Source organism: Corallococcus sp. Z5C101001, from assembly GCF_007352635.1.
GTDB lineage: Bacteria > Myxococcota > Myxococcia > Myxococcales > Myxococcaceae > Corallococcus > Corallococcus silvisoli.
In genome coordinates this window covers 399,799-456,764 of record NZ_VKLU01000004.1, presented here as the reverse complement: position 1 = coordinate 456,764, position 56,966 = coordinate 399,799, and the positions used below count along the sequence as shown (strand labels likewise).

Annotated in this window: 45 protein-coding genes (2 of these 45 only partly in view); 26 read left to right on the top strand and 19 right to left on the bottom strand. The window is 70.8% G+C overall.

What is annotated here, in order from left to right; all coding sequences use genetic code 11:
* The 3 genes in view from FOF48_RS10380 to FOF48_RS10370 are tightly spaced (each overlapping or abutting the next) and all read left to right on the top strand, a layout consistent with a single transcriptional unit that may run on beyond the window.
* Positions 1-115, top strand: the 3' end of a protein-coding gene (locus tag FOF48_RS10380) for a fumarylacetoacetate hydrolase family protein (RefSeq protein WP_143900448.1). It extends 653 nt beyond the left edge of the window; only the last 115 of its 768 coding nucleotides appear in the window; the start codon falls outside the window, past its left edge; it ends in the stop codon at positions 113-115.
* Positions 112-651: a 2-amino-4-hydroxy-6-hydroxymethyldihydropteridine diphosphokinase gene (folK, locus tag FOF48_RS10375; RefSeq protein ID WP_143900446.1), complete on the top strand. Its 540-nt coding sequence runs from the start codon at positions 112-114 to the stop codon at positions 649-651. Before FOF48_RS10380 ends, folK begins: the two co-directional genes overlap by 4 nt.
* Complete coding sequence (locus FOF48_RS10370) at positions 648-2,027, top strand: lipopolysaccharide assembly protein LapB (protein ID WP_143900444.1); 1,380 nt, start codon at positions 648-650, stop codon at positions 2,025-2,027. Before folK ends, FOF48_RS10370 begins: the two co-directional genes overlap by 4 nt.
* A 7-nt stretch (positions 2,028-2,034) precedes the next feature.
* Here the strand turns inward: FOF48_RS10370 and FOF48_RS10365 are convergent, their stop codons facing one another.
* A complete protein-coding gene (locus FOF48_RS10365; protein ID WP_143900442.1) occupies positions 2,035-3,105 on the bottom strand; it encodes an SIS domain-containing protein in 1,071 nt (356 codons plus the stop codon).
* A gap of 136 nt (positions 3,106-3,241) precedes the next feature.
* Between FOF48_RS10365 and fsa the strand changes: the two genes are divergently transcribed.
* The 4 genes from fsa (at position 3,242) to FOF48_RS10345 (ending at position 7,152) form a co-directional block, all read left to right on the top strand.
* The gene (fsa, locus tag FOF48_RS10360) at positions 3,242-3,898 is read left to right on the top strand and encodes a fructose-6-phosphate aldolase (protein WP_143900440.1); all 657 of its coding nucleotides are present in this window, start codon (positions 3,242-3,244) and stop codon (positions 3,896-3,898) included.
* A gap of 148 nt (positions 3,899-4,046) precedes the next feature.
* Positions 4,047-5,183: an acyl-CoA dehydrogenase family protein gene (locus FOF48_RS10355; protein WP_143900438.1), complete on the top strand. Its 1,137-nt coding sequence runs from the start codon at positions 4,047-4,049 to the stop codon at positions 5,181-5,183.
* Positions 5,184-5,344: 161 nt separating this feature from the next.
* On the top strand, positions 5,345-6,142 hold the full coding sequence (locus FOF48_RS10350) for an electron transfer flavoprotein subunit beta/FixA family protein (protein WP_143900436.1): 798 nt from the start codon (positions 5,345-5,347) through the stop codon (positions 6,140-6,142).
* Between the two features lie 44 nt (positions 6,143-6,186).
* Positions 6,187-7,152: an electron transfer flavoprotein subunit alpha/FixB family protein gene (locus FOF48_RS10345; protein ID WP_143900434.1), complete on the top strand. Its 966-nt coding sequence runs from the start codon at positions 6,187-6,189 to the stop codon at positions 7,150-7,152.
* A gap of 88 nt (positions 7,153-7,240) precedes the next feature.
* Here FOF48_RS10345 and FOF48_RS10340 read toward each other — a convergent pair whose 3' ends face one another.
* On the bottom strand, positions 7,241-7,822 hold the full coding sequence (locus FOF48_RS10340; protein ID WP_143900432.1) for a cytochrome c oxidase assembly factor Coa1 family protein: 582 nt from the start codon (positions 7,820-7,822) through the stop codon (positions 7,241-7,243).
* A 112-nt stretch (positions 7,823-7,934) separates the two neighbouring features.
* Here FOF48_RS10340 and FOF48_RS10335 point away from each other — a divergent pair, with 112 nt between their 5' ends.
* From FOF48_RS10335 to FOF48_RS10320, 4 genes are all read left to right on the top strand, one after another.
* A complete protein-coding gene (locus tag FOF48_RS10335) occupies positions 7,935-8,912 on the top strand; it encodes a GNAT family N-acetyltransferase (RefSeq protein WP_186001852.1) in 978 nt (325 codons plus the stop codon).
* Between the two features lie 223 nt (positions 8,913-9,135).
* Complete coding sequence (locus FOF48_RS10330) at positions 9,136-10,059, top strand: DMT family transporter (RefSeq protein ID WP_370456560.1); 924 nt, start codon at positions 9,136-9,138, stop codon at positions 10,057-10,059.
* Between the two features lie 76 nt (positions 10,060-10,135).
* Complete coding sequence (locus FOF48_RS10325; protein WP_143900428.1) at positions 10,136-11,110, top strand: MBL fold metallo-hydrolase; 975 nt, start codon at positions 10,136-10,138, stop codon at positions 11,108-11,110.
* Between the two features lie 36 nt (positions 11,111-11,146).
* The gene (locus FOF48_RS10320) at positions 11,147-11,758 is read left to right on the top strand and encodes an MOSC domain-containing protein (RefSeq protein WP_143900426.1); all 612 of its coding nucleotides are present in this window, start codon (positions 11,147-11,149) and stop codon (positions 11,756-11,758) included.
* A gap of 15 nt (positions 11,759-11,773) precedes the next feature.
* On the opposite strand, the gene FOF48_RS10315 is transcribed toward FOF48_RS10320, so the two are convergent.
* Together FOF48_RS10315 and FOF48_RS10310 are read right to left on the bottom strand one after the other, a co-directional pair.
* Positions 11,774-13,264 (bottom strand): DUF3943 domain-containing protein, encoded by a 1,491-nt coding sequence (locus FOF48_RS10315; RefSeq protein ID WP_255442035.1) that lies wholly within the window; start codon positions 13,262-13,264, stop codon positions 11,774-11,776.
* Positions 13,265-13,496: 232 nt separating this feature from the next.
* Positions 13,497-14,978, bottom strand: a complete 1,482-nt coding sequence (locus FOF48_RS10310; protein ID WP_186001851.1) for a pentapeptide repeat-containing protein — start codon at positions 14,976-14,978, stop codon at positions 13,497-13,499.
* Between the two features lie 44 nt (positions 14,979-15,022).
* Here FOF48_RS10310 and FOF48_RS10305 point away from each other — a divergent pair, with 44 nt between their 5' ends.
* Both FOF48_RS10305 and FOF48_RS10300 read left to right on the top strand, forming a co-directional pair.
* Positions 15,023-15,985 (top strand): RluA family pseudouridine synthase, encoded by a 963-nt coding sequence (locus FOF48_RS10305; RefSeq protein WP_143900420.1) that lies wholly within the window; start codon positions 15,023-15,025, stop codon positions 15,983-15,985.
* Positions 15,986-16,015: 30 nt separating this feature from the next.
* On the top strand, positions 16,016-18,589 hold the full coding sequence (locus FOF48_RS10300) for a penicillin-binding protein 1A (RefSeq protein ID WP_143900418.1): 2,574 nt from the start codon (positions 16,016-16,018) through the stop codon (positions 18,587-18,589).
* Between the two features lie 30 nt (positions 18,590-18,619).
* Here FOF48_RS10300 and pyrF read toward each other — a convergent pair whose 3' ends face one another.
* Together pyrF and FOF48_RS10290 are read right to left on the bottom strand one after the other, a co-directional pair.
* Positions 18,620-19,477: an orotidine-5'-phosphate decarboxylase gene (pyrF, locus tag FOF48_RS10295; RefSeq protein WP_143900417.1), complete on the bottom strand. Its 858-nt coding sequence runs from the start codon at positions 19,475-19,477 to the stop codon at positions 18,620-18,622.
* Positions 19,478-19,490: 13 nt separating this feature from the next.
* On the bottom strand, positions 19,491-20,252 hold the full coding sequence (locus FOF48_RS10290; RefSeq protein ID WP_143900415.1) for an SDR family NAD(P)-dependent oxidoreductase: 762 nt from the start codon (positions 20,250-20,252) through the stop codon (positions 19,491-19,493).
* A 193-nt stretch (positions 20,253-20,445) separates the two neighbouring features.
* Here FOF48_RS10290 and FOF48_RS10285 point away from each other — a divergent pair, with 193 nt between their 5' ends.
* A complete protein-coding gene (locus tag FOF48_RS10285) occupies positions 20,446-20,802 on the top strand; it encodes a GatB/YqeY domain-containing protein (protein ID WP_143900413.1) in 357 nt (118 codons plus the stop codon).
* A gap of 1 nt (position 20,803) precedes the next feature.
* On the opposite strand, the gene FOF48_RS10280 is transcribed toward FOF48_RS10285, so the two are convergent.
* Both FOF48_RS10280 and FOF48_RS10275 read right to left on the bottom strand, forming a co-directional pair.
* On the bottom strand, positions 20,804-22,618 hold the full coding sequence (locus FOF48_RS10280; protein ID WP_143900411.1) for a hypothetical protein: 1,815 nt from the start codon (positions 22,616-22,618) through the stop codon (positions 20,804-20,806).
* 169 nt (positions 22,619-22,787) lie between these two features.
* Positions 22,788-24,284, bottom strand: a complete 1,497-nt coding sequence (locus tag FOF48_RS10275) for an arylsulfatase (protein WP_143900409.1) — start codon at positions 24,282-24,284, stop codon at positions 22,788-22,790.
* Positions 24,285-24,525: 241 nt separating this feature from the next.
* Here FOF48_RS10275 and FOF48_RS10270 point away from each other — a divergent pair, with 241 nt between their 5' ends.
* Positions 24,526-25,491 carry a hypothetical protein gene (locus FOF48_RS10270; RefSeq protein ID WP_143900407.1) on the top strand — a complete coding sequence of 322 codons (966 nt, stop codon included), beginning with the start codon at positions 24,526-24,528 and terminating at the stop codon, positions 25,489-25,491.
* A gap of 48 nt (positions 25,492-25,539) precedes the next feature.
* Here the strand turns inward: FOF48_RS10270 and FOF48_RS10265 are convergent, their stop codons facing one another.
* Positions 25,540-27,909 (bottom strand): arylsulfatase, encoded by a 2,370-nt coding sequence (locus FOF48_RS10265; protein WP_143900405.1) that lies wholly within the window; start codon positions 27,907-27,909, stop codon positions 25,540-25,542.
* A gap of 466 nt (positions 27,910-28,375) precedes the next feature.
* Between FOF48_RS10265 and FOF48_RS10260 the strand changes: the two genes are divergently transcribed.
* The 6 genes from FOF48_RS10260 to FOF48_RS10235 all read left to right on the top strand — a co-directional run bounded on the left by FOF48_RS10260 (position 28,376) and on the right by FOF48_RS10235 (position 36,201).
* Positions 28,376-29,341, top strand: coding sequence for a CorA family divalent cation transporter (locus FOF48_RS10260; RefSeq protein WP_186001850.1), 966 nt, complete (start codon positions 28,376-28,378; stop codon positions 29,339-29,341).
* Positions 29,342-29,670: 329 nt separating this feature from the next.
* Positions 29,671-30,672 (top strand): HAD family phosphatase, encoded by a 1,002-nt coding sequence (locus tag FOF48_RS10255; protein ID WP_255442033.1) that lies wholly within the window; start codon positions 29,671-29,673, stop codon positions 30,670-30,672.
* Entirely contained in the window at positions 30,672-31,574 is a 903-nt protein-coding gene (locus FOF48_RS10250; RefSeq protein ID WP_143900399.1) for a bile acid:sodium symporter, read from the top strand. The genes FOF48_RS10255 and FOF48_RS10250 overlap by 1 nt, the downstream gene beginning before the upstream one ends.
* Before the next feature lie 139 nt (positions 31,575-31,713).
* Positions 31,714-33,477 (top strand): SulP family inorganic anion transporter, encoded by a 1,764-nt coding sequence (locus FOF48_RS10245; RefSeq protein ID WP_143900398.1) that lies wholly within the window; start codon positions 31,714-31,716, stop codon positions 33,475-33,477.
* A gap of 4 nt (positions 33,478-33,481) precedes the next feature.
* Positions 33,482-34,921, top strand: coding sequence for a hypothetical protein (locus FOF48_RS36415; RefSeq protein ID WP_186001849.1), 1,440 nt, complete (start codon positions 33,482-33,484; stop codon positions 34,919-34,921).
* Positions 34,918-36,201: a threonine/serine exporter ThrE family protein gene (locus FOF48_RS10235; protein ID WP_143900396.1), complete on the top strand. Its 1,284-nt coding sequence runs from the start codon at positions 34,918-34,920 to the stop codon at positions 36,199-36,201. Before FOF48_RS36415 ends, FOF48_RS10235 begins: the two co-directional genes overlap by 4 nt.
* Here FOF48_RS10235 and FOF48_RS10230 read toward each other — a convergent pair.
* The 6 genes from FOF48_RS10230 to FOF48_RS10205 all read right to left on the bottom strand — a co-directional run bounded on the left by FOF48_RS10230 (position 36,198) and on the right by FOF48_RS10205 (position 45,434).
* A complete protein-coding gene (locus FOF48_RS10230; RefSeq protein WP_143900394.1) occupies positions 36,198-37,214 on the bottom strand; it encodes a formylglycine-generating enzyme family protein in 1,017 nt (338 codons plus the stop codon). The two genes, FOF48_RS10235 and FOF48_RS10230, sit on opposite strands and share 4 nt — an antisense overlap.
* 122 nt (positions 37,215-37,336) lie before the next feature.
* Positions 37,337-39,007 (bottom strand): arylsulfatase, encoded by a 1,671-nt coding sequence (locus FOF48_RS10225; RefSeq protein WP_143900392.1) that lies wholly within the window; start codon positions 39,005-39,007, stop codon positions 37,337-37,339.
* A 32-nt stretch (positions 39,008-39,039) separates the two neighbouring features.
* On the bottom strand, positions 39,040-40,980 hold the full coding sequence (locus FOF48_RS10220) for a SulP family inorganic anion transporter (RefSeq protein WP_143900390.1): 1,941 nt from the start codon (positions 40,978-40,980) through the stop codon (positions 39,040-39,042).
* Between the two features lie 75 nt (positions 40,981-41,055).
* Positions 41,056-42,099: a hypothetical protein gene (locus FOF48_RS10215; RefSeq protein ID WP_143900389.1), complete on the bottom strand. Its 1,044-nt coding sequence runs from the start codon at positions 42,097-42,099 to the stop codon at positions 41,056-41,058.
* Positions 42,100-42,183: 84 nt separating this feature from the next.
* Positions 42,184-44,019, bottom strand: a complete 1,836-nt coding sequence (locus tag FOF48_RS10210) for an aspartate:alanine exchanger family transporter (RefSeq protein WP_143900387.1) — start codon at positions 44,017-44,019, stop codon at positions 42,184-42,186.
* Between the two features lie 23 nt (positions 44,020-44,042).
* Positions 44,043-45,434 carry a glutamate decarboxylase gene (locus tag FOF48_RS10205; RefSeq protein ID WP_143900385.1) on the bottom strand — a complete coding sequence of 464 codons (1,392 nt, stop codon included), beginning with the start codon at positions 45,432-45,434 and terminating at the stop codon, positions 44,043-44,045.
* A gap of 186 nt (positions 45,435-45,620) precedes the next feature.
* On the opposite strand from FOF48_RS10205, the gene glsA reads away from it, so the two are divergent.
* Complete coding sequence (gene glsA, locus FOF48_RS10200) at positions 45,621-46,763, top strand: glutaminase A (RefSeq protein ID WP_143900384.1); 1,143 nt, start codon at positions 45,621-45,623, stop codon at positions 46,761-46,763.
* Between the two features lie 97 nt (positions 46,764-46,860).
* Entirely contained in the window at positions 46,861-48,057 is a 1,197-nt protein-coding gene (locus tag FOF48_RS10195) for a hypothetical protein (protein ID WP_143900382.1), read from the top strand.
* Positions 48,058-48,071: 14 nt separating this feature from the next.
* Here FOF48_RS10195 and FOF48_RS10190 read toward each other — a convergent pair whose 3' ends face one another.
* Positions 48,072-50,222, bottom strand: coding sequence for a hypothetical protein (locus FOF48_RS10190; protein WP_143900380.1), 2,151 nt, complete (start codon positions 50,220-50,222; stop codon positions 48,072-48,074).
* Between the two features lie 182 nt (positions 50,223-50,404).
* Between FOF48_RS10190 and FOF48_RS10185 the strand changes: the two genes are divergently transcribed.
* Positions 50,405-51,211: a hypothetical protein gene (locus tag FOF48_RS10185; RefSeq protein ID WP_143900378.1), complete on the top strand. Its 807-nt coding sequence runs from the start codon at positions 50,405-50,407 to the stop codon at positions 51,209-51,211.
* Positions 51,212-51,485: 274 nt separating this feature from the next.
* Here the strand turns inward: FOF48_RS10185 and FOF48_RS10175 are convergent, their stop codons facing one another.
* From FOF48_RS10175 to FOF48_RS10165, 3 genes are all read right to left on the bottom strand, one after another.
* Positions 51,486-52,247: a DUF5953 family protein gene (locus FOF48_RS10175; RefSeq protein WP_143900545.1), complete on the bottom strand. Its 762-nt coding sequence runs from the start codon at positions 52,245-52,247 to the stop codon at positions 51,486-51,488.
* On the bottom strand, positions 52,244-52,882 hold the full coding sequence (locus FOF48_RS10170) for a DUF6310 domain-containing protein (protein ID WP_328700959.1): 639 nt from the start codon (positions 52,880-52,882) through the stop codon (positions 52,244-52,246). Before FOF48_RS10170 ends, FOF48_RS10175 begins: the two co-directional genes overlap by 4 nt.
* 573 nt (positions 52,883-53,455) lie before the next feature.
* Entirely contained in the window at positions 53,456-54,484 is a 1,029-nt protein-coding gene (locus tag FOF48_RS10165) for a histone deacetylase (protein ID WP_186001848.1), read from the bottom strand.
* Between the two features lie 105 nt (positions 54,485-54,589).
* Between FOF48_RS10165 and FOF48_RS10160 the strand changes: the two genes are divergently transcribed.
* Positions 54,590-56,653 carry a methyl-accepting chemotaxis protein gene (locus tag FOF48_RS10160; protein ID WP_143900371.1) on the top strand — a complete coding sequence of 688 codons (2,064 nt, stop codon included), beginning with the start codon at positions 54,590-54,592 and terminating at the stop codon, positions 56,651-56,653.
* Positions 56,654-56,677: 24 nt separating this feature from the next.
* Positions 56,678-56,966 carry the start of an MFS transporter gene (locus FOF48_RS10155; RefSeq protein ID WP_143900369.1) on the top strand. It continues 1,007 nt past the right edge of the window, so 289 of the gene's 1,296 nt are visible here — the first part of the coding sequence; the start codon lies at positions 56,678-56,680; the stop codon falls past the right edge of the window.

Here is a 56,966-nt window from a genome sequence, read left to right as displayed (position 1 = left end):
CCTGGTGAGCACGGGCACGCCTTCGGGCGTGGGCGTGCTGGTGGCGGGGGACACGGTGGAGGTGGAGCTGGAGGGAATCGGAACCCTGGTGAATCCGGTTGAGATGGAGCCTTGAGCGCGACCGTCTATGTAGGTCTGGGTTCCAACGAGGGCGACCGAGAGTCCCACCTCGTGGCCGCCCTCTCCGCGATGTCCTGCATCGACGCGGTGTCGGTGAGTGGCTGCTCGTCCCTGTATGACACCGCCCCGGTGGGCCCCGCGCAGCCGCGCTTCCTCAACGCCGTGGTGGCGCTGGAGTGCGACCTGACGCCGCAGCGCCTGCTGTGCATCCTCCAGCGCATCGAACAGGACCTGGGCCGCCACCGGCTCCAGCGCTGGGGCCCGCGCACCATCGACCTGGACATCCTCCTGTGGGACGAGGAGGACCACTCCGTCGTCGCGGACGCGAACCTCCAGGTGCCCCACCTGGAACTGCACAAGCGCCGCTTCGCGCTGGAGCCCCTGTCGGAGCTGGCCCCCCAGGCCCGGCACCCGGTGCTGGGCGTGACGGTGCAGGAGTTGCTCGCGAAGCTCGCCCCCCAGGACGTCCGCAAGCGCGAGGCCCTGTACTGGCCCGACATGGGCGCCCGTTTCCCCGTCCACGAACTATGAGCCTGTCCCTCGTCCTGGCCACGGCCGCGCTGCTCGCGGCCGAGCCCACCCCCCTGCCTCCCGGCCACCCCACGATTCCGCCCGGCACCCAGGCGTCGCCCACGACGGGCGCGGCCGCGAACGGCGCGCTGCCGGCGGGCCACCCCACGATTCCCGCGGGCACCCAGGCGTCGCCCACGATGGGCGCGGGCGCGAACGGCGCGCTGCCCCAGGGCCACCCGGCGGTGGACGGCAACCGGCTGCCGCCGTCCGCCGAGGAGCTGATGATGCAGCTCGACTCGTCGGAGGGGCTGCGCGAGCGGGAGAAGACCTTCGAGATCGCCCTGTCGCTGGGCAAGCTCTACTACGCGAACGGCCGCAACGCGGAGGCGCTGGCGTACCTGGGCCAGGCGCAGGCCAAGTCGGACGGCGTGCGCGCGCTGTTCCTCGCTTCGAGGAAGAAGCTGGGCAAGACGCCCGTCGCCACCGCGGAGGCCGCGAACTGCGGCTTCACGCCGGGCCAGGCGCTGGACGCGATGGAGGCCGTGGCGCAGGCCCGCGCGAAGGCCGGCGACACCGCGGGCGCCGCCGCCTGCGCGCGCGCCGCCCTGGCCCCCGCGCTGGAGGTGGACGTGGTGCGCGGCAACGCGCTGTACCTCCAGGGCGACAGCGCCAACGCGCTCAAGGCGTACGCGCGCGCGCTGGAGGTGGACCCCCGCCAGGAGGAGGCCCTGTACGGGCACTCCTCGCTGCTCTTCGAGACGCAGGGGGAGAACCTCCAGGCCCTCAAGTCCGCGCGCGAGGGCTTCGACGCGCTGGTGACCGCGAACCCCGAATCCCAGCGCGCGCCCATGGCCCGCGAGCTGAGCCAGCGCATCGAGGAGACGCTGAAGGCGGGCGGCCGCAAGAAGTGGCTCGCGTCGCGCGCCGCGGATCGCCAGGTGCGCCTGTCCCAGTCCCCCGCGCAGGCCGCCGCGCTGCCGCCGGACGCGCCGCGCCCGCTGACGCCGGAGATGGTGGACGCGGTGAAGAACACGGAGCGCACGCCGGAGCTGGAGGCGGGGCTCGCGAAGCTGGTGGACGAGGGCGAGGAGCACCTGGCCCACGGCCGCTACCAGGAGGCCCTGGCCAACTACACCCGCGTGGTGCCCTTCCAGCCGGAGAACGGCCGCGCGAAGGCGGGCATGGCCTGGGCGCTGGTGGGCCTGGGCCGCCCCATGGGCGCGCGCGTGTGGAGCGTGGCGCTCCAGTCGGACGCGGGCGCGGTGGAGACGCTGGGCGACACGCTCCTCGCCAAGGGCGACGCGAAGGGCGCGAAGGCCCTCTGGGAGAAGATGACCCAGGACGCGCCGGACTACCCGAACAAGGCCTCGCTCCAGGCGAAGCTGTCGCGGTAGCGCGCCGCTAGAAGAACTTCGCGGCCAGCAGGTCCTGGACGTCGAGCAGGCCCACGGCTCGGCCCTCGACGTCCACCACGGGGAGCTGGTCCACCCGCAGCTCGCGCATCTGCGCGGCGGCGGTGAGCACCAGCGTCTCCGGGGTGATGCAGCGCGGGCGCTTGCCCATCACCTGCCGCACCGGCACCTCGAAGTCCGTGTGGCCCCGCTCCACCAGCCGGCGCAGGTCGCCGTCCGTGAAGATGCCCTCCAGCTTCCCGTCGCGGTCCACCACGCACGCGGCGCCCGGACGGCCCGGCGTGTTGGTCATCACCACCACCGCCTGGGACAGCCGCGCGGTGTCCAGCACCAGCGGGTTCGCGGGCCCCGTGCGCATCAGCTCGAAGACGCGCAGCACGGAGCGCCCCAGCTTCCCGCCCGGGTGCAGGAGCGCGTAGTCGTCCCGCCCGAAGGGCCGCGAGCGCAACAGCGTCATCGCCAGCGCGTCGCCCATCGCGTGCAGCGCGGCGGTGGACGCGGTGGGCACGAGCCCCATGGGGCACGCCTCCTCGATGCGGCCGATGTCCAGCACCACCTCCGCGCCCTTCGCGAGCGGGCTGTCCGCGTCCCCGGTGAGCGCCACCACCGGCGTGCCCATGCGCTTGAACAGGGGCAGCAGGCGCAGCAGCTCCTCCGTGCTCCCGCTGTTGGACAGCGCGAGGATGACGTCGCCCGGGGCCACGCGGCCCAGGTCCCCGTGCACCGCCTCCGCGGGGTGGAGGAACACGGAGCGCACCCCGGTGGACGCCAGCGTGGAGGACAGCTTCTGGCCGATGTGGCCCGCCTTCCCCATGCCCGTCACCACCACCTGCCCCGCGCACTCCCGCACCAGCCTCAGCGCGTGCAGGAAGGCGTCCCCCAGCCGCTCCGTGGTGCCCAGGATGGCGCGCGCCTCCGCCTCCAGCACGCCCCGCGCGTACGCGAGCGAGGCCTCCGCGTCGGCGTCCCGGGCCTGGGGCCGGGCGGAGGCGGGGGACGCGCGGCCGGGGAGGGCGCGCAGGCGGGGCTTCTTGGCGGTGGAGCGGGGGGCGCGGGCCATGGATGGGCGCTACCTCTACTCCAGCCTCCGCGTGGGCGGCCATCCTTGACGCATGGGGGGGCCTGGGCTACGGCCTGCCCGCCCGGCCGCCCGTGGCCGGGGAAACCTTTTTCACCACCCGAACCAAGGGGACGAGATGAAGTTCTTCATCGACAGCGCGGACGTCGAGGAAATCCGCAAGGCCCATGCGATGGGCTGCGTGGACGGCGTCACCACCAACCCGTCGCTGCTGGCCAAGGTCGGCCGCGGGCTGGAGGAGACCATCCGCGAGATCTGCTCCATCGTGGACGGCCCCATCAGCGCCGAGTGCGTCTCGCTGGACGCCCCGGACCTCATCAAGGAGGGCCAGGGCCTGGCGAAGATCCACGACAACGTCGTGGTCAAGATTCCCATGGGCGTGGAGGGCATGAAGGCCGTCAAGGCGCTCACCGCCGAGGGCATCCGCACCAACGTCACGCTCTGCTTCTCCGCCAACCAGGCCCTGCTGTGCGCCAAGGCCGGCGCCACGTACGTGTCGCCCTTCGTGGGCCGGCTGGATGACATCTCCCAGGACGGCATGGAGCTCATCGCCCACATCCTGGAGATCTACCAGAACTACGACTTCACCACGCAGGTGCTGGTGGCCAGCGTGCGCAACCCCGTGCACGTCCTCCAGTCCGCGCGCCTGGGCGCGGACGTGGCCACGCTGCCCTACAGCGTCATCACCCAGTTGGCCAACCACCCGCTCACCGACAGCGGCATCAAGAAGTTCCTCGCGGACTGGGAGAAGGTCCCCAAGCAGGCGAAGCCGTAGCCCCATGGGTCCGTGACCCCTCCCCCCGGGCCGTTCCGGTGTTCCTGGAACGACGGGGGGAGTCACACGGGGGCTGGCGGTCCGGCGGCGGGAGCGGTATGGCAGGGAAGCGGATTGATATTTGAATCAACCCTCCCGGAGCCGTTCCATGGATTTCCAGCTCAGCGAGTCCCAGCGCGCGTTGCAGGATGCCGCGCGCAAGTACGCCCGTGACGTGGTGCGCCCCAAGGCCCCCCACTACGACGAGACGTCGGAGTTCCCCCGAGACCTCATCTCCGCGGCGTTCGAGCTGGGCCTGCTCAACATGGCCATCCCGTCCGAGTACGGCGGCGTGGGCCTGTCGCACCTGGAGCAGGTCATCGTCTGCGAGGAGCTGGCGTGGGGCTGCGCGGGCGTGGCGACGTCCATCATCGCCAACGACCTGGCCAACCTGCCCATCATCCTGCACGGCACGGATGAGCAGAAGAAGCGCCTGCTCGCCCCCTTTGGTGAGAAGTTCAAGCTGAGCTGCTTCTGTCTGACGGAGCCCAGCGCGGGCTCCGACGTGGCGGCCATGAGCACCACCGCGCGCCGCGAGGGGGACGAGTACGTCCTCAACGGCAGCAAGTGCTTCATCACCAACGGCGGCTACGCGGATCAGTTCACCGTGTTCGCCACGCTGGACAAGGGCAAGAAGCACAAGGGCATCACGTGCTTCGTCGTGGAGGGGCGGCCCCAGGGGCTGACCACCGGCAAGCACGAGAACAAGATGGGCCAGCGCGCGAGCAACACCACCACCGTCACCTTCGACGAGGTGCGTGTCCCGGTGGCCAACCGCATCGGCGAGGAGGGCGAGGGCTTCAAGGTCGCCATGGCCACGCTGGACAACAGCCGCCCGCTCACCGCCAGCATCTCCGTGGGCATCGCCCGCGCGGCGCTGGAGCACTCGCTGGAGTACTCCAGCCAGCGCCACACCATGGGCAAGCCCATCCGCGAGCACCAGGGCATCCAGTTCATGCTGGCGGACATGGCCATGAACACCCACGCCGCGCGCCTGCTCACCTACGAGAGCGCGCACGTGCTGGATGAAGGACAGCGCAACACCCTCCAGTCCAGCTACGCGAAGTGCTTCGCCGCGGACATGGCCATGAAGGTCGCCACCGACGCGGTGCAGGTCTACGGCGGCTACGGGTACATGAAGGAATACCCGGTGGAGAAGCTGATGCGCGACGCCAAGCTCATCCAGGTCTACGAGGGCACGAGCCAGGTGCAGCGTCTGGTCATCGCGAAGGAACTGTTCAGGTAGAAAAGCAAAACTGTGCCCGGCGGGGCTTTCCCGTTGCCGCCGCCGTGCGCGGATGTCTATTACTCCGGCCCTGATGCGCGACGCGTCAAGCACGCGTCGCGCCCGGTGCCGCTCGAAGCCCATCCACTTTTCAAGCACTCCCCACAGAGGAGAAGCCCGCCGTGAAGATTCTCGTCACCGCCAAGCGCGTGGAAGATCCCGAGTCGAAGATCAAGGTGAAGCCGGACGGCTCGGACATCGTGAAGGAGGGGTTGAAGTACAAGATCAACCCCTTCGATGAAATCGGCGTGGAGGAAGGCCTGCGCCTCGCGGCGAAGCACACCGGCGAGGTGGTGGTGGTCTCCATCGGCGGCAAGGAGGTGCAGGAGCAGCTGCGCCACGCGCTGGCCATGGGCGCCAACCGCGCCATCTGGGTGAACCACACGGGCCCGTTGGATCAGCTGGGCATCGCGGGCCTGCTCCAGAAGGTCGCGGAGAAGGAGAAGCCGGACATCGTCCTCTTGGGCAAGCAGTCCATCGACGACGACCAGAACCAGGTGGGGCAGTACCTGGCGGAGTTCCTGGGCTGGGGCCAGGCCACGTTCGCCTCCAAGGTGGAGTCGCTGGAGAGCGAGCAGGAGAAGGGCAAGGTCCCGGCGGTGGTGCTGTCCGCGGACAAGAAGAGCGTGCAGGTGGTGCGTGAAGTGGACAACGGGCTCGCCACCCTGGAGGTCCAGCTGCCCGCGGTCGTCACCACGGACCTGCGCCTGAACCAGCCGCGCTACGCCAGCCTCCCGGGCATCATGAAGGCGAAGAGCAAGCCCATCGAGGAGCTGACCCCGGCGGGCCTGGGCGTGGACGTGGCCCCGAAGATCCAGGTGCTGAAGCTGGCGTCGCCTCCGGCGCGCAAGGCGGGCATCAAGGTCCCGGACGTGGCCACCCTGGTGGAGAAGCTGCACAACGAGGCGAAGGTCGTCTGACCGCGCTCCCAACCATCTCTCACAAAGATTCCGGAGACAGACCCATGTCCATCGTCCTCATCGTCGCCGAGCAGCAGCCGGACGGAAACCTGCGCAAGGCCTCCCTCAACGCCATCGCCGCGGGCAAGCAGCTGGCGGACAAGGCCGGCGCGGAGCTGCACCTCGTCCTCCTGTCCAAGGACCCGTCGAAGCTCGCCGGGGAGCTGGCGGGCACCGGCGCCAAGGTCATCCACACCGCCGCCGCGCCGGAGTTCGAGCACTACCTGGCGGAGGTCCAGGCCCCCGTCGTCGCGGGGCTCGCGCAGGAGCTGAACGCCTCCTTCGTGGGCGCGGCCTCCACGGCGCAGGGCAAGGACCTGCTGCCGCGCGTCGCCGCCCGGCTGAAGGCCGCCATGGCCACCGACATCACCGCCATCAACGGCGCTGGCGCGGACATCACCTTCACGCGCCCCATGTGGGCCGGCAACGTGTTCGCCGAGGTGAAGCTGACCACGCCGGTGCAGGTCGTCAGCATCCGCGCCACGGAGTTCACCCCGGCCGCCGCCGGTGGCGCCGCCGCGGAGGTGAAGTCCTTCCAGCCGAAGCTGGAGGCCTCCAAGACGAAGTTCGTCAGCTTCAACGAGGTGAAGAGCGCGCGTCCGGAGCTGACCGAGGCCCGCGTGGTGGTGTCCGGCGGTCGCGGCACCAAGGGTGACTTCAAGGAGGTCGAGGCGCTGGCGGACCTGCTGGGCGCCGCGGTGGGCGCGTCCCGCGCGGTGTGCGACGCGGGTTGGGTGCCCAACGACTACCAGGTCGGCCAGACGGGCAAGGTCGTCGCGCCGCAGCTGTACATCGCCGCGGGCATCAGCGGCGCCATCCAGCACCTGGCGGGCATGAAGTCCTCGAAGACCATCGTCGCCATCAACAAGGATCCGGAGGCGCCCATCTTCCAGGTGGCCGACTACGGCCTCGTGGACGACCTCTTCAAGGTCCTGCCCGCGCTGCGCGAGGGCATCCAGAAGCTGAAGTAGGCCGCTGCCTCCGGGCAGGGTCGTGACACACGCGGGGCGCGTCGCCGGGAGTCCATCCCCGGGGCGCGCCCTTCGTCATGTCCGGCGCCTACAGGTCGATGTCGTTGTCGTGCCCGGGCTTCTTGCGCGCGGGCGGCGGCGCGGCTTCGGGGGCCTGGGGCTCGCCCTCGTCCGGCGCCTGGTCGTCGGGCTCCAGCTCGTGGGGTGTCTCCGGCACGGCGGGCGGCGCCTCGCCCGTGTCGAGCAGGTCGATGCGGCTGCCATCCTGGAGCTGGACGTAGAGGGTGCGGAAGGTCCAGTCCCCGCCGTCCTTGTCGGCCACGGCGTGCAGGGTGCCGTCCGCCTTGGGGCCATCCAGGGGGACGGTGAACTCCGCGTGGGTGTGCCCGTTGGAGGTGCTCACCCGGGTGTCACTGGGGAAGCCCGACTTGAAGGTGCCGCCCAGCGCCTGCTGCACGTGCGGATCCTCCTGGGCCTGGGCGACGGCGTCCGTGTACGCGCCCATGTCCTTGAAGGACGTGTAGCCCCAGCCCACGGCGATGGCGGCGAAGCAGAAGCACGAGCCCAGGAGCGCGAGGCACCCCACGGGCACCGCCCACTTCCAGTTGCGGTTCCACCATCCCTGGCGGGGTGCGGGGGCGTACTCACCCTCGGGCATCGTCGGCGGCATGGGCCCTCCTGGCCTTGGCGTCGGGCCGTGTCATAGCCGGTTCCGGACGAAGCGGGAGCGGGGATGCACCGCGGGACTGTCGCGGGGGCGCCTTCATGACAGAGTGTCTGTCATGCCCTCTGGTGGCGTCTCGACGGCCGAGCTCGCGGACCTGCTTGCGGCGCTGCCCTTCGGCCACCGGCTGTGGGTGCGCGGCATGGGGCGGTGTCTCTATCCCCTCCTGCGCAGCGGGGACGCGGTGCGGCTGCTGCGCTGCGGGCCGGAGCGGCTGGCGCGCGGGGACGTGGCGTTGATGCGGCACGGGCCCCGGCTGGCCGCGCAGGTGGTGCTGTCCACGCACCCCTGGGTGACGGAGGCGCTCCTGGGGGGCAGCGACGTGGCGGGAGGAGAGCTGGTGGGGCGCATCATCGCGCTGAAGCGAGGGCGCTGGGTGGTGCGGCTGCCCCGGCCCACCCGGCCGGCCCTGTTCCTGACCCAGCGGGCCCTGTCCGGCGTGTGGACGAAGCCCGAGTCCCGCGCGGTGTTCCGCCACCTGCGAGACCTGTTCTCCGGCTGGACGAAGCCGCTGCGCCGCCACTTCGTGGGCCCCATGGAGATCCGCCTGGTGCGCCCGGATGACCTGGACGCGCTGCTCGCCTTCGCCACGGAGCGGCTGGTGGTGTCCGGCACCTTCCTGCGCCGCCAGCTGCGAGACCGGTGGGGCCTGCCCCCGGAGCGGCGGGTGGGGGCGGCGGCGGGGGCCTTCGACGCCCAGGGGCGCCTGTACGGCTTCGCCTGGGCGGACGACTACCACCAGGAGGGGCTGGTCCTGGACGGCTTCTGGGTGCGCTCGCTGGTGGTGGCCCCCCGGGTGCGCCGCATGGGGGTGGCCAGTGGGCTGGTGCGCTGCCTGGTGGACGAGATGAAGCGGCAGGGGGCGGACCGCCTCCACGCCGACATCGACGAGGACAACACGGCCTCCCTCCGGACCTTCTCGGGCCTCGACTTTCGTCCCGCGCCGGACACGCTCACCACCGCGACCAACCGGCAGTGGGACGCGGCGGGCGGGAGCAAGCGGCTGGTCGTGCTGGTGCGCGCGCTCCAGGGGTGAGGCCCCGCGGGGGTTGCGCTCCTCGGCCTGCTGAGCCAAAAGCCCCACGGCGCCGGACGCGGGTGTCCAGCCGTGGGCAGCGCCATCCGCGCGGGCCGCGCGACGCTCACCGCGCTGGACGGGCGGGTTCCACGGGCTGGAGGGCGTGATGCCGCCGGGCGTCCCCGCCCTCCCGGACGTGGCGGTGTTCTTCAGCCCTTGAAATGAAATGGGAGGTCCAGCGGTGAAGCAGGGAAGCGAGGGGGCGCGATGGCAGGCGGACGGGGCGTTGGTGCTCCTCTGCGTGTTCTGGGGCGCGACGTTCGTGGTGGTGAAGGACGCGCTCTCCTTCGCGGATCCCTTCACCTTCCTCACCCTGCGCTTCGCGGTGGGCACGGCGGTGCTGGCCCCGCTCGCCGGCCGGCGGATGTTCGAGCCCGGCACGCTGAAGAAGGGCCTGCTGCTGGCGGTGATGCTGTTCCTGTGTTTCGCGCTCCAGACGGTGGGGCTCACGGACACCACGCCGTCGCGCGCGGCGTTCCTCACCGGGCTCAACGTCCTCTTCGTCCCGCTGCTGTCGGTGGTGCTCCTGCGGCGCCTGCCGCGGTGGGGCACCACGGTGGGGGTGGTGCTGGCGGCGGTGGGCCTGTACGCGCTGACGCGGCCCACGGAGGCATTGGCGAGGCCCGGGGCCGTGGGCGGCCTGTCGCTGGGCGACTGGCTGTCCGTCGGGTGCGCGGTGACGTACGCGGGGCACATCCTGCTCACGGAGCGCTTCGCTTCGCGCGACGGCGTCCGGGGGCTGGTGGCGGTGCAGCTGGCCGGGGTGGCGCTGCTGTCCGCGCTGTGCCTGCCGTTCGTGGAGCGCAAGCTGGAGTGGACGCCGCCGCTCTGGGGCGCGGTGCTGGTGTGCGGCGTGTTCGCGAGCGCGCTCGCCATTGGCATCCAGACGTGGGGCCAGGCGCGCACCACGGCGGTGCGCGCGGCGCTCATCTTCGCGCTGGAGCCGGTGTTCGCCTCCGTCTACTCCGTGGCGGTGGGCCGCGAGGTGCTGGGCGCGCGCGAGTGGGGCGGGGGCGCGCTCATCCTCGTGGGCGTGCTGTTCTCCGAGCTGGGGCCCGTGGTGTGGGACGGGTGGCGGTCGCGGGTCCGCACGCCCGCCGCCTGAGCATCCGGCGCGGGGCCCCAGGCCCTCGCGGCCGGGGCGTGGAGGGCCGGGGCGCGCTATAGACAGCCCCCATCCCATGAGCGTGGAGCTGAGACGAAACGGGCTGCACCTGACGGGCACGCCCCTGGCGCTGGACGCGAAGCGCAAGTCGCCGCTGTCCTTCGTCAGCCATGGGCACTCGGACCACATCGCCCGGCACGAGAGCACCATCGCGACCGCGGCCACGCTGCGCTTCATGGCCCACCGGCTGGGGCCGGTGTCGGCGCCGCTGTCGGTGCCCTTCCTGCGGCCGTTCGAGCTGGGGCCGCTGCTGCTGGAGCTCCTGCCCGCGGGGCACATCCTGGGCAGCGCGCAGCTCCGCGTCACCCGCGCGGATGGCCGGCGCATCGTCTACACGGGGGACCTGAACACCGCCCCGTCGCTCACCGCGGAGGCCACGGAGGTCGCGACCTGCGACACGCTCGTCATCGAGTCCACCTTCGGTCATCCGCGCTACCGCTTCCCGCCGCGCCCGGAGGTGCTGGGGCAGGTGGAGACGTGGCTGCGCGCGCAGCTGAACCGGGGCGTGACGCCGGTACTCCTGGGCTATCCCCTGGGCAAGAGCCAGGAGGCCATGAAGCAGCTCGCGGGCCGGGGCTTCCAGCTGGTCGCGCACCCGTCCATCTTCGAGGTCGCGGAGCTGTACGCGCAGCTGGGCGTCCCCATCGAGAACCTGCGCCGCTATGACGGCCGCGTGGAGCCGGGCGAGGTCCTCTTCTTCCCGCCGCACCTGGCGCGCGGCGGGGCCCTGGCGCCGCACTGGCCCCGGGCGACGGCGGTGCTCACCGGCTGGGCCCTGGACCCGGGCGGCGCGCGGCGCTACGGCGCGGACGTGGCCTTCCCGCTGTCGGACCACGCGGACTTCCCGTCGCTCCTGCGCTACGTGAAGGACACCGGGGCCCGGGAGGTCATCACCTGCCACGGCTTCGCGGAGGAGCTGGCGCAGGCGCTGCGGGACGCGGGCACGGACGCTCGCCCCCTGGGCAAGCCGCAGCAGATGGCCCTGTTTTGATTTCGCCGCTGGGACGTGTTGGAAGGAGCGCCTGTCATGACCGCCCCCGCTCCCTCGCTCACCGGCCATCTCGCCAACGTGCTGCTCTGCACGGACGCTGAACCGAAGCGCTTCGTCACCCGGGAGGTCCCCGAGGTGAAGGTGTCCTTCGAGGGCATCGTCGGAGACCGGCACGCGGGCCTCACGCGGCTGGCGGACGTGCGCGTGCCGTGGTTCCCCAAGGGCACCGTCATCCGCAACACCCGGCAGCTGTCGGTCGTGTCGCGCGAGGAGCTGGCGGAGGTCGCGCTCGCGCTGGGCGTGCCGCACGTGCTGGCGTCGTGGCTGGGCGCGAACCTGGAGCTGGTCGGCGTGCCCCAGCTGACGCACCTGCCGCCCGGGACGCGGCTGTTCTTCCCGGAGGACGCGACGCTGGTGATGGAGGGGGAGAACCAGCCCTGCGTGCACCCGGGCCGCGTCATCGAGGCGCACCACCCGGACCTGAAGGGGCTGGCGAGCCGCTTCGTGAAGGCCGCGTGGCGGAGGCGCGGCCTGGTGGGCTGGGTGGAGCGGCCGGGCCTCATCCGCGCCGGCGACGCGGTGCGGGTGATGCTGCCGCCGCCGGTGACGTACTCGCTGCCCGCCGCGCCGCGCGAGCAGGTGGGCTGAGCCCCGCCGCTGCCCTCAGTGCACGGACATGAAGAAGCGCAGCTGGTACGTGTCCTTCGTCACATCCGGGAAGGCGCTGAAGCGGCTGTGGCGCTGGAAGTAGTTGGCCTCCACGCCCAGGCCCAGCCAGCGGTGGATGGGCAGGTCCAGCTGGAACTGCGCGGTGCGCACCTGGTGCGAACCGCTGGAGCCGTCCACCACGATGAGGTGTGACAGCCCCAGCTCCAGCGACACGATGTCCCACGCGCCGCGCGCGTAGGCGACCTGGAACTGGAAGCCGCCGCCGGAGCAGTAGTCGTAGTTGCGGCCCTCGGTGCCGCTGTGCTCGGAGGAGATGCCGATGAGGATGAGGCCGTCCAGCAGCAGCGCCGAGCGCAGCGTGGAGTCCCCGGGGAGCTGGTGCAGGTACAGCGGGCCCACGGCGACGGACTGGCCTCCCAGCTCATACGCGAAGGTGTCCACGTACGACAGCTGCTGGAACAGGCCCAGGCGCAGCCCGTCGCGCTCGCCCTGCGCCAGCGACGTCGCCGTGAGCAGGCCCTGCAGCCGCGCGTAGCTCACCAGGTTGTGCTCCTGGGTGGTGAACTGCGCGCGCGCCTCGAAGGCGTCGAACGGGCGGCGGTAGGCCCCCCGGAACGCGTCCCCGTAGCGCAGGGAGAACTCGGCGAAGTACTGGTTCTTGCCCCCGGCCAGGGACCCGCCGTCGTCCAGCCGGAGGTAGCCCAGCGTGCCCCAGCTCGCGAAGTACGTGGGGGTCCAGTCCCGGGGCGTGGGGTGGTGGCGGGACACGTCGCCGCGCAGCAGCCGGTTGACGCCGCGCACGGGGCTGAGGGCCCCCGCGCCCAGCTCGTGGAAGAAGCGCTTGCGCCCGGTGGCCTCGGTGTCGAGCACCATGGAGGACAGCCGGTAGAAGGCCTCGCCCATGGCCGAGCCGCCCAGGGTGGTGTTGATGAGGTCGTTGATGGACGGCGGGAACACCTCGCCAAACAGCTCCCACTGGAGGCTGCCCAGGAGCGTGAACGGCACGGAGGCGGCGTAGGAGAAGCCGTTGTCCCGGGCGGCCGCGTAGTAGAAGCTGCCGTTGTACGGGTGCGCGAACTGGTTCTCGGAGAACCCGTCCCCGTCCCAGACGAAGCCCGTGCGCAGGTTGTTCTTCCACGTGTGCAGGTCCACCCGCGCCCAGACCTTGCCGCCAATCGTCCGGTCATAGGTCCACAGCGCCAGGTTGACGGCGGTGACCTCCGCCAGCGCGCGCCAGGGGTGGTGCCGGGGGTGGGTGTCCTCGTCGAGCTCCTCCTCGGGCTCCTCCTCCCGCTGGGGCGCGTCCGCGGGCAGCGGGGCGTCCTGCGCGAGCGGCGCGAGGGCGGCGGGCAGGGACCACGCCGGGGCCTGCGCGAGCGCGGCGCCCCACGGCAGGGTGAGCAGCAGCAGGACGCAGGGCGCCCACGGACACCGGCCTCCGCCCTGCTGCGGCCTGTGCGCGCCACGCTCCATGACTTCGCCCACGTCTCCGCTGGAGCCGTCAGCTCCCGCGCGACGCCCGCCGTGCCCCAGGGCGCAGAGATAGGCAGCTTCCTTCTGGGAGGCGCCCCTCCCCATGGGGAGGGGAGATGACGGGATTCCGGTGTCCCGGGCACGGCGGGATGGAGCCCCAAGCAGAAGGCCCGGCGGGAGGCGCCTTCGCGCTCCGACCGGGCCTTCGTCATGCATCACCTTCCGCGGCGCGGAAGGGCCGGCGTCACGCGTCCGGCGACTGGACGATGAGCTTCTCCTTGCCGCACACGTCACACCGCACGTGCACGAACAGGTCGTCGTCGCTGTCCTCGGGCACCTCGCCCTCGGGCACGCCCAGCTCCGCCTTGGCCAGCGCCGCCACCTTGGACGGGATGTCCTGCGCCTTGAGCGACTGCACGTAGGTCATCTCGCGCTCGTGGCACTCGCGCACCTCCGGGCCCGCGAGCCACGGCGGCTCCATGCCCTCCGGCAGCCGGCTGAGCAGCTCCAGGTTGGACACCGACTCCGCCAGGTACGCCAGGCGACGCAGGCGCGCCTCCTCCGGCAGGGCCGCGAACACCTGGAAGCCCTCCAGCAGCGTCTGCCGGTCGTCGCCCGTGGCCGCCTGCGCCAGCTCCATGGACGCCTCGGCCGAGTCCAGCGCCTCTTCCCAGTTGTTCTCCGGGTTGAAGCCCGCCTCCAGCAGCGACGTGTACAGCTGCGCGGCGGCCAGCCGGCGGCGGACCTCGTGCAGGTGCTCCACCACCTCGTGCGTCAGGCGCAGCTCCAGCAGCGCCCCCGTGGTGCGCGGGTCGATGGAGCCCGTGAGGTCGTCCACCTCCACCTCGGCGCGCAGCTCGCCCTTGAGCTGCTTGGCCGCGGCGAAGCGGAACAGGGGCAGCACGCCCACCTCGCGCAGGTACACCGCCGCGACGTTGGCCTCCTTGCCGCCCATGCGCAGCGCCTTCTGCGCGCGCTCCACCGCGCCGGGGTCCGCCGCGGGCTTCTTGTTCTCCAGCCGCGTCTTCACCGCCTCGCGGTAGAGCGTCTCCAGCGAGCTGCCCGGCGGCAGCCGCTGCGGCAGGAGCGGGCGCAGGCCCGGCACGTCCAGCACCCAGAGCGGGGGAGCGCCCACGTGCTTGAGCGCCCGGAAGAAGAGCGAGCCCGGCGGATCCTGCGGCCGGAACGGGGGCAGGTCGTCCGGGTGCGCGGAGCCCGCGCCGTCCATCGCGCCGCCACCGCCGCCGTGCGACTGGCCGAGCATCTTCTCGCGCTGCTCGCGCGTGAAGGCCGTGATTCCCTGGACCGGCGGGGGCGGGGGCGGGGGGGCTTCCTCCCCATCCAGGCCCGTCACCCGGTCCATGTCCACGTCGTCCAGCTCCAGGTCCTCCAGACCCTTGGCGCCGGTGAAGTCACATCTCAGGAGCTTCAGCTTCTCGAAGGTACAGCCTTCCAGGTTGGCGCCGCGGAAGTCGCAGTCCTGCAGGCGGCCTCCGTGGAAATAGGCGTTGGAGAGGTCCGTGTCCCGGAAGTTCATCTTCGACAGGTCACAGCGCTCCCACTCGGAGCCCACCAGTCCGAGCCCGGACAGGTCGGCGTTGGCGGAGAACAGCTGCGTGAACGTGGCTCCCGTGTGGTCGTTGGCCACCTGTCCGGACTTGCGCAGGCGGTTCCACTCGGCGGAGCCGCTCTGGAGCAGCTTCTCGATAGTTGGGGCTTTCGGCATGGACCGCGAATTATTCGTGTGGTCTGGTCCAGGCGCCAGCACAAATGATCGAGTACCGAATCGAAGCCGACACCGTCGGGATGCGGCTGGACAAGCACCTGCGCAAGCGGATGCCCAACGTCCCCGTCAGCCACCTCTTCAAGATGATCCGCACCAAGAAGGTGCGGGTCAACGGCAAGCGCGCGCAGCCGGAGCAGTTGCTCGCCGAAGGAGACGTGCTCACCATCCGCGGCACCGAAGAGCAGCTCACCCTGGCGGAGCGTCCGAAATCGGACCGTCCGCCCCCCCCGCCGCCGCCCGTGGACCCCTCACGGCTGGTCATCCTCAAGGAAGACGACTGGCTCATGGCCGTGGACAAGCCCAGTGGCATGGCCGTCCATACCGGCAGCGGCATCACCGGGGGCACCCTGGTGGACTACGTGCGGGCCTACCTGGGCCCCAAGGCCACCCGGAACGACTTCACCGCCTCCCCGGCCCACCGCCTGGACCGGGAGACCTCCGGCGTCATCCTGGTGGCCAAGCGCCGCCCGGCGATGGTCCATTTCACGGAAATCTTCACGAATGGCCACCCGAAGAAGCGCTACCTGACCCTGGTGAAGGGGAAGATGCCCAAGGACTCAGGGGTCATCGACCTGCCGCTCGCCGAGCACCAGCAGACGGCCGAGTCCAAGGCCCGTCGGGGAGTGAACATGCAGGAGGCCGTCACCCGCTGGAAGGTCGTGCGCCAGTCGAGCGAGGCAGCCCTCCTCTCCTGCACCATCGAGACCGGGCGCACGCATCAGATAAGAAGGCACCTGGTCGCCGTGGGCCACCCGGTGGCGGGTGACAAGAAGTACGGAGACTTCGCCTTCAACCGCGACGTGCGGGCGCGCTGGGGGCTCAAACGTCTGTTCCTGCACGCCGAGCGCATCGAATTTCCGCACCCCGAAGATGGAAGGAAGGTCGTCGTGGAGACCCCGCTTCCTCCCGAACTCACGGACGTGCTGAAGCGGGCGGCGCTCCTCTAAGCCTTGAGCCCAGGACTCGACAGAACACGCATGTCCGACCCGAAGACTGACCGCAGCGGCAAGAAGCTGGTGCTCGACGGCGTTCCGCCCAAGCGCAACATCCTCGTGCGCTTGATGAAGCTCGTCGCCGTGCTGGGCCTGATGGGCGCCACCGCGGGGGCGCTCGCCATCGTGGCCGCCTACTACATCTTCTCCGCGGGGCTGCCCGCCATCCCGAAGGTGGACGAGTACTGGCCGCCCATCGTCACGGAGGTCTACACCGACGACGCCGTGCTCGCGGGCGAGTTCTACAACGAGCGGCGCAAGGTGGTGCCCTACGAGCGCATCCCCAAGCGGCTGGTGCAGGCGTTCATCGCCAGCGAGGACTCCAGCTTCTTCGACCACTTCGGCGTGGACGTGCTGGGCACCGCGCGCGCGGTGTCCAAGACGGTCCTGACCAAGCTGGGGCTCCGGGGCGGCGGCGTGCAGGGCGGCTCCACGCTCACGCAGCAGACCGCGAAGGCGGTCCTCATCTCCGCGGAGGGCTACAAGGAGGCCACCGCGAAGACGCCCAAGCGCAAGATTCGCGAGGCCATCCTCGCCTTCCGCCTGGAGCAGGCGCTGACCAAGGAGGAGATCCTCTACCTCTACTTGAACAACGTCTTCCTCGGGCACCACAGCTACGGCGTGCAGAGCGCGGCGGAGAACTACTACCGCAAGGACGTGCGCGACCTGACGCTGGGGGAGATGACGCTCATCGCGGGCCTGCCCCAGGCGCCCAGCCGCTACTCGCCCTTCCTGCGCCCGGAGGCCGCGAAGAAGCGCCGCTCCTACGTGCTGGGGCGCATGCTGATTGAAGGGATGATCTCCAAGGCGGAGCACGACCAGGCCGACGCGGAGCCGGTGAAGGTGTACCCCGTGGAGGACGTCTTCCACGAGTTCGCCCCGTACTTCGTGGAGCAGGTGCGCAAGGACGTGGTGGACCGCTACGGCAACCCCGTGCTGCTGAAGGAGGGCCTCAAGGTCTTCACCACCATGGACAGCGAGCGGCAGCGCGCGGCGCAGGACTCCGTGCTGAACGGCCTGATGTCCGTGGACAAGCGCCAGGGCTGGCGCGGCCCGGTGCTGCAGCTGGCCACCGACGGCGAGCGCAAGGCCTTCATCGACAAGGCGAAGAAGGCGATGGGCAAGGAGCAGCTCGTCGAGAACCGCCTCTACGTGGGCGTCGTCAGCCGCATCGACGACGACGGCAAGGGCGCGGACGTGCAGGTGGGGCCGCACCAGGGCCGGCTGCCGCTGCTGGGCATGCGCTGGGCGCGCAAGGTGAACCCGGAGGGCTACTACCCGGCGAGCATGATCACCTCCGTCAAGAAGGCCCTGGCGGTGGGCGACGTGGTGGTGCTCCGTCACGTCGCGAAGAAGGAGCTGACGGATGACAAGGAGCAGTGGGACCGGAAGCTGGCGGAGGAGATCCCCGACGAGGGCCTGAAGCTCTTCCGGCTGGAGCAGACCCCGGAGGCGCAGAGCGCGCTGGTCTCCATTGATCCGCACCGCCAGTACCTCACGGCGATGGTGGGCGGCTACGACTTCGACGACAACGAGTTCAACCGCGCCTTCCAGGCGTGCCGCCAGCCGGGCAGCTCCTTCAAGCCGTTCGTGTACTCGGCGGCGCTGGAGCAGCTGGACTGGACGGAGGCCACCGTCATCGTGGACTCGCCCATCGTGGAGCACGACCCGGACAACAAGGTGTCGTGGAAGCCGGCCAACTACAGCGAGGAGTTCGTGGGCGACGTGCTGCTGCGCACCGCGCTGGTGAACTCCATGAACATCCCCGCGGTGAAGACGTTCGGCGCGGTGGGCGTCCACAACATGGCGGACTGGGCGAAGAAGCTGGGCATGACGACGCCCATGAACATGGACTTCTCCGCGGCGCTGGGCTCGTCCTGCGTGTACCCGTTCGACCTGGCGAGCGTCTACGCGACCTTCAACCGCTACGGCCGCAAGAAGCCCACGTACTTCATCCGCAAGGTGGAGGACCGCTTCGGCCGCACGCTGGAGGACCACACCGCGTTCGACGACGCGTGGGCCCCGCTGCAGGACCGCGTGGCCGCGGGCTACGCGCGCCTCTTCGAGCCGGGCGAGCAGGTGATGAGCCCGGAGACGGGCTACATCCTCACGCACCTCTTGCGCGGCGTGGTGCTCCAGGGCACCGGTGGCCCGGCGCAGAAGCTGGGCAAGCCGGCGGCGGGCAAGACGGGCACGACGAACGACTCCTTCGACGCATGGTTCGCCGGCTACACCAAGGACCTGGTGACGGTGGCGTGGGTGGGCTACGACCTGAACCCGCACCCGCTGGGCCGCTACGAGACCGGTGGCCGCGCGGCGCTGCCCATCTGGCTCAACTACATGAAGCGCGCGCTGGAGGGCCGGCCGCAGCCGGAGTTCTACCCCTGGCAGTCCATGCAGCTGGCGCGGCTCTACATCGACAAGAAGACGGGCAAGGTGTCCAACCCCGGCGCCAAGGGCGCGGAGCTGATGTTCTTCAAGAAGGGCACCGAGCCGAAGGAGGCCGTGCCCGACAAGAACCAGGTCGGGGTGGATCAATTCATGATGGGCGCGCAGTAGGCCGCGCGCTCCATCCGGTGGCAGTGCCCCTCAGGCGCCTTCGCGAAAACCACGCGAGGGCGCCTGATGTGCTTCCAGGGCCCGCTTCAGCGCGGCCACGTCCGGTCCCGCCTCCAGCACCGAGCGCGCGGCGGTGGGCAGCACCTGCCGCTCGCGGCCGGAGAAGAGCTTCGGCAGGTCGCTGAAGCCCGCGCCCTGCGAACCGATTCCCGGCGTGAGCAGCAGCGCGCCGCCCAGCCGCTCCACCACGTCGCGGTCCGCCGGGGGGAGCGTGGCGCCCATCACCGCGCCCGCGGGGAGCACGCCGGGCCCCGCCTTCTCGTTCAGCTCGCGCAGGCCGTCCGCCACCGCCTGGGCCACGGTGCGGCCGTCGCCGCCCACGGCGTTCTGCACGGGCACGCCCTCCGGGTTGGACGAGCGCACGACGACGAAGGCGCAGGCGCCGTGGGCCCGCGCGCGCTCCACCGTCTTCGCGAGCGCGCCCAGGCCCAGGTACGCGGTGAAGGTGGCGGCGTCCACGTCGTAGGCGCTGCCCTCGCCGAAGAGGGACTCCGCGTAGGCGTCCATGGTGGAGCCGATGTCGCCGCGCTTCACGTCCAGCAGGGTGAGGGTGCCGGCGGCGCGGAAGCGCCGGAGCACGCGCTGGAGGACGACGAGCCCCTCGGGGCCGTGGCGCTCGAAGAACGCGCTCTGCGGCTTCACCACCGCGAGCGTGTCACCGGCCGCGTCGGCCAGGCGCTCGCAGAAGTCGGACAGGCCCTGCGCGGTGTCCGGCAGCCCCCAGCGGGCGAGCACGTCGCGCGAGGGGTCCAGCCCCAGGCAGAAGGGCGAGCGCGCGTCGGCGAGCTTCGCGAAGCGCTCGGCGAAGGACGTCAGTGGGGTCGTCATGGGCGGGCTCCTCTCACTTCAAGCGGCGCGCGGTGGCGTCGAACAGGGGGTTGGGCATGGCCTTCAAGAGGCGCATGGAGGTGGCGAGCTGCCAGGGGAAGCTGACCTCCGTCTCACCCGCGAAGATGGCGCGGCCCATGCGCGCGACGGCGTCGTCGGTCTCCATGAGGAAGGGCATGGGGAAGTGGTTCTTCGCGGTGAGCTCGCTCTTCACGAAGCCCGGGTAGACGCACGTCACGGCGACGCCCGTGCCCTTCAGGTCCACGCGCAGGCTCTCCAGGAAGGTGGCGAGGAAGGCCTTGGACGCGGAGTAGGCGGCATGGCCGGCCAGCCCCCGGTGGCCCGCGAGGCTGGAGATGCCCACCACGTGGCCCCGGCGGCGCTCCACCATCTGGGGCAGCACCGCGCACAGCGTGGCGGCGGCGCCGGTGACGTTGGTGTCGATGATGGCGCGCGCCTTGTCCCAGTCCATGCGCTTGCCATGCGTGGGGCCGCCGACGCCCGCGTTGGCCACCACCAGGTCCAGGCCGCCACACTCCGCGTCGATGGCGCGGATGCGCTCCTGGGCCGCCTCCGCGTGGGTGATGTCCATGACGATGGGCTCCACCGTGGCGCCCGCGGCCTGGGCCTCCGCGGAGAGGGCCTGCAGCTGAGACAGCCGCCGGCCCGTCGCGAAGACGCGCAGGCCGTGCTTCGAGAGCCACAGCGCCAGTCCACGTCCCAGCCCGCTCGAGGCGCCTGTCACCAGCGCCGTCCGGTAGGTCATCTCCGCCATGCCGTCCTCCAGGGGGTGTCGCAGCGCCCGCCTTGTCGCACGGTTGCGCGCCCAAGGGCACGCAAAACCCCGCCCCCTCACCGCGGGACGAGGTGCGCGCGTAGCAGCGTTGACAGCCTGGAGGGTCGGACGGTCGACTCTCGTCCCCGGGTCGACGACCGCATCCGGAGGGAGGACTGGCATGGCAGGGGACATGAGAACCGTCGCTGAATGGAAGTCGACGCTTCGCGCCGCCCTGAAAGAGGCGCTGCGCACCCGGAGCGCGCTGGCTTCGGCCGTCCTGCGTGAGACGCTCGCGGCCCTCGACAACGCGGAGGCTCCCGACGTGAGCGTCGCGCCCCCCTCCGTCCGTGGCGCCGTCGCCGGAACCGCCGGTGGGTTGGGGAGTGGGGAAGTGCCCCGCCTGGAGCTGACGCCGGACGCCGTGCGGGCCGTCATCGCGCGGGAGATTCAAGAGCGGCGGGAGGCGGTGGCGCTCTACGTCAGCCTCGGAAGACACGACGAAGCCAACGCCTTGCAGGTGCAGCTGGACGTACTCCTGGCGCTTTGACCTAGCGGAACGGCGGCACCGGCTGGCCCTCGAACCACGCCTTCGCGTTCAGCAGGTGCAGGTCGTGGTGGCCGGGCCTCAACTCGATGCCGCCCGTCACCACGCCCAGCGTCGTCAGCAGCGCGCCCGTGATGTTGCCCTGAACCAGGTCCAGGTGGCCGTCCAGGGAGAAGCCCTCGCCCTTCGCCTTCAGCTCACGCAGCTGGAGGCCGCGCTCGTCGATCTGCACCTGCCCCGTCACCTCCACCTTCGGGATGTTGAGCAGGGAGGTGACGAAGGCGGGCAGCCGCTTCGACGAGGTGATGAGCGCGACCAGGGGCTGCGTGTCGGTGAGCTGGCTCGAGAAGCGCGCCCTCAGCACCGTGGGGGACAGGGTGAGGCTCGCGCGGGGCAGGCTGAAGGTGCCGCTCCAGGCGCGGATGGGCACCGGGCCATTGGAGGACACCTGGCTCAGCTTGAGCGTCGTCCCCGCCAGCCCCAGCTCCGTCATGTCCAGCGAGAGGTGCCGGGCATCGACCTCCACCTCCGCGCGCAGCAGGACCTTGTTCTCGCCCATGCGTCCGGTGACGAGGTCCGTGTCCATGCGCAGGGACAGGGAGTCGCGCGTCCGCTCGCCCTTGGGCGGCTCCTCGCTGCGCACCGTCACGTGGCCGGAGTCCACCTCCAGCGTCCGCCCCAGCCAGGGGTTGAGCACGCGCAGGTCCAGGGGCTTGCTCTTCGCCACTCGCAGCGCGGGCTCCAGGTCCATGCCCGGTCGCCCTTCGCGCCGCCGCGCCAGCACGGTGAGGGCCACCTCCGGTATCTCCACGCTGTGGCCCTGGGGGCCCGACACTCGCACCGGCGTGAAGGCCATCCGCAGCGTCCCCGACGGCTGCTCCCGCGGCTGCGCGTCCATGGCGGCGTGGACGGTCCACGGGGCTTGGATCCGCATGGGCCCCGCGCGCACGTCCAGCTCCGCGCCGGAGGCCGTCAACCGGCTGCCCGGCTCCAGGGTGTTGCGCCGCATGCGCACGTCCAACTCCACCCGTCCGGCGCCGCCGTGGAGGGACACCGGAGCGCTGGCGCCCAGCTGCTCGTTGATCCAGTCCAGCGGCAGCACGTCCACCTTCGCCTGGAGTTCGCCGCTCAGCGCCTGGGACAGGTCGTGGCCTTCGCCTTCCTGGAAGGGCGCGTCGAGCAGTGCCCGCGAGGCCAGCGACTCCAGCCTCGCGACGCGCTGGCCGTCCACTTCGATGAAGCCCTCGCCCACGCGCACCGACGGGAGGTCCACCCTCAGGCGTTCGCGGGACTGGAGGTCCAGCGTGCCCGTGACGTCCAGGCCTCCCACGAAGCGCACCCGGCTGAAGTCCAGCTCGCGCACGTCGTGCAGCGTGACGTCCTCCAGGAGGATGACCCAGGGCTTGCTGACGGGGCCCGGCGGGCCCTCGGGCAGCGAGGACGGCTCCAGGTGGAAGCTCGCGCCGTGCCCGTCGATGCCGTGCACCTCCACGCGCTTTCGCAGGAGGCCCGTCAGCGACATCCCGGCCTCCAGCGCGTCCACCTCCACCTTCCACCAGACGTTCGAGTCCTGCTGGGTGAGGGTGAAGTCCCGGAGGTGGAGCCGGCCCACGGGCCACAGCCACCACGCGCTCCGCCACGTCAGCTGCGTGCGGTCCGTCGAGCGGCGCATGATGGCCTGGGTGACGCCCGCGTTGAGCGCCACGTTGATGGCCACCTCCAGCACCGCCACGGCCAGCAGGGCCCACAGCGCCGCGCGGCGCCACCGCTTGGTGCGAGGCGCTGCGTCCTGGGGGGCCGGGGGCGGGGAGTCGGTCATGTCGCGAGGTTCCGGGAGGGAGCCTCCGGATGCCTCAACGGCCCGGAGCGCACAAGCAGACTCTCCCGGGCGGCGATGGATTGGAAACACCCGGCTGGCGGCCTGGGACGGCCCGCGGGGCTCCACCGCGGGGCGCTCGGCCCGGGCGGTGGAGCGCCGTTCCTGTCCTTCAGTGGATGGGCGCGGCCCCGTTCTCCAGCTTCGCCATCACCTGATCAATGGAGAAGCTGGCCGGATGCTGGCGCGAGGGAAACGCCTGGAAGGTGGCGAGGAAGCGCCCCACCAGGGCCTGGGCGGGCACCAGCACGAAGGAGCGGTCCAGGAGCCAGGCGAAGTAGCCGACGGAGGACTCGGCGCGCTCCAGCGGATCCGCGCGCAGGTCGAAGATGAGCGGGACGCGCCGGCTGGTGAAGGGCTGCGACCACACCTCGATGCCCGTGGCGTCCTGTTCCTCGAAGACGAGCTTGAAGCGCTTGTAGCGCATGGCGACCAGCTCGCCGTCGTCGCCGAAGTAGAAGAACTCGTCCCGCCGGGTCTCGCCCTTGCCCGACAGCAGCGCCGTCTGGTCGTAGCCGTCCAGGTGGACCTTGAAGTGCTTGTCGCCCGCGTCATGCCCCTCCAGCAGCTTCTGCACCACGTCGGGCTCGCCCGCGGCGGCCAGCAGCGTGGGCAGCCAGTCCTCGGAGGAGAACAGCTCGTTGAACTGCGTGCCGGGCTTCACCGTGCCAGCCCAACGCACGAGGCAGGGGGCCCGGAACGCGCCCTCCCAGTTGGTGTCCTTCTCGCCGCGGAAGGGCGTCGTGCCGCCGTCGGGCCACATGCTCGTCATGGAGCCGTTGTCGGTGGTGTAGATGATGAGGGTGTCATCGGTGATGCCAAGCGCGTCCAGCTTGGAGAGCAGCTGCCCCACGTGCCCGTCGTGCTCCACCATGCCGTCCGGGAACAGCCCCAGGCCGGTGCGGCCCTGCGACTCCGGCCGCAGGTGGGTGTGGATGTGCATGCGGGTGGTGTTGAACCAGACGAAGAAGGGCTTGGCGTCGGAGTGGGCCCGGTCGATGAAGTCCAGCGTGGCGCCCAGGAACTCCTCGTCCACGGTCTCCATGCGCTTCTTCGTCAGCGGGCCGGTGTCCTCCACCGTCTGGCCGCCCTTGCCGTCCGCCTTGCTCTTGAGCACGCCGCGCGGCCCGAAGCGCTTCCGGAACTCGGGGTCCTTGGGGTAGTCCACGTTCTCCGGCTCCTCCTCCGCGTTGAGGTGGTAGAGGTTGCCGAAGAACTCGTCGAAGCCGTGGACGGTGGGCAGGAACTCGTCGCGGTCGCCCAGGTGGTTCTTTCCAAACTGGCCGGTGACGTAGCCCAGGGGCTTGAGCAGGTCCGCGATGGTCGGGTCCTCGGGCTGGAGCCCCACCTTCGCCCCGGGCATGCCCACCTTGGTGAGGCCGGTGCGGAAGGGACATTGACCGGTGATGAAGGCCGCGCGGCCCGCCGTGCAGCTCTGCTGGGCGTAGTAGTCGGTGAAGAGCGCCCCCTCCTTCGCCAGCCGGTCGATGTTGGGCGTGCGGTAGCCCATGACGCCCAGGTTGTAGGCGCTGAGGTTCCAGTAGCCGATGTCGTCTCCGAAGATGACCAGGATGTTGGGTTGCTTCTTCTTCGCTGCCTTCGTCGCCATGGGGACACGCTCCAATCGTTGTCCCTAGGGGTGGGGACGCGACGGACCGTGGACAATCAGGAGCCGGCATTGAGGGTGGCGGGTGCCCGGTTGGCGTTGCCGCCCCAGGGGGTGGGGCGCGCGGGGCGGGAGAGGCCGGCCTGCCTGGGTGTCCTTGCCGCGGCCCTCGTGCCTCCGCAGCGTGTGAAGGGAACTCTCTTCATTCGCGGGTGCAAGGCCCGCGAGAAGGTGGGGTGTTTCCATGGGCATCGCGCGGCGCACGGGGCCCTTGGAGGCACTTCGCAACCTGGCCCTGTCATTGGAGCGGCTCGCCGCGAGCGAGGCCGCCAGCGGCGCGGTGCGAGGCGCCGCCGACGGGCTGCGCGACGAGCTGCCGGAGTTCGACGGGCAGCTGCGCTCGCTCATCCAGGACGTGCTCACCGTGCTGGGCCGGCTCGCGCATGACGCCGCCGAGCGCGAGCAGGTGGAGCCCGCGGCCGCGGCCCATGCGCTCGCGGGCGCGGCCATGGAAGGGGCCCTGGAGGCGCTCCAGCGGGAGTGGCGGGACGGGGGGCTGCCCCTGCACGCCTTCATGGTGCGCCTGGGCCAGCTCTTCGATGAAGCGGTGAAGTTCGCCCACTCCCGGACGGAGGAGATCCACGCACCCGGTGAGCGCGCCCAGGTGATGGCCCGGGGCGTGGTGAAGGCCGCCACCGCGCAGCTCCACGAGTCGCTGCCCCTCCTCACGAAGGACGTGCGTGCGCTGGCGCCGCTGGGCGAGGAGGTGGCCGCGAGGGTGGGGCGGGGACTGGTGGCGGGCATCGAATCGAAGCTGCGCGAGGACTCGGGGCTGCTGGTGGGGTGGGTGGAGCGCGCGGGCCAGGACCTCGTGCGCGGGCTGGCGGCGGGCCTGCGCGAGGAGCTGGCGGCGAGCCCGGGGGGCTCGGGGGGCTCGGGTGAGGCGCTGACGTCCTCCCTGGAACGGCTCGCGGAGCGGACCGCCGCCGCGACGGTCCGGGGCGCGGGGGGCGCGCTCGCGGATGAAGGCCGACGCTGGCGTGAGGTCCCGCGGAACCGGAAGCGGCTGCGGCGGGCGAGCCGCGAAGTCACCGTGGGGGCGCTGGAGGCCCTGGGCGCGCGGCTGCGCCGCCCCCTGCTGACGGTGGCGGGCGCGGGCAGCGCGCTCGTGGCGCTGACGGTGCTGTCCCTGCGCTGGCGCGATGCCTGAGGCCGTGGCGCGAAGGCGTGGCATGCGCCTTCGCGCCGGGCGCTGACGTCAATCCAGCCGCACGTGCTGCTCCAGGCGCTCCGCCGGGGTGAGCTCGCGGTTGGCGTTCTCCAGGTCGAAGTCGAAGGTGACGTATTCGATGCGGCCGGTGAACCGGAAGGGCATCCGGTCGCGGTACTTGGGGCTCACGGGGGCGCGGTGGTCCATGCCCACGTCCATGCACTCCGTGCTGAAGCGGGCGCGGGTCTGCCGCTCCAGATGCAGCCCCCCCACGTCGCGGCCGTTGATGAAGAGCCGCACGCTGGCGGGGCCCCCCAGGGTGGTGGACTCGTTGGTGAACGCCAGGGACAGCTCCACCTGGCCGGTGGGCACCTTCTGCGACGACACCACCTCCGAGCGGACCATGTCGAAGAAGTTGTAGTGGTACACCAGCCGCTGCTGGTCCATGTAGAGCGTCCAGCCGCCCACGTCGCCGCCCAGGCAGATGATGACGCCCTCGGCGCCGTCCTCCGGGATGTCCACCCCCGCGGTCAGGGTGTAGCTGACGTTGTGGGTCTTCGGGGCGCTGCCCTCCGGCAGGTACGTCATGCCCTCGTAGAACGTCACCCGCTTGCGGCCGTGGAACCAGCTGGGGCGCAGGCTCACGTCCGCGCGTTCGACGAAGCGGTCATCCAGCGGGAGCACGTCGTACTTCGCGGCCTCCACAATGAAGAGGTCCTGGAGCTCGCGCAGCTTCTTCGGGTGCTGGGCGGACAGGTCCTGCGCCTGGCTGAAGTCCCGGCGCAGGTCGTACAGCTCCCAGCGGTCCGCGTCGAAGTCCGCGCCGCCGATGTTCACCCACGGCAGCCGCCCGTGACGGCACGACGCCATCCACCCCTCGTGGTACAGGGCGCGGTTGGCGAACATCTCGAAGTATTGCGTGGTGCGGTGGCTGGGCGCGTCCGCGTGCTTCGCGTCGAAGGTGTAGGCCAGGCTCACGCCTTCGATGGGCTTCTGCGGCACGCCGTGCATCTGCGTGGGCTCCGCGATGCCAATCACCTCCAGCAGCGTGGGGAGGATGTCGATGACGTGGTGGAACTGGAAGCGGATGCCGCCCGGGTCCTCCACCTCGCGGGGCCAGGAGACGATCATCGGGTTGCGCGTGCCGCCGAAGTGCGAGGCGATCTGCTTGGTCCACTGGAACGGCGTGTCGCCGGCCCACGCCCACCCGACGGGGTAGTGCGGCGAGGTGCCCGGCAGGCCGATGTCGTCGATGCGCGGCAGCAGGTCCTCGATGTCGGGCGTGTCGCCGCCCAGCACGGCCATCTCATTGAGGGTGCCGGTGAGGGAGCCCTCCGCGCTCGAGCCGTTGTCTCCGATGATGTAGAGGACGAGCGTGTTCTCCTCCTCGCCCAGGTCCTGGAGGGCTTGCAGGACGCGGCCCACCTCGTTGTCGGCGTGGGAGAGGAAGTCGGCGTAGTTCTCCATCAGGCGCAGGTAGAAGCGCCGCTCTTCCGGCGTGGCGTCCTCCCAGGCGGGGATCTCCTTGGGGCGTTCGGTGAGCCGGGTGCCGGGGGGGATGACGCCCAGCTCCAGCTGCCGCTGCCACACCTGGCGGCGGTATTCGTCCCAGCCCATGTCGAACTTCCCCTGATGTCGGCCGCGCCAGTCGAGCGGGGGCTGGTGCGGCGCGTGCGCGGCGCCCGGGGAGAAGTAGGCGAAGAAGGGGCGGGCGGGGGCGATGGACTTCTGCTGGCGCATCCACTGGATGCAGTCGTCCGCCAGGTCGCGCGTGAGCTGGTAGCCGTCCTCCGGCGTGCGGCCGGCCTCCACGGGTTCGGTGCCCCGGTAGAGGGCTGGGTAGAACTGATCCGTCTCTCCGCCGATGAAGCCATAGAAGGTGTCGAAGCCGCGCTGGGTGGGCCAGTTGTCGAACGGGCCGGCGGGGCTGGTCTGGTTGTCGGGGACGTTGTGGTTCTTGCCCCACCAGCCGGTGGCGTAGCCGTTCTCGCGAAGGATCTCCGCGATGGTGCAGCAGCTCTTCGGGATGATGCCGGTGTAGCCGGGGAAGCCGGTGGCCACCTCTCCGATGTTGCCGGACGACACGCTGTGGTGGTTGCGCCCGGTGAGCAGCGCGGCGCGGGTGGGCGAGCACAGCGCGGTGGTGTGGAACTGGCAGTACTTGAGTCCGCCCCGCGCCAGCCGCTCCGCGACGGGCATGTCCACGAGTCCGCCGAACGCGCTGGACCAGCCGTAGCCCACGTCATCCAGCAGCACGAGCAGGATGTTGGGCGCCTTGTCCGGGGCGGGTTGCAAGGGTGGGTAGTCCGCCCGGGAGTCCTTGTAGGTGAGCCCGATGCGGGCCTTGGGGAAGCGGTATTCGGGGCGGGGATAGACGGTGTGGTCCACCCGCAGGGGGAAGCGTGGTTTCCGGGCCATGGGGACGGGGTCCTTTCACGTCGAGGTTTGTCCCTAGGGGTGGGAACGCGGCAGGCAATGGACAATCAGGAGGAGGCAGCGGGGCCTGCCCGTGGCGGCCTGTCATCGCCGACCGCGCGGGAGGGGCTGGCGGGACGGGGAGGGCGTGGTGGGCGTGTCTCGCCCCGGGACACGCGGAAATCGGCCGACATCGACGGTGCATCCGCCTGCACAGGGCCAACTGGCGGCCATGACCCACAAGCGGTGACGGCCATGGTGTGGCACCAACGCGGCGCCCCGTCCGCCGCCAAGGGGCAGGGCCTTGTTCCCTTTGGCGCGCGGCAGACGCTCGAACGCTGGGCCGAGGGAACCTGGTCGCTCGATCCGGGGTGAGCAGTCGCCGGGCGGCAGGCTGATGGGCCGCCTGGGACCTTGGTCCTCCTGGGGTTCCTCGCCACCTTCCACGCAGGACGCGGGGGAGGCGGACATGGATGAGCTTGGGGAGACCTTCGCGTTCCTGCTCGATGACCAGGGGCGCGCGCGTCCTCTTCCGCTGGACGCGCTCCCGGAGTGGAAGCCCTCGGATGGACACCTCTGGTTGAACCTGCCCCCGGACCTCCCCGACCTGCCTCGCGCCCTGGAGCAGCTGCTCCACCTGTCCCCCGAGGCGCGGGACTCCCTGCTCGCTGAAGTGAACCGCGTCCGCATCGACGTCATCGGCGGAGATCAGCTCGTGCTGCTGATGCTCCACCCGGACGTCGTGCACGTGGACGCTCCGCAACGGACGCTGCGCATCTTGGGGACGGTGGATCGCAGCGTCACCGTCGCCGCCGCCGACCAGCCCGCCATCGCCGACCTGCGGCGGAGGCTGGCCTCGGGCCGGGGCCCCCAAGCCTCGGAGCTCTTCATCACCTTCGCTGGCACCGCCCTCGCGGAGTCCGCCCTGCGTCTCGCCGACCTGGATGACAGGCTATCCGAACTGGAAGCCCGCTTCGAGGAGCGCCGCGACGAGGACGCCAACGCGGAGCGGCTTCGCAGGCTGCGCCGCATCCTCGTGGAACAACGCCGCTTCGTCTCCCTCTGCCGCGACGCCGTCGTGCGCGTCGGCTTGCTCGACGTGGACTGGTTGCACGCCCAGCGGGACCAATTGAAGGATCACGCCGCGCGGGCCGGCTCCATCGTCAAGGAGCTGGATGCGTTGGTTGAACGTGCGCGCATCCTCCGTGAGGACGAGAAGGCCCGTCAGGACGCCAAGAGCCAGCGCATCCTCTACCTGCTCACCATCATCTCCGGCGTCTTCCTGCCGCTGTCGTTCATCACCGGCCTGCTGGGCGTCAACCTGGGCGGCATGCCCGGCACGCAGTGGAACGGCGCGTTCTTCCTGCTCGTGCTGGTGCTCATCGTCATCGCCGTCGTGGAGTGGCGGGCGCTGCTTCGCCGGGAGGTCGTCTGAAGGCAGGCGGCGTCCCTCGCCTGCGGACAGAGGACTGCGACTCCCGGGGCCGTGGGCGCGGCCTCTACTTCCTCACCAGCTTCATCCCGGGCGCGGCACAGGCGGGGGAGAACACGATGGCGGGAACCCGGACACGCTGGTTGCTGCCTGGGTTCATGGGGGGCCTGTGCCGCGCCGCTTCCTCCCGTCGCCGGAGGCTCCCGTCCTTCGTTGACGGGCGGGCACAGCAGGCCCTCCTCCCTCTGCCTCCATGCTTCATTGTGGAGTGACGGGGCCGGTCCCACACTCCTCGGGGTGGCGTCCGGGGGATGGCGCGACAGGAGGCGACCGTGGCACGACCCATCCGCGAAGGCCTTGACCCTCGGACCTGCCTGCTCTGGGCGTTCGTCCTCCTGGTGTCCGCCCCGGTCCAGGCGCTCGCCGCGGATCCGCTGCCCTCCTGGAACGAGGGCCCCGTGAAGCAGTCCATCATTGACTTCGTCACCCGCTCCACCACCGAGGGCGACCCGGGCTTCATCCCCCCGGAGGAGCGCATCGCCACCTTCGACAACGACGGCACGCTCTGGCAGGAGAAGCCCGTCGTCCAGGGCGTCTTCCTGCGCGAACAGGTCAAGGCCCTCGTGAAGAAGGACGCGTCGCTCGCGCGAAAGCAGCCCTTCAAGGCCGTGCTGGAAGGCGACCTCGCCCTGCTCTCCTCCATGGACGAGCCCCAGTTGATGGCGTTGTTCGCCGCCGTCCACAAGGACACGACGCAGGTCGCGTTCGCGGACGAGGCGCGTGCCTTCTTCAAGACCGCCCGCCACCCGAAGTTCGGCGTGCCGTACACCCAGCTGGCCTATGTCCCCATGCGGGAGTTGCTCCAGTACCTGCGCGCCCACGGCTTCCAGACGTGGATCAGCTCGGGCGGCGGCACCGACTTCATGCGCGTCATCTCCGAGGAGACCTACGGCATCCCGCCCCAACAGGTCATCGGCAGCGACCTGAAGGAGAGCTTCGACGAGAACCACGGCCACCCCGTGCTGCGCCGCGAGGCGAAGGTGGACCACATCAATGACAAGGCGGGCAAGCCGGTGGGCATCGAACAGCGCATCGGGCGGCGGCCGGTCTTCGCCGCGGGCAACGTCCGCTCCGGCGGCGACATCCAGATGCTCCAGTACACGAAGGAGCAGCCCCGCGCGGGCTTCGCCCTGCTCATCAACCACGACGACGCGGAGCGCGAGTTCGCCTACTCGGAGAAGAACGAGGCGTCGCTGAAGGCCGCGCGCGAGGGCGGCTGGACGGTGGTCAGCATGCGCCAGGACTGGAAGCGCATCTTCCCGGAGGGCCCCTGATGCATGCCTTGCAAGCCCTCCTGGGGCTGATGCTCCCGACCGTCATCGTCGCGCTCGGGTTGTCGCAGGGCCTGTCGTGGCACCTGGGGGACCTGAGCCAGGGCGCGCGGCAGCCGGCGTTCGTCCGGGGGCTGGTGGTGTGTCTGGTGGCGGTGCCGGCGCTGGCCCTCCTCGTGACGAAGGTGCTGCCGCTCCAGCCCGTCGCGGCCGGGGTCATCGCGCTGATGGCGTTCTGCCCGGGGCTGCCCATGGCCCTCAACGCCGTGTCCCAGCAGAAGGGAAACCTGCCGCTGGCCCTGGCGCTGTCCGTCACCCTGTCGCTCATCGCCATCGCGCTGCTGCCGCTGTCGCTGGCGTTGCTGGAGCACCTGTTCCCCCTGGTCATCCAGACGCCGCCATACCGGACGCTCCTGGCCCGGGTCATCCTCCCGTTCTTCGTGCCGTTCGCCCTGGGCATCGGCCTCCAGAAGGGCGCCCCGCGCTGGGCGCGGCGGCTGCTCAAGCCGGTGAAGGTCTATTTCAACATCGCGCTGGGCGTGGCCGCCGTGACGATGCTCGTCGCCGGCCTGCCGCTGCTGAAGCACCTGAGCCTCTGGAACCTGGTCGCGATGTTGGTCGTGACGCTGGGCTCCGCGGCCCTGGGCCACGTGGCGGGCCGGCCCCGGCCCGAGGACCGCACGGCGCTGGCCCTCTCCGCGGTGCTCGGCAACCCGGCCTTCGCCTTCTGCCTGGGCGGCAGCACCTACCCCATGAAGAACCTGCTCGCGGTCATGGGCCTGTACCTCGTGCTCCGCACCCTGGCGCTGGTGCCCTACCAGCTCTGGAACAAGCGCCACCAGGCGGCCGGGCGCGGCGGCGGGCCGTCGCTGCCGGCGGGCCGGCGGGCGCACGCGGGCGCGTGAGCGTGCCTGTCCTGGAGAGGATGGCCGCAACGCACCCAGGGCGGTGATGCCGCGAGGCGCGGGCGCCTCCACCCTTCCTTGCGCCAGGTGTCCGCACGCACGCGGCACGGCAGGTGACGGTGAGAGAGGTGGACGGGCCATGCAGCGCACTTCGGCCACGCTCGGGCGGCTCTTGCGGCGTGCGCTGCCCGGCGTCGAGCAGGCGCTCACGTATCGGCGCGAGTGGCTGCGCACGGACGCGCTGGCGGCGCTCACCGTGGGCGCCATGCTCATCCCCCAGGGGTTGGCCTATGCGCAGATCGTCGGCGCGCGGCCGGTGGCGGGGCTGTACGCGGGCGTCTTCGCGATGCTGGCCTACGCGCTGTTCGGCCCGTCGCGGCACCTGCTGCTCGGGCCGGAGGCGGGCTCGTCCATCCTCACCGCGACGGCGATGGCCCCGCTGCTGGCCAGCGGCGGGCCGGAGCGGCTGGCGTCGCTCGCGGCCCTGCTGGCGTTGATGGTGGGCGTGGTGAGCCTCATCGGCGGGCTGTGCCGCGCCGGGGCGCTCGCGGACTTCCTGTCGCGGCCCATCCTCATCGGCTACGTCAACGGCGCGGCGCTCATCATCATTGGCAGCCAGCTGGCCCGGATGCTCGGGCTGGAGCGCAAGTCGAACGCCTTCACCGGGCAGTTGTCGGAGGTGGCGGCGAACGTGGGCCACACGCACGTGCCCACGCTGCTGCTGGGGCTGGCCGTCGTCACGGCGCTGGTGGAGATGCGCCACTGGCTGCCGCGCTGGCCCGCGCCGCTGGTGATGGTGGTCGTCACCACGCTGCTGGCGTGGTGGTTCCAACTGGACAACGGGGGCGTGAAGGTGGTGGGCCGCATCTCCGCGGCGGCGCCCGCGTTCGGCCTGCCCGCCGTCGGCTTCTCCGACGTGCGCGAGCTCCTGCCGGCGGCCTTCAGCCTCGCGCTCGTGAACTACGCCAGCTCCGTGCTCACGGGCCGCATCTACGCGGACCGCTTCGGCTACCGGCTGGACGCGAACCAGGAGTTCTTCGGACAGGCGGCGGCCAACCTCCTCACCGGCCTCACGCAGGGCTTCCCGGTGACGGGCAGCGACTCCCGCACGGCGGTCAACGCATCCATGAAGGGGCGCACGCAGGCGGTGGGCGTGGGCGCGGCGGGGGTGGTGCTGCTGTTCAGCCTGTTCCTCACGCCGCTCCTGGAGAAGCTGCCCCTGGTCACGCTGGGGGCCATCGTCATCGTCGCGGCGGTGTACCTGCTGCAGGTGCAGCCCGTCGTCCGGCTGTGGCGGATCCGGCCGGTGGAGGCGCTGCTCGCGGTGGTGACGACGCTGGGCGTGCTGCTGCTGGGCATCCTGCAGGGCATCCTCATCGCGGTGGCGCTGTCGCTGGTGGACCTCATCCGCCGCGCGGCGCACCCCCACGACGCCATCCTGGGCGAGCGCGAGGGCGTGCCCGGCTGGCACGACGTGGAGGGCCACGCGGACGCGGAGACGGTGCCCGGCCTCGTCGTCTACCGCTTCGACGCGCCCCTCTTCTTCGCCAACGCCCGCTTCCTGCGCGAACAGGTGCGCAAGCTGGTGGCGGAGTCCCGCGCCCCGGTGGAGTGGTTCGTGCTGGATGCCTCCTCCGTGTTCGACCTGGACATCACCGCCGCGGAGAGCCTGGAGAAGGTGCGACGCGAGCTGGAGGACGAGGGCATCGTGCTCGCCGTGGCCCAGGCGCGGGGCCCCATGCGCGTGGTGCTCCGGCGCTCGGGGCTGCTCGCGCGGCTGGGGCACGACCGGCTCTACCCCACGGTGGGCTCCGCCGTGCGTGCCTACCTGGAGGCGCGAGGCGGAGCGCCCGAGGGCACGCGGACCTCCCAGCCGCCCCTTCCACCCGAACAGGTGCACTGACGCCATGGCTCCACTCCCCTCACCAGCGCTGCTCCGCGTCGCGGTGCTGGGCTTGCTGCTGTCCGCCCCGGCGCTGGCGCAGGACGCGCACTACACCACCCGGCAGTTCGGCAACCGGGCGTGGCTGCTGGGAGGCGCCTTCGTGGGCAACCCGGGTGACATCAGCGCCGTCTATTACAACCCCGGCGCGCTCGGCATCCTGGGGACGCCGGAGCTGGAGCTCACCGGCAGCGTGTATGAGTTCGCCCGCCTCAAGGTGGAGGATGGCCTGGGGCGGGGCCGGGCCCTGTCCGACTCCAACGTGAGCGTGCTCCCGTCGCTCATCGCGGGCTCGCTCCGCTTCGACTTCCTGGGGAAGTCCAAGCTGGCCTATTCGCTGCTCACGCGCCAGGGCGTCTCCTTCAGCCTCGAGTCGCGCGACACGCGCACGGGCGTGGACCTGGCGGGCGTGGGGGGCATGGACGCGCTGTCCACGGACGTGCGGCTGGACCAGTCCGTGAGCGAGTACTGGGCGGGGCTGTCCTGGGCCGTGCCCATCGGCGGTCACCTGGGCCTGGGCCTGAGTCCCTTCCTCGCGTTCCGGCAGCAGGAGCTGCGCTTCCAGACGCTGGCGGAGGGCTCCGGTGCCGCGGGCCAGCAGCTGCTGGCGACGCTGGGCAGGGACGTGCAACTGCAACACCTCCGCGTGCTCCTGAAGGTGGGGGCCAGCTACCAGGATGGGCCGTGGGCCGTGGGGCTGGCGGTGACGACGCCGAGCCTGGGGCTCTGGGGGCAGGGCTCGGCGGGATACCAGCGCGCCATCCTGACGCAGGGGTTCGACGTGGCGACCCCCGCGCCCGTGTTCGACTTCCAGGAGGGCCTCGCGGCGCGCTTCCGCAGCCCGTGGAGCGCGGCGCTCGGGGCGAGCCGGAGGTTCCGCTCCACCACGGTGTACCTGTCCCTGGAGGGCTACGCGCGCGTCACGCCGCTCACGCTGGTGGACAGCGCGCCCATCGTCCCTCGCGGCTCGACGGAGTCCATCGACGGGGACTTCGACCTGGCGCTCAAGCCGGTGCTGAACGCGGCGCTGGGCGTGGAGCAGCGGCTGGGCGAGCAGGTGCGGGTGTACCTGAGCGGGCACACGGACTTCAGCGCGCTGGCGCGGACCCCGGCGACGAACGCGCTGCTCGGGGCCTGGGACCTGTACCACGTGGCCTCGGGCGTGCACTGGGGACACGGCCGGACGCGCTTCACGCTGGGCGGCGACGTGGCGTGGGGCGGCAAGCAGTCCCAGCGGCTGGCGGACGCGCTCCGGGAGTCGGGAATCGCGTCCTCGGTGGACAGCCTGGACGTGCGCTCCTTTCAGGTGACCCTGCTGATTGGCGCCACCTTCTCGTTCGCACCCAGTGAGGGCGAGGGCGCCGGGCCCGCCACGGGGAATGACACTGGCGCGGAGGCCCCATGACCCTGGAGCGCGAAGCGGACGGAGCGATGGAGGCACAGACGGCCTTCCTCCTGGACCTCGCCAGGGCCTTGCACCTGGCCTATCAGCCAGCGCTCCTGGTGGAGGCGCGCGTGAGGCGCGTGGCGGAGGCCTGGGGGCTCCAGGCGGAGGTCTTCACCCTCCAGAGTCTGGCGATGACGCAGGTGATGGCCGGACGGCGGCCCCGCGTGGCCTTCGCGCGCCTGCCCTTCAATCCCCACTGGAACCTGGGCCGGGCCGCGGCGCTGCTGCGGCTGTCGGACGCGGTCGCGGAGGGGCGCGTGCTCCTGCCCGAGGCCCGCGCGGAGCTGGACCGCATCGAGTCCAGCCCGCCCGCCTACCCCGAATGGCTCGTGTTCCTGGCGTATGGCGTGTACGGCGCGGCCGTGGCCGCCCGGGTGGGTGGGGCGTGGCTGGAGATGGGGGTGGCCTTCTTCGTGGGCGTCGTCGCGGGGCTCATCCACTTCGGCACGCTGCGCTCGCAGCGGATGGACCTGCAGAAGAGCTTCCTCGCGGCCTTCCTGGGGACGCTGGTGGCGTTCGGCTTCACGTTCATCCTGCCCCGCTTCGACGCGGTGCGAGCGCTGTTCGGCGGCGCCACGCTGCTGGTGCCCGCGATGGTGGTGACGCTGGGCTCGCTGGAGCTGGCCACTGAATCGGTGGAGGCGGGGCTGCCCCGGCTCGCCTATGGCCTGCTGCGCTTCCTGATGCTGGGCGTGGGCATCGCCGCGGCGGGGACGCTCTGGAGCTTCGCCTGGCCCTTGCCTCCACCCGCCGCGGCGCAGGCGCTGCCGCCCCTGCTCACGTTCCTCCTGGTCGCGATCGGCGGCGTGGCGCTGTCGGTGTGCATGTCCGGACGGCCGCGCGACGTGGGGTGGATCGTCGGCGCGGTGCTGCTCGCGTACGGGACGCAGGCGATGGCCAAGGCGCTGCTGGGGGACCGGGGCAGTCCGCTGCTGGCCGCGTTCGTGCTGGGCGTGGTGGGGCTGCTCTACGGGCGCCGGAAGGACCGGATGCCGATGACGCTGATCATGCCCGGGCTGTTGCAGCTCGCGCCGGGCTTCGTGGGCACGCAGGCCATCGTCGCGCTCCTGGGCGTGACGAGCGCGGGCGCGAGCGACGCCCGGCTCTTCAACGTGCTGCTGGTGGCGCTCCAGCTGGTGCTGGGGCTCGTGTTCGCCACGGTGGTGGTGCCGCCGCGCCTCTCCGTGGACCGCGAACCGCGGCGGCCCTCCGGCACCGGAGCCGCGCGCGGCGGTTAGGGCGCGGGCGGACGCACGATGCAGCGGAAGCCGATGTGGCTGGCCCCGCTGTCCACGGCCTGCGGCGAGCGCGCGGCGGGCCGGTAGCGGCGGCAGTAGTTGGGCGCGCACAGGTAGCTGCCGCCCTTGAGCACGCGGCGCGGAATGGTGACGGCCGGCGTGGAGGGGTCCTGGCTGCCCTGGGCCGTCGCGGGGCCGCGCGGGTTGACGGGGATGCAGCACGCCTTGCCGGGGTGGCCCTGGTGGCGCTCGTGGTACCAGTCGGTGGTCCACTCCCAGACGTTGCCGGCCATCTCATGCAGGCCATAGCCATTGGGAGGGAAGCTGCCCACGGGGCAGGTGCCTTCGTGGCCGTCCTCGCGCAGGTTCTGCCACGGGAAGTAGCCCTGCCATGTGTTGGCCAGGTGTTCCCCGTGGGGCGTGAAGTCATTGCCCCAGCAGAACTCGTTGCGGTCCAGGCCTCCGCGCGCGGCGCGCTCCCACTCCGCTTCGGTGGGCAGGGCCTTGCCGGCCCAGGTGGCGTACGCCTCCGCGTCCTCATAGGCGATGTGGACGACGGGGTGGTCGCGGCGGTGCTTCACGGAGCTGCGGAGGCCCTCGGGGTGCTTCCAGCTGGCTCCGGGGACGTAGCTCCACCAGTTCGCCACGTTGCCCAGGTCCACGGGCTGCTTCGCCTTCTGGAAGACGAGCGAGCCGGGCACCAGCGACTCCGGCGTCGCGCCCGGGTAGTCCGCCGCGACGAGCGGACGCTGCGCGACGGTGACGTAGCCGGTCTGCTCCACGAAGCGGGCGAACTGCTCGTTGGTCACAGTGTAGCGGTCCATCCAGAAGCCGGAGACGGTCACCTGATGGGCCGGAGCCTCCTCCGGATAGTGATGGTCGGAGCCCATCCAGTAGGTGCCGCCGGGGATCCACACCATGTCCGGAGAGGGGGCGCGGCCCGGGCGCGCGGTGGTGTCGGTGGGCTCGACGTCGGGCGTGACGGCGGAGTCGCGGGGTTCGTTCCTGTGCATGGCCTGGGGCCTCCGTGCCGAACATCCGGCCCGGCGCGGGGAATGACACTCGCACCGGAGAACAGGAGCGGTGTCGGGCAGTGGAGGAATGGCGCCCCTCCACCGCCCGGCGCCGCCTGGGGCTACGCGTGAGACTGCTGGACGCGGTGGATGAGCTGCTCCACTTCATTGGCCAGCGACATCACCTGGGCGCCGATGCTCGGCTCGTCCTTGTGCTTGCGCGCCTCCTCGATCTTCCGCTGCACGCGCTCCTTCATCGGCCCGATGCTCAGGCTGCCCGGCGCCTGGCTGGGCAGGAACTCGAGGAGGCTCTCCGCGAACTGCCGCATCAGCATCTGCGCGGGCACGAAGGTGAACATGCGCTCGCCATACCACTGCGTGTAGAGCCCCGAGTGCGGCCCGTACTCGAAGGGGTCCGAGCGCAGGTTGATGAGGTAGGGCCACGCGGGGTTGAAGCGCTTGCCGCTGAACCACATGTCCGGCCCTTCGCCGTCCTGGTAGCTGAAGATGACCTTCCAGTCCTTGTAGCGCACCGCCGCGACGTTGCCGCTGTCGAGCACGTAGATGAACTGGTCGCGGTTGCCCGGCGCCGTGCCCGCCAGGAGCGCGTTCTGGTCGTACCCATCCAGATGGACCTTGAACGTCTTGTCGCCGATCTTGTAGCCGCGCTTGCACTTCTCCACGAGGTCCGTGGGGCCGCCCGCCGCGGCCACCAGCGTGGGCATCCAGTCCTCGTGCGCGAAGATGTCATTGATGATGCGCCCCGGCTCCACCACGCCCGGCCAGCGCACCACGCACGGCACGCGCACGCCGCCCTCCCACGTCGAGCCCTTCTCACCGCGGAACGGGCAGTTGCCGCCGTCCGGCCAGCCCATCTTCTCCGCGCCGTTGTCGGTGGAGAACACCACCAGCGTGTCGTCCGCGATGCCCAGCTCATCGAGCTTGTCCAGCAGCACCCCGACGATGTCGTCCAGCTCCCGCATCGCGTCCGCGTAGAGGCCGTAGCCGGTGGCGTTCTGGTACTTCTTCTGGAGGTAGGTCCAGACGTGGGTGCGCGTGGTGTTGTGCCAGAGGAAGAACGGCTTGCCCTCCTTCACCGCGCGCTCCATGAAGTCCAGCGTCCCCTGGAGGAACTCGCCGTCCACCGTCTCCATTCGCTTCCGGGTGAGCGCGCCGGTGTCCTCGATGCGCTGCTTGCCCACCACGCCCCAGCGAGGGTCCTCGGTGGCGTCGTTGCGCTCGGTGGCCCAGGCGTGCAGCACGCCGCGCGGGCCGAAGCGCTCCTTGAAGGCCGGGTCCTTCGGGTAGTCGGGGCACTCCGGCTCGTTCTCCGCGTTGAGGTGGTAGAGGTTGCCGAAGAACTCGTCGAAGCCGTGCACCGTGGGCAGGTAGGGGTTGGAGTCGCCCAGGTGGTTCTTGCCGAACTGGCCGCAGGTGTAGCCCAGCGGCTTGAGCATCTCCGCGATGGTGGGGTCGGAGTCCTGGAGGCCGTACTTGGCCCCGGGCATGCCGATGGTGGTGAGCCCCGTGCGCAGCGGGTTCATGCCGGTGATGAACGCCGCGCGGCCCGCGGTGCAGCTCTGCTGGCCGTAGCAGTCCGTCATCAGCGCGCCTTGCTTCGCGATGCGGTCGATGTTGGGCGTGCGGTAGCCCATCATCCCCTGGTTGTAGGCGCTGATGTTCCAGTAGCCGATGTCGTCGCCCCAGATGACCAGGATGTTGGGTTTGCGCTTCTCGTGCTTGCCGTGGCCATTGCCATTGCCCGTGGACTTCGTCTTGCCAGTGGTCGCCATGTGCCGCACTCCTTTGCGTTGGGGGGACTGCTTCAGTGCGTGGGGCCGCGGGGGCCCCCGTCGTCGTCGGATGGCGGGTGCGGCAGGTGGTCGAGCAGCCTCCGCATCCGCGACTCCGCTTCGTCCAACTGGACGAGCAGGTCCTTCTGTCGGTGGCGCTCCTCGCCGTGCAGCGTCGCGCCAGCCTCGTCCACGCGCGCGCGCACCAGGTCCAGGCCGTCGTGGATGAGGCGCCATTCCTGCCAGGCCTGGGATTCGTGGCGCGCCATCCACGCCTCCACGCCCGTGCTCACCTGCGGGTAGACATTCTGGGCGCCCACCTTCTCCAGGACGCCCGTGCGCTCCAGCATCCGGTGCGTGGGCGCGTGCACGCGCGCCAGGGCCAGGGTGATGCCCCGGTGGGACAGGTCCTCGTGCAGGCCGGCCAGCATGTCCGCGCCCGGCACGTCCAGGTCGTCCGTCAGCTCCAGGTCCAGCAGCACCTCGCGCACCGGCGAGGCCGCGTCGCGCACGCGGACGAGCACCTCGTCCCGGAGGGACGTCGCGTTGGCGAAGAAGAGGCCTTCCTCCGGCCGGAAGACGTGGAGGCCGGGCAGGGTGATGGCGGAGGACTCGCGGTGGGTCGCCGCCAGGTCCAGCGTCCCCGGCACGCGGCCCAGCTCGCTCAGGCGCGGGCGGCTGGCGCGGTAGACGGTGAGGAACAGCGACACGCCCACCGCGATGAGCAGGCCGGGGAGCACGTCGAAGGCCAGCACGCCCAGCAACGCCACCGCCGCGCCCAGGAAGTCCGCGCGGCGCAGGTGGGCCAGCCGCGCCAGCTCCTTCACGTCCATCATCCCCAGGATGGCCACCACCACGATGGCGCCCAGCGTGGCCTCGGGCAGCGCGCGGAACAGGCCGGTGAGGAAGAGGGCCACGAGCAGCGTCAGGCCCGCCGTCACCAGCGATGACACCTGCGTGGTGGAGCCCGCCTGATCATTGGCGGCGGACTTGGACAGGCTGCACCCCATGCCGAAGCCCCGGAAGAGGCCGCCGCCCACGTTCGCGGCGCCCAGGCCCACCAGCTCCCGGTTGGGGTCCACCTCGTAGCCGTGCTTCGCCGCGAACATGCGCGCCGGGCCAATGGCCTCCGCGAACGCCACCAGCGCGATGCCGCACGCCCCCGGCAGCAGCTTCAAGAGGTCCTGCCAGCCCACGCCCGGAGGCAGCCGGGGGGACACGAGCCCGGAGGGGATGGGCCCCACGATGGCCACCCCCTTCGCGTCCAGGTGCAGCAGCGCGGACACGGCGATGCCCAGCACCAGCACCGCGAGCGCGGCGGGGATGCGCCGGGACACCCTCCCCAACAGGAGCAGCGCCGCGATGCTCGACGCGCCCACGACGAGCGTCAGCGGGTGGGTCTGTCCCAGGTGGGAGAGGATGAAGCCCAGCCGTTCGAAGAAGCCGCCCTTGGCGCCTTCGATGCCAAGGAGCTTGGGCACCTGCTTGATGGCGATGATGAGCGCCAGCCCGAACACGAAGCCGCTGAGCACGGAGGCGGAGAAGAACTGCGCGACGCGGCCCAGCTTCAGCACGCCCGCCAGCGCCGCGACGGCGCCCGCCAGCAGCGCCAGCGCGGCGGTGAGGGCCACGAAGCGCGGGGACCCCTGCTGCGCCAGCGCGCCCACCGTGGCGGCGGAGAGCACCGACACGCTGGCGGACACCGCGACGATGAGCTGGCGCGAGCTGCCGAACAGCGCGTAGAGCGCCAGCGCCGCGGGCGTGGAGTACAGCGCCGCCTGAGGCGGGAGTCCGGCGAGCTGCGCGTAGGCCATGCCCTCCGGGATGTGCAGCGCCGTCACCGTGAGCGCGCCCACCAGGTCCTTCTTCAGCCGCGCCCGGTCGTAGCCGTGCAGCGAGGCCACGAAGGGGCTGACGCGGGCAAGCCACGAGGCGTGGCCCCGCGCGGCGGGCGGGTGTGGAGCTTCTCCCATGGGGACGATGTGGCCACCCGGATGGGCAGGATCATCGTCCCGGGAGTGGGGACGGACGGGCCGCCGGGGGCCGGGTCAGAAGATGTAGCGGAGGATGAGCTGGCCGTAGGAGAGCTTGGGGTCGCCCGACACCATCGTCTCGTCCTCCGTATCCAACCCCTGCAGGGGGGCCAGCTTGAGCGTGGTCGCCGCGCCCACGCCGAACTGCAGGTGCTGGCGACCGGAGTAGTAGACGCCCAGCGCGAGCGTGCTCGAGTGGAGGGTGCGGTGGGGCAGGTCCACGAACGTCTGCCTCCCGGTGCGGAAGAGGTACTCGCCCATCACCGCGATGGGGATGCCCAGCGCGGGGCGCAGGTCCGCCGTCAGCGCCGCGGACAGGTCCACCCGCACGGCGTACGTGTCCTGCACCACGCGGCCGCCCGCCACGGCGTCGAAGGGCTCGCGCTTCTGCCACGCGTACTCCGCGGAGGCGGAGGCCTGGACGGAGAAGCTGGCTCCCAGCGCCTGCGCCAGGTACACGCCGCCATTGACGGTCGTCTCGGAGGAGGGCACCTGCAGGTACTGGGCGATGTCGCCGTTGAACACGTCGTCCAGCGTCAGGAGCGGGTTGTTGATGATGGCCCGCGTGAAGGGCAGCAGCGTCAGGCTCCTCCCCTTGTCGTAGCCCCCATTGGCGCGGAGGGAGACCTGGGAGCCGCTCGCCTCGTTGCGGAGCAGCCGCAGCACCAGCCCCGCCTGGCCCACCAGGTCCACCGAACCCCCGCGGGCGATGAGCGCCGGAGGCGTGGACCCCAGGATGCCGACGCCTTGCGCGAAGCCCGCCAGGGCCAGCCAGTCCGTGAGCCGCAGGCCCACGTCCAGCGTCTCCTGGAACCCCAGGAGCAGGGCGTCCAGCCGGCGGGTGTCTCCCACGGGCACGTCCGGCACGTGGTAGCGCGCGATGCCGGTGCGCATGCCGATGTGCGTGGTGACCAGCGCGCTCTGCTGCAGGATGGGCAGCTCGAAGAGGTGGCCGCTCAGCATCCGGTCACGGAGCGGCCGGCACTCCTCCGCGGATTGGGCATCGGCCGTCAGGACGGGCGCGAGCAAGAGGGCCAGGGCCAGGAGCGGAGTTCGCATGCCGGCGAACGTGGGAGGGCCCCCGTGATGACGGTATTGCCCGCCCCGCCCTTGCGTCCGTCGGCGGCAGAACGCCCGCGCCTGTCAGCCCATCAGCGCGAAGAGGTAGCAGATGAGCGTGAGCAGCAGGTTCGACACCGCGAACGTCACCGGATAGCCGATGGCCGGGATGATGCTGTGGGTGGCCTCCTGCGACGCCCGCATGCCGGCGCTGTTGCACCGCGCGCCCGCGACGGCGCCCATCAGCACGGCGGTGTTCATCTTCATCACGTACTGGCCCACCGCCCACGCGACGATGGGCGGCACCAGCGCCGCGACGAGGCCCACGACGAGGATGGGCGTCAGCGTCCCCCCCGCGACGGCGCTCGCCACGCCCGCGCCCGCGTTGATGCCCAGGATGGCGATGAAGACGTTGAGGCCCAGGTCCTCCAGCAGCTCGCGCGCCGCCTCCGGGAACGGGCCGCCCAGCGCCGGGTTGTGGGTGCGCAGGATGCTCAAGCCGATGCTCACGATGAGCAGGCCCACCGCGGAGCCCAGGCTGAACTTCACCCCGCCCACGGGCACGGTGATGGCGCCCAGCAACGCGCCCAACGACAACCCCAGCGCCAGGGTGATGATGTCCGTCACCAGGCTGGGCCGCACCACGCGCCCCACGCGCTTCTGGATGGCGTCCAGGCGCCGGCGGCTGCCCGTCACGCGCAGCACGTCACCCCGGCGGATGACCACGTCACGGCCAATGGGCAGCTCGTCGCCGCCGCGAAAGAGCGCGTTGAGGTACAGGCCGTGGCCCTCCTCGCGGGCCAGCTCCCCCAGCGAGTGCCCCACGAGGTCCGCCTTGTGGGCGACGATCTCCATCGTCTCGACGTGCACGTCCCCCAGCCGCGAATCCACCTCCGGCCCGATGCGCTCGGGCCCGGCGAGGAGCAGCCCCACCGGGCCGGCCACGGCGACCTCGTCCCCCCGGTGCAGCACCAGGCCGTCCTCGGGCAGGTAGACGCGGCCCGCGTGCAGCACCCGCTCGATGCCGGCGCGCGGGGCCCGCGGACTCAGCTGCTGGAGCGAGCGCCCCTCCACCTCCGGGCTCTCCACGCGGAACACGCGCACGTGCAGCGGCGCGTTGCCCCGGAGGAAGGACTCGGCGGTGCCCGGCAGCGGGTCCTGCTGCTCTCCGGCCAGCTCCTTCTCCATCGCCTTCGCGTCCGCCACCGCGTCCCGGCCGAACATCCCGGGCAGCACCTTGGCCATCACGGTGAAGAGCACCATGCTGACGGAGTAGAGCAGCGCGTAGGACGTCGTCAGGTTCGCTCGCGCCTGCTCCAGCGTCGCGCCACCGGTGAGCTTCACCGCGCCGCTGGCCAGGGCGGACTGCGCCGCGCCGAAGCCCGGCGTCGCGGTGTTCGCGCCGGAGAGGATGCCGGCCACGAGCCCCGGCTGGAGGTGGAAGACGAACCGGGACAGGTACACCAGCAGCGACGACAGCAGCGGCACCAGCAGCGCCAGCACCAGCAGGTGGCGCCCCTCGCGCTGGATGCCGCCAATGAACTGCGGCCCCACCTTCATCCCGATGGCGAAGATGAAGAGGTTGAAGAACACCGTGCTGGTGAACTCCGGGATGGCATAGGTGATGTGGAAGGCCTGATAGGCCCAGAGGCTCACCACCATCCCCAGCAGCAGCGTGGCCGCGGTGGCGCCCAGGCCCACGCCCTTCACCTGCACCTTGCCCAGCGCGTAGCCCCCCGCGATGACCAGGAACAGCAGGATGAAGGGCTGCTTGCCCAGCGCCGCGAGCAGCACCCCGAACGGGCCATGCGGCCGGGGGGGCGCGGCCGGGGCCGGAGCCCCCTGGGCGAAGGCGACGACCGCCAGCCCCACGGCCACCGCCCCCACCAGCAGCGCGGTGTGGCGTGTGATGACTCGCATCGGGACGCTCCCTGTCGCGGACTTCAGTGGTGGTAGCCGGAGGCCTCTTCCTTCGTCATGGGCGTGCTCACCGGGTGGCGGCGGAAGTGCTCGATGCAGGCGACCAGGTCGTGCACCAGCAGCGTGGCCAGGTCCCGGCTCACGCCGTGGCGCACCAGCACGCGCTGCACCACCAGGTCCTGGAGGTTGGCGGGCATGGGATAGGCGGGCACCTGCCAGCCGCGCTCGCGCATCCGGTCCGCCAGGTCATAGAGCGTGAAGCCCGGCTTGACGCCATCCTTCAGCTTCCAGCACACGCCGGGCACGCCGCCCCGGCCGTCGTAGAGGATGTCGAAGAGGCCAATCTGTTCGATGGCCAGCGACATGAAGTTCGCCGTGTCCGAACAGGACTGCTGGACGCGCCGGTAGCCTTCCTTCCCCAGCCTCAGGAAGTTGTAGTACTGGATGACGATCTGCCCGCCCGGCCGGGAGAAGTTCAGCGCGAACGTCGGCATGTCCCCGCCCAGGTAGTCCACGCGGAACACCAGCTCCTCCGGCAGGTCGCTCCGGTCGCGCCACACCACCCAGCCGCAGCCCAGCGGCGTCAGGCCGAACTTGTGGCCGGAGGCGTTGATGGACTTCACCCGCTCCAGGCGGAAGTCCCACACCACGTCCTTGTGGATGAAGGGCGCGATGAAGCCTCCGCTCGCCGCGTCCACGTGGATGGGGATGTCCAGCCCCGTGCGGCGCTGGAGGTCGTCCAGCGCGTCGGCGATGGCCTTCACCGGCTCGTAGACGAGGTTGAAGGTGATGCCCAGCGTGGGCACGACGCCGATGGTGTTCTCGTCGCAGGCCTTGAGCACCTCCTCCGGCGTCAGCGTCATCCGGCCGGGGGCGAGCGGCACCTGCCGCAGCTCCACGTCGAAGTAGCGCGCGAACTTGTGCCAGCAGATCTGCACCGGGCCGCAAATGAGGTTGGGCTTGTCCGTGGGCTTGCCTTCGGCCTCGCGGCGCTTGCGCCAGCGCCACTTGAGGGCCAGCCCGCCCAGCATGGCCGCCTCGCTGGAGCCGGTGGTGGAGGTGCCCAGGGTGTCGCTCGCGTCGGGCGCGTGCCAGAGGTCGGCGAGCATGTTCACGCAGCGCGTTTCAATCTCCGCGGTCTGCGGGTACTCGTCCTTGTCGATCATGTTCTTGTCCAGGCACTCGTCCATCAGCCGGTGCACCTGGGGCTCGGACCACGTCTGGCAGAAGGTGGCCAGGTTCTGCCGCGAGTTGCCGTCCAGCAGCAGCTCGTCATGCACCACCGCGTAGGCGTGCTCCGCGCTGTGCTCGTCATCCGGGATGCGGAACTTGGGCATCGGGACGGACAGGTCGGGTGACGCGTAGACGTCGTCGTTGATGCGTGCGCGGACTTCGTCCTTCCCATGCAGTGGCATGCGCGCTCCTTGGCGGCGGGTGGGGCGTACGAAAGGTGAGATGGCGCGTGCCGGGGACGGGGGCCTCGTCCCACGGTGGGGGACGGCCAGTGGCGCGTCCGCCCGTTCCACCCGGAGGGCGTGCGTTGCCCGACAGGGCCCTGCGTCTCCAGGGTGAACCGCACGCAAGGCAAGGGAGGACGGTCCATGTCGAAGGCCACGGGGTGCGGGATGCGGCGGGCGGTGATTGCGCTCGCTTGTGCGGTGGGGCTGCTGGGGGCGCCGGGTGCGGGGTTCGCCCAGAACGGGGCGCCCGCGCAGGCGCGGAAGACCCCGCGGGCGGCAACGGACGCGGACGTGTCCTCCGCGGAGGCGAAGGACGCGCTGCGACGGGCCCATGCCCGCTACCAGGGCGTGAAGAGCGGCAAGAACGCGGACTACATCCCGTCGCTGGCGAAGGTGGACCCCAACCTCTTCGGCATCGTGCTGGTGACGGTGGACGGGCGCGTCTTCTCCGTGGGGGACGCCGAGCACCCCTTCGCCATCGAGTCCGTGTCCAAGCCCTTCACCCTGGCGCGCGTCCTCCAGGACGTGGGGGCGGACACGGTGGAGAAGAAGATTGGCACCAACGCCACGGGCGAACCCTTCAACTCCATCATCGCGATTGAGCAGAACCACGAGGCGAAGCGCCCGCCCGCGGGCAACCCGCTGGTGAACGCGGGCGCCATCACCGCGGTGAGCATGGTGCCGGCCCAGGACGCGGACGCGCGCTGGACGCGCATCGAGGACACGCTCAACGCCTTCGCGGGGCGCGAGCTGGACGTGAACGAGCCCGTCTACCACTCCGAGTCCGCCACCAACACGCGCAACCGCGCCATCTCCTGGCTGCTCAAGTCCTACGACGCGCTGCCCGGCGACCCCATGGAGGCGCTGGACGTCTACACGCGCCAGTGCTCGGTGAACGTCACCGCGAAGGACCTGGCCATCATGGGGGCCACGCTGGCCAACGGCGGGACGAACCCCGTCACCGGCAAGCGCGTGGTGGACTCCGACAACGCGCAGAAGGTGCTGTCGCTGATGCTCACCACCGGCCTCTATGAGAACTCCGGGGACTGGTCCTTCACCGCGGGCCTCCCCGCGAAGAGCGGCGTGGGCGGCGGCATCGTGGCGGTGGTGCCCGGCCGCTTCGCGGTGGCGACGTTCTCCCCGCCGCTGGACAAGGCGGGCAACAGCGTGCGCGGCCAGAAGGCGGTGGAGTCCATCATCACGGAGCTGGGCGGGGACCTCTTCTCCGCCACCGGCCCGAAGCAGGCGGCCCCCTCCGGCGCGGGAGTGTCCGGCTCGCGATAGCGCGAGAGACCGCGGGCGGTGATGCCGCCCGGCCCCTTGCCTCCCACCATGGCTCGGGTCCCCGCGCGAAGAGGGGGACCCGGGCGGGTGGGAGCGCATGGGCAAGCGGCAGCGGTGGGGCTGGCTGGGGCTTCTGGGGGTGCTCGCCGCGATGGGCGCGGGCGCCGCGGAGGAGGCCGAGGGCGACGACAAGCCTCCGAAGGTGGAGACGCCCCCGAAGGACAAGGGCTTCGCCGTCGAGTCGGAGGACGGCCGCTACAAGCTGGGGGCGGGGTTGCAGAGCGCCTACAAGCTGGAGCCCGTCTGGGAGAACGGCCACGCGCAGTCCCGCACGGCGTTCCCGTTCCTGCGCCCGCGCCTCTACGGCAACGTGTTCCGGCCGTGGGTCCAGTTCTGGACGTCGCTGGAGCTGGCGTCGGCGGGGGCGCCCTACCTGCTGGACTCCTACGTGGACCTGCAGCCGTGGAAGGTCCTGGGCGTGCGCGCGGGACAGCAATACACGCCCATCAGCCGGCATGAGTCGCTGGGGCCACAGCAGATCCTCTTCCCGGAGTTCGCGCCGGTCGCGAACTACTTCTGGACCGGCCGCGACAAGGGCCTGACGTTCATGGGGACCGCGAAGGCGCTGGAGTACTACGCGGGCATCTATGGCGGCTCGCCGCTGCGCTCCATCACGTCGGACCCGGGACGCTGGGTGTCCAACGCGCGGCTCACGGTGAACCCCATGGGCCCCATGGGCTATGGCGAGCTGCCGTACATCATGTCGGATGAGAAGGGCGCGCCGTTCCGCGTGTCCTTCACGGTGCAGGGCGCGGGCGGCAAGGTGGACCGCGTCGAGGAGAACTTCAACGTGGAGACGGGCGGGTTCGAGATCACCGACGAGGGCCTGCGCAAGTTCGTCACCGGCGGCGTGGACTTCATGCTCCAGGCCCAGCGCTTCACCTTCTACGCGGAGGGGTGGATCGAGCGCGTCCACCCGGAGCGGCCCTCCGGCCCGAACTTCACCAGCGTGGGCGCGTGGGCGCAGGCGGACTACGTCTTCTACAAGAAGGTGCTGGACGCGGGCGTGCGGCTGTCCTGGCTGGACGTGAGCCACGAGCTGCCCGACGACTCGCTGTATGTCCTGGAGGCGCAGCTCGCGTGGTTCGTGGACGCGCCCTTCCTGGCCTTCAAGCTGCGCTACCAGTTCGCGCACCAGCGCTCGCCGGACCCGGAGCTGCTGGGCGCGGTGAAGCTGGCCCACGACCCGGGCACCTCCAACCTGGTGACGCTCCAGCTCAACCTGGCGTTCTGAAGGGCGCGGGCGGCCTACTTCTTGGAGGGCGGTTCGCCGTGCGCCTGGATGACGCGGCGCAGGCCCATCCTCAGCTTGGCGTTGTCGGGGTTGCCGTAGAACGTCGCCTGGAGCGCGAAGCCCCTGCGGGTGTCCGAGTGGGGGTTGGCCAGCTCGGTGAAGAAGTTCGCGAGGATGCGGTCCGACAGGACGGGCAACGGACCGGACCGGGCCCGGCTCTGTGAGAGCAGCAGCTCCCAGTAGGCGGCGGACTCCGACAGGCTGGAGGCGGCGTTGTTGCAGTGCCTGGACCAGGCGGCGGCGTCCTGCCCCGGGAGGGGGTAGAAGTTCTTGCCGATGTCCTCCTGGCTCATCAGCCGCAGGTAGGGCTTCCCCAGGTTGAGGGCGAGGTTCATCGTCCCCGCGCCTTCGAAGACGCTGGGGAGATCCGCGAGGACCATGAGGCGCCCGAAGGCGAGCGACGGGATCCGTCCGAACGGCAGGATGAGGATGGGCGGGATGCGGCTCGGGTGGAAACCTCCCCGGACCAGGAACTCCGGCAGGTTCCCCGCGAGGCCCACGTCGCGGAACGCCTCGAACAGCCGGGTGCCCCCCAGGTACACATGGCGGGAGGGGAACAGCTCATCGAGCCGGCTGACGGTCGAGAAGGCCGAGCGTCCCGTCTGCACCGCGACGGCCTGGGGCTGGGGGTCTGGCGCCAGCCGGAGCCGCAGGGCCAGGTAGTCCTCCGCTGGGAGCGGCGCGAGGACGGGGATCACGACGGGCTTCAGCGGCGCGCCAGAGACGCGCAGGGTGCTGAGCCCCGCCACCAGGTTGAACAGGATGTCCGAGGCCTCGGCGACGGGGCGCCCCGCGGAGAAATAGACAGGCATCAGGGAGATGCGGTCCGCCTTGCGCAGCTCCTCGATGAACGCCATGCAGTCCCGGACGCCGGGGGGAAACTGCTTCGGGGGAAGGTCCGCCCAGCGCGGCGTGAGGTACGGGCGGGTGTCGACGTGGAGGCCCCGGTCCACGAAGGAGGGGCCGTACTCGGAGCCCCCCTCCAGCAGGACGTCGGTGTCCTTGCCGGCGCCATAGAGGATGTTCGGCGCCACGGAGCGGTCGGTCACGCCGCTCCATTGCAGGGGCTGCAGGGTGAGGAACCACTGGACCTTCAGGCTCTCGGTGGGGTTCTGGGGATCATCCCACCCGCCCGTGACGCCCAGGGGCACCTCGGCCATGGGCAGGTTCTCGAACGCGTCGAGCGAATGGAAGAGGAGCGTGGCCTTGCCCAGGCGGTGCATGGCGGCCGGCTGCTCCGGCAGCCCGGGAATGAGCCGGACGAGCTTCACCCACGTGAGCTCATCCCGGCCGGCGTTCTCCTCTTCGTCGCCCGGCGCGTAGATGACGCGCAGGAGGGTGGCGCCCAGGTCGATGAGCTCCTGGATGACCTGCACGGTCGTGGACTGGTGCCCGGAGCCGCTGCTGTCCGGGATGAAGACGCGGATCTCCTTCTGGCTGGTGACGAAGCTCCGGAGGGCGTCCTTGTCCAGGTGCCGGGCCTTGGGGCTGGAGCCGCCCTTCTTGAACCCCCAGGGGGTCTTCGCCGGAGTGGCCGACGGCAGGCCCTCGGGGCGGAAGTCCGGGGCCTCCTGCCGCAAGGCATTGAAGTGCCGCAGGTCGTAGTTCGACAGCTCCAGCAGGAGCGGGGGCGTGGTGACGCCGGGCGCCAGCACCGTCGCGACGCAGGGCGTGGGGCTGAAGATGCTGTTGCCCGTGTCGGAGTGCACGACGACGCGGAGGTTGAACACCTCGCAGAGCACCTGGATGCAGGTGTCATCGCCCCAGACCGCCTGGTGCTTCCCGCCGCCGGCCCCCTCCGCGATGGCATCGGCGTAGCCCCGAATGGAGCTGGCGCCCCGGTAGTAGACCCCGGACATCAGCTTGACCTGGATGTCATTGAGCATGCCGGCGCGGTAGTCGTTCAGCGCCGGGGTCCGGTCCCGGTAGAGCCCCTCGAGGAAGTCGCGGACCCGCTGGCGCAGCACCAGGGGATCCAGGTCGCGGCCCGCCCGGTGGAGCAGGAAGGACAGGCTGTGGAAGAGGCAGTCGCCGTCGCCCGGGGTGATGTATTCGACGTAGTTCTGCTGCTCCAGCCGCCGGAAGCCGATGATGATGTAAGGCATGCGCCCTCGCTCGGCGCCCGACGTTAGCGGGTCATGTCCGAGCCCGCATCCGTGGTGGCCCTCCGCGCCGCACGCGCCTCCGGTGATTCGAGGAGCGCTGGGAGGCGAGGTGGCTGGAGTTTCTGGGGTTGGGCGCTATCCTGCTTCCGTCCTCTTCGCGGGAACCCCCCGGAGCGCATCCCATGACCCGTGGCATCTTCAAGGCAGGTTCAGGTCCTTCGCTTCCGCCGAAGCGCAAGCACGACGAGCTCGTCTCGCCCATCCGCACGCCGGTGCAGGAGGGGCCCGCGAAGAAGAAGCAGCGCACGGAGGGTCCTCCCGCGGGGCCGCAGCCCACGGTGCAGCGCCCGCCCACGGATCCGTCGATGCACGCGGCGTACGACCAGCTGGCGCACGAGGAGATGCTGAAGAATCCCAAGTACAAGCAGCTGGCGGAGGACGCGGCGGCGGCCCAGGACAAGCCGGTCAACGTCATCACGAAGGATCAGGTCCAGGGCGGCATGTTCTATTCGGGCAAGGGTCAGGTCGGGCTGCGTCCGGACCTCACGGGCCCCAAGCGCGCCAGCGTCATGGCCTTCGAGCTGACCAACGTCGCCCAGCAGAAGAAGTTCAGCAAGGTGACGAGCGACGCCTTCCAGACGGAGGTCAACGCGGCGTTGGGGAAGCACATCGTGGGCGGTGACCTGAACGCCCGGCGGGAGAACTTCGCCAAGAGCATGGAGCGCATCGAATACAACGGCATCCAGCGCCACCACGACGTGATGAAGGACGGCATCCAGAGCCAGGGCTGGCCCAAGGAGATGGACCGGTTCGGCAAGCGTCTGGAGGGGGCGGACCCCAGCTTCGAAAGCTACTGGGCGCGCCAGAACGTCAAGGACGCCAAGACGGGCAAGAGCCACTCGGACGTGTACCGCGCCCAGTTCGACAACATCGCCGCCAAGGCGTCGGAGCTGGTGGAGAAGAGCAAGCAACAGCAGGGCGTGAAGTAGCGGTCCCTCCAGCGACAGCGCCGCGAAGGGGCCCGGACTGGGGCCCTTAGCGCACGCTGGCCCAGTACGGCAGCAGCGCCTGACGGCTCTCGGCCAGCGCCCGGCGCGCGTCCGCGTTGACGTCGCCGGAGGGAAAGCGGTCGTCGCGCCCCGCGAGCACTTCGATGCAGGCGCGCGCCCCCCATGGGCCGCGTTGGCGACGCGTACGAAGTGTGTAGTCGGCGAGCAGGGACGCGCGGGAGCGCAAGACAGGGAGATGCGTCCTAGCCCTTGATCAAGGTCTAGGCGCCGCGCGTCCGCCGATTTCAGGAAAGCGCTCGTAGGCGCGCTTGAGCGCATCCAAGTGAGCAGGGTTGTCCAGGTCGAGTGGCGTGTCGGTGAGCTGTACGACCCATCCACCCGTCGCCGTGCGCCTGGACCGCGTAAGCAGCTCGGCGTCACGGGTCGGGTCCGGGAACCGGAGAGCCTGCGCGGTAGCCGCAGACCAGAAGTTCAACCATCCGAGGCGATGCGGAATCTCCGGCGAGCGGATCTTCTCTGGAAGACTGAGTGCTGGCAGCCCCCGGGGCGGAGTCCCTGGCTTGTGGACGGGATCGCGTGTTTGTCGTGCGAGCTCGACACCCGCGCTAGACGGCGTCGCATGCCCCCAGAACGCGCGGGCCCCTTCTGCCACGCCTCCAAGCACATCCACTGCCACCGCGATGACAGCCTCGTTCAGTGGCAGCTCTGCATGGACATCAAGCAACGACTGCCCGCCGGGCGCCTGGCGCGCGGGTGTTCGCAACCCATAAATCATCACAGGGAAGCTCTCGTCACCGTTGCACAAGAGAGGGAAGCCTCCATCCCTGGCTCCTTCGGAGAGCCACGAGTCGCGCTGCGGTAAAGCGATGGGGCGCCCCTCGTCGGAAACCGTCCAGTCGAGGCGCAAGCCGGGGAAGGCCTGCTCCATCCCATGGACGACAGCGAGAGTGCGACCATCCGCGGCAAGCAGCGCTGGCGCGTAGACAATAATGCCAAGGGTGCTCTGTGTGGTCATCGCCTGCACCCCGTGACGACGATCTCCAGCTCGGGCGCCTCACGCTCAAGTGCTTCTCTGTGCGCTTCGGTGCTCACCCCAACGGCGAAGCGATATCCACATGACAGCGCGATGTCTCGCTCTTCCCGCATCTTGGCTGCTTGCCCTTTGATGACCTGCCCGCGGAGAAAGGCATTGTACGTGTCGAACTGGTCGGTCTTGATCTCCCACAGCACGCGCACGCCGACTTGCAGCGCATCGAAGCGCACGCCGCCAACGAGCACGTCCTTGCCGGGGTAGCGGTTCGGCGGAAACCAGTCGGCGCACTCATTGTGTGGGTCGTCCCCACCTGCGTGAGGCATTGGAACAGGCTCACAGCTGGCTCGGCCTGTCCGGTCCACAGGCACAGGCGGCACGGGGGGCTGCCAGTCTTGCCCCGCGGGCTCGGGCTCGAGCTTGGGCTTGCGTTGGGCTTCAGTGTCCCGGGAGGACAGCTTCGTTCCTCGAGAGGGCCCTGCTTCCTCGGGGTAGGCGTGGCGGAGTTCGTATGCATCCAGTGCTTCTCTGATGGCGACGGCGACCACCACCGTGCCCAGCACGATCACGGCCCCCACGGCAATCTCGGGAGCCGCCAGCACGCAGAATCCGATTCCCACGGCAGCGGCGTCAGCGGAGGCGACCGCGCACCTTCCCGTAGCGTCGTGGAACTCGAGCCGGTCATGGTCGAGGGTCCGGTAGCACCTCTCCACCAGAAGAGGCCAAGGCTGGGATGCTTCGCGGACAACGCACCGCCCCTCGTCAGCCCAGGGCAGGTGCGCCGCCCGCTCCAGGTTGGCGAGTCTTTGGCTCCGCGTGCCGAGTGTGCCGGGAGACGGTGCCGGCGTGGCGCACGCGGAAAGGAAGAGGAGGAGTGCGATGCAAGCGCGGAAGCGCACGGCGATGTCCTCGCGGAAGGGAGGGCTTCATCCCTACGCGCCTGGAGTCTATCAGCGCGCGCGGGCGTTCAGACGAACCGGGTTTCCTGGATGGGGGCACGCAACCATCGAAATGACGGTGCGCTGCACCCCCTGAGCCCTGACAGCCAGAGAGCGGCGGTCAACGTCCTGGGCCGTCCACTCGCTTCGGCGTACGACATCCGTGCAACACGCGTCGAGGACGCCGCCAACCACTCGTGAGGACAGGAGTAGAACAGTCCGGAAGGCGGGACTCGAACCCAAAGCCGGGCCCGTTCAGCGCACGCTGGCCCAGTACGGCAACAGCGCCTGACGGCTCGCGGCCAGCGCGCGGCGCGCGTCCGCGTTGACGTCGCCAGAGGGGAAGCGGTCGTCGCGCCCCGCCAGCACTTCAATGCAAGCGTGCGCGGAGTTCGACAGGCCCTCCAGCGAGTAGCCTCCCTCCAGCACCAGCACCAGCTTGCCGTCGGACACCTCCTCCGCCAGCTCGCGCATGGCGGTGCACATCGCCGCGAAGCCGCGCTCGGTGACGTCCATGCCGCCAATCGGGTCGTCGCGGTGCGGGTCGAACCCCGCGGACACCAGCACCAGGTCGGGCCGGTACGCCTGCGCCACGGGCAGCAGCAGGTCCTCGAAGACCATGCCGTAGTCGGCGTCGGTGTTGCCGCCGGGCAGGCCGCAGTTGACGGTGAAGCCCTGGCCCTCGCCCCGGCCCACCTCCGGCGCCGCGCCGCTGCCCGGGTAGTAGGGGAACTGGTGCACGGACTGGTAGAGCACGTCGCGGCGCCCCCAGAAGGCCGCCTGGGTGCCGTTTCCGTGGTGGACGTCCCAGTCCAACACCAGCACGCGCTCGGCCCCGCGCCGCCGTCCGGCCTCCGCCGCGATGGCGACATTGTTGAAGAGGCAGAAGCCCATCGCCCGGTCCGGCTCCGCGTGGTGCCCGGGCGGCCGCACCAGCGCGAAGGCGTTCTTCGCCTGTCCCGCCATCACCGCCTCCACGGCCTGCACCGCCGCGCCCGCCGCCAGCCGCGCCGCGTCGATGCTGTCGGGGGACACGGCGGTGTCCTCGTCGATGCGCTCGACGCGGCCGCTCAGCTTCTGCAGGGCCTCCAGGTGCGCGGGCGTGTGCACCGACAGCAGCTCCGCGTCCGTGGCGGAGCGGGGCTGGGCCATCACCGTGCCCGCCACGGGGTTTCGTGACAGGACCTGGAGGATGCGCCGCAAGCGGGCGGGTGACTCCGGGTGGCCCTCGCCCGCGTCGTGCTGGAGGAAGAGCGGGTCGGTGAGGAGCAGCGTCGCGGTCATCCCCCAAACCTTACGCATCCTGGGGCCGGGAACCCAGCACCCGGGTTGGAAGGCACGGACCGTTCCTTGCCCTGGATGGGCCACCCTCCCTACAGTGGGCCGGCCTTGGCTCGTCGCCTCAAGAAACCCGGTCTCCGGGGCATCCTCCTGGGTTCGTTCGGCCTCGCGCTGGCCGTCATCCTGGGGACGCTCTATTTCGTCGTCCCCGCCCAGGTGGGCAACCACCTGCGGGAGCGCATGCTGCTCCATGCCCGGGGCAAGGCCCTGGAGGTGAAGAACCTGGTCGAGCGGCAGGCGGCCACCCATCCGGTCCCCACCTTGGAAGGGCTCTACCGGCTGGATGACGACTTCAACGTCGTGGCCGTGGTGGACGCCCAGGGCGTGCCCCGCGCCACCTTCCCCGCGTCGCCCCGCGGCTGGTTCGTGCAGGGCCTGGAGGACCGCCTCCGCCTGCGGCCCCTGCCGTCGCTGGATGGCATGGAGTTCCCCAACGGCGACCGCGCGGTGTCCGAACCCGTGACGCTCGCGGGCGGCGCGCCGGGCGAGGTCGTCGTGGTGGTGGATTCGTCCCGGCTGGACGGCGTGCTCCAGTCCCTGCGCCACACGGTGATGCTGGCCTTCGTCGTGGGGCTGGTGCTGTTCCTGCTGGTGGCGTTCCTCATCTCCCGCGCGTTCATCCTCCAGCCGCTGGACGCGATGATGTCCATGGCGCGCAAGCTGGCGGAGGCGGACCTCACCGGCCGCGCGGAGGTGCGCAACAGCAAGGACGAGCTGGGGCAGCTGGCGGAGGCGCTCAACCGCATGGCCCTGTCCTGGCGCGACACGCTGGGCCGCGTGCGCGGCGTGTCCGACGTGGTGGCGGGCGTCATCGAGCAGATCCACCGCACGGGCACCACCGTGTCCTCCGGCGCCGGCACCGTGCAGTCGCGCGTGGAGGAGACGTCCTCCTCCATGGTGGAGATGATGGCCAGCCTGCGCGGCATCGCGGAGAACGTGGAGGTCCTCTACCAGAGCGCGGAGGAGAGCAGCTCCTCCATCATGGAGATGGCCGCCACCAACGACGAGGTGGCGGAGAACGTCCAGGCCATGGCCGCCAGCGTGGAGGAGACCACCAGCGCCATCGAGGAGATGACCTACTCCATCAAGGAGGTGGCCAAGAACATCGAGGACCTGTCCGCCTCCACGGAGGACACCTCGTCCGCCATCAGCCAGATGGACGCCGCCATCGGCCAGGTCGACGCCAACGCCAACGAGACGGCCCGCCTGTCCGAGCAGGTCTTCGAGGACGCGCAGACCGGCGTGGAGGCCCTGCGCAAGACGCTCTCCGGCATCGACCGCATCAAGGACACCAGCCGCACCGCCGCGGGCGTCATCGACAGCCTGGGCCGGCGCATCAGCGAGATTGGCAACATCCTCAACGTCATTGACGACGTGGCGGAGCAGACGAACCTGCTGGCCCTCAACGCCGCCATCATCGCGGCCCAGGCGGGCGAGCACGGCAAGGGCTTCGCGGTGGTGGCCGAGGAGATCAAGGACCTGGCCGAGCGCACCGGCGCGTCCACCAAGGAGATCGCCGAGCTCATCCGCGGCGTGCAGGAGGAGAGCCGCAACGCCGTGGTGGTGATGAACCAGGGCGTCAAGAGCGTGGAGGAGGGCGTGCAATTGGGCCGCGAGGCGGAGGGCGCCCTGCGGAAGATCAACGACAGCACCCAGAAGTCCACGCAGATGGTGAAGGCCATCGCGCGGGCCACGGTGGAGCAGGCGCGCGGCAGCAAGCAGGTGACCGCGGCCATCCACCGCATCTCCGCCACGGTGCAGATGATCTCCCAGGCCTCCAACGAGCAGGCCCGGGGCGGCGAGCAGATCATGAAGAGCGCGGAGCGGATGAAGACGCTCACCCAGCACGTGCAGCGCTCCAGCCAGGAGCAGGCGCACGGCAGCAAGCAGATCACCCGCTCCATCGAGAGCATCAACGAGATGGTCACCCACCTGAACCGCGCCCAGAAGGAGCAGACCAAGGGCAGCGAGCAGGTGCTCAAGGCCGTGGAGACCATCAAGGGCGTCTCCGAGCACCAGACGCGCTCGGTGCGCCAGCTGGAAGAGGCCATCGACAACCTCACGCGCCAGGCGGAGATCCTCCGCGGCGAGGTGCGCCGCTTCCGCGTCTGACGCGCCGCCGTTCCCCAAGGGCCCATGTCCGAATCCGCCGCCGCCCCCCGTTCCGTGTCCGAGCGCGCCGTGGTGCTGCTCATCGGCGCGGTGCAGTTCGTCAACATCCTCGACTTCGTGATGGTGATGCCGCTGGGCCCGGACTTCGCGAAGGGGCTGGGCATCGAGTCCTCGCACATCGGCACCATTGGCGGCAGCTACACCGCCGCCGCGAGCGTGGCGGGGCTGGTGGGCGGCTACGTGCTGGACCGCTTCGACCGGCGCAAGGCGCTGGCGGTGTGCATGCTGGGGCTGGTGGCGGCCACCGCGGCGG

What these genes read in the sequence shown, in the direction of transcription:
- FOF48_RS10280 (WP_143900411.1), bottom strand. Translation starts at nt 22,618, where the DNA reads ATGACCGACTCCCCGCCCCCGGCCCCCCAGGACGCAGCGCCTCGCACC.
- FOF48_RS10260 (WP_186001850.1), top strand. Translation starts at nt 28,376, where the DNA reads ATGGATGAGCTTGGGGAGACCTTCGCGTTCCTGCTCGATGACCAGGGG.
- FOF48_RS10230 (WP_143900394.1), bottom strand. Translation starts at nt 37,214, where the DNA reads ATGCACAGGAACGAACCCCGCGACTCCGCCGTCACGCCCGACGTCGAG.
- FOF48_RS10245 (WP_143900398.1), top strand. Translation starts at nt 31,714, where the DNA reads ATGCAGCGCACTTCGGCCACGCTCGGGCGGCTCTTGCGGCGTGCGCTG.
- FOF48_RS10300 (WP_143900418.1), top strand. Translation starts at nt 16,016, where the DNA reads ATGTCCGACCCGAAGACTGACCGCAGCGGCAAGAAGCTGGTGCTCGAC.
- FOF48_RS36415 (WP_186001849.1), top strand. Translation starts at nt 33,482, where the DNA reads ATGGCTCCACTCCCCTCACCAGCGCTGCTCCGCGTCGCGGTGCTGGGC.
- fsa (WP_143900440.1), top strand. Translation starts at nt 3,242, where the DNA reads ATGAAGTTCTTCATCGACAGCGCGGACGTCGAGGAAATCCGCAAGGCC.
- FOF48_RS10325 (WP_143900428.1), top strand. Translation starts at nt 10,136, where the DNA reads ATGAGCGTGGAGCTGAGACGAAACGGGCTGCACCTGACGGGCACGCCC.
- pyrF (WP_143900417.1), bottom strand. Translation starts at nt 19,477, where the DNA reads ATGACGACCCCACTGACGTCCTTCGCCGAGCGCTTCGCGAAGCTCGCC.
- FOF48_RS10285 (WP_143900413.1), top strand. Translation starts at nt 20,446, where the DNA reads ATGAGAACCGTCGCTGAATGGAAGTCGACGCTTCGCGCCGCCCTGAAA.
- FOF48_RS10270 (WP_143900407.1), top strand. Translation starts at nt 24,526, where the DNA reads ATGGGCATCGCGCGGCGCACGGGGCCCTTGGAGGCACTTCGCAACCTG.
- glsA (WP_143900384.1), top strand. Translation starts at nt 45,621, where the DNA reads ATGTCGAAGGCCACGGGGTGCGGGATGCGGCGGGCGGTGATTGCGCTC.
- FOF48_RS10355 (WP_143900438.1), top strand. Translation starts at nt 4,047, where the DNA reads ATGGATTTCCAGCTCAGCGAGTCCCAGCGCGCGTTGCAGGATGCCGCG.
- FOF48_RS10310 (WP_186001851.1), bottom strand. Translation starts at nt 14,978, where the DNA reads ATGCCGAAAGCCCCAACTATCGAGAAGCTGCTCCAGAGCGGCTCCGCC.
- FOF48_RS10235 (WP_143900396.1), top strand. Translation starts at nt 34,918, where the DNA reads ATGACCCTGGAGCGCGAAGCGGACGGAGCGATGGAGGCACAGACGGCC.
- FOF48_RS10210 (WP_143900387.1), bottom strand. Translation starts at nt 44,019, where the DNA reads ATGCGAGTCATCACACGCCACACCGCGCTGCTGGTGGGGGCGGTGGCC.
- FOF48_RS10305 (WP_143900420.1), top strand. Translation starts at nt 15,023, where the DNA reads ATGATCGAGTACCGAATCGAAGCCGACACCGTCGGGATGCGGCTGGAC.
- FOF48_RS10335 (WP_186001852.1), top strand. Translation starts at nt 7,935, where the DNA reads ATGCCCTCTGGTGGCGTCTCGACGGCCGAGCTCGCGGACCTGCTTGCG.
- FOF48_RS10215 (WP_143900389.1), bottom strand. Translation starts at nt 42,099, where the DNA reads ATGCGAACTCCGCTCCTGGCCCTGGCCCTCTTGCTCGCGCCCGTCCTG.
- FOF48_RS10165 (WP_186001848.1), bottom strand. Translation starts at nt 54,484, where the DNA reads ATGACCGCGACGCTGCTCCTCACCGACCCGCTCTTCCTCCAGCACGAC.
- FOF48_RS10205 (WP_143900385.1), bottom strand. Translation starts at nt 45,434, where the DNA reads ATGCCACTGCATGGGAAGGACGAAGTCCGCGCACGCATCAACGACGAC.
- FOF48_RS10195 (WP_143900382.1), top strand. Translation starts at nt 46,861, where the DNA reads ATGGGCAAGCGGCAGCGGTGGGGCTGGCTGGGGCTTCTGGGGGTGCTC.
- FOF48_RS10365 (WP_143900442.1), bottom strand. Translation starts at nt 3,105, where the DNA reads ATGGCCCGCGCCCCCCGCTCCACCGCCAAGAAGCCCCGCCTGCGCGCC.
- FOF48_RS10265 (WP_143900405.1), bottom strand. Translation starts at nt 27,909, where the DNA reads ATGGCCCGGAAACCACGCTTCCCCCTGCGGGTGGACCACACCGTCTAT.
- FOF48_RS10250 (WP_143900399.1), top strand. Translation starts at nt 30,672, where the DNA reads ATGCATGCCTTGCAAGCCCTCCTGGGGCTGATGCTCCCGACCGTCATC.
- FOF48_RS10320 (WP_143900426.1), top strand. Translation starts at nt 11,147, where the DNA reads ATGACCGCCCCCGCTCCCTCGCTCACCGGCCATCTCGCCAACGTGCTG.
- FOF48_RS10220 (WP_143900390.1), bottom strand. Translation starts at nt 40,980, where the DNA reads ATGGGAGAAGCTCCACACCCGCCCGCCGCGCGGGGCCACGCCTCGTGG.
- FOF48_RS10370 (WP_143900444.1), top strand. Translation starts at nt 648, where the DNA reads ATGAGCCTGTCCCTCGTCCTGGCCACGGCCGCGCTGCTCGCGGCCGAG.
- FOF48_RS10185 (WP_143900378.1), top strand. Translation starts at nt 50,405, where the DNA reads ATGACCCGTGGCATCTTCAAGGCAGGTTCAGGTCCTTCGCTTCCGCCG.
- FOF48_RS10290 (WP_143900415.1), bottom strand. Translation starts at nt 20,252, where the DNA reads ATGGCGGAGATGACCTACCGGACGGCGCTGGTGACAGGCGCCTCGAGC.
- FOF48_RS10190 (WP_143900380.1), bottom strand. Translation starts at nt 50,222, where the DNA reads ATGCCTTACATCATCATCGGCTTCCGGCGGCTGGAGCAGCAGAACTAC.
- FOF48_RS10225 (WP_143900392.1), bottom strand. Translation starts at nt 39,007, where the DNA reads ATGGCGACCACTGGCAAGACGAAGTCCACGGGCAATGGCAATGGCCAC.
- FOF48_RS10340 (WP_143900432.1), bottom strand. Translation starts at nt 7,822, where the DNA reads ATGCCGCCGACGATGCCCGAGGGTGAGTACGCCCCCGCACCCCGCCAG.
- FOF48_RS10275 (WP_143900409.1), bottom strand. Translation starts at nt 24,284, where the DNA reads ATGGCGACGAAGGCAGCGAAGAAGAAGCAACCCAACATCCTGGTCATC.
- FOF48_RS10175 (WP_143900545.1), bottom strand. Translation starts at nt 52,247, where the DNA reads ATGACCACACAGAGCACCCTTGGCATTATTGTCTACGCGCCAGCGCTG.
- FOF48_RS10345 (WP_143900434.1), top strand. Translation starts at nt 6,187, where the DNA reads ATGTCCATCGTCCTCATCGTCGCCGAGCAGCAGCCGGACGGAAACCTG.